The 48,035-nt window shown below is 68.9% G+C and carries 47 protein-coding genes and 2 pseudogenes; 27 read left to right on the forward strand and 22 right to left on the reverse strand.

The annotated features are described in order from the left end of the window. Positions 1-100: 100 nt before the first annotated feature. The 3 genes and pseudogenes from ACWEPL_RS29805 to ACWEPL_RS29815 form a co-directional block, all read right to left on the reverse strand. Entirely contained in the window at positions 101-523 is a 423-nt protein-coding gene (locus tag ACWEPL_RS29805) for a hypothetical protein (protein ID WP_452438097.1), read from the reverse strand. A 196-nt stretch (positions 524-719) separates the two neighbouring features. Beyond that, positions 720-865: pseudogene (locus ACWEPL_RS29810) on the reverse strand (IS630 family transposase); the annotation flags it as partial. Between the two features lie 21 nt (positions 866-886). Then, positions 887-1,939, reverse strand: a complete 1,053-nt coding sequence (locus ACWEPL_RS29815; protein WP_452438098.1) for a hypothetical protein — start codon at positions 1,937-1,939, stop codon at positions 887-889. 696 nt (positions 1,940-2,635) lie between these two features. On the opposite strand from ACWEPL_RS29815, the gene ACWEPL_RS29820 reads away from it, so the two are divergent. Together ACWEPL_RS29820 and ACWEPL_RS29825 are read left to right on the forward strand one after the other, a co-directional pair. Continuing rightward, positions 2,636-3,721, forward strand: coding sequence for a GRAS family protein (locus ACWEPL_RS29820; protein ID WP_452438099.1), 1,086 nt, complete (start codon positions 2,636-2,638; stop codon positions 3,719-3,721). Between the two features lie 672 nt (positions 3,722-4,393). After that, positions 4,394-4,906 (forward strand): NUDIX hydrolase, encoded by a 513-nt coding sequence (locus ACWEPL_RS29825; protein WP_452438100.1) that lies wholly within the window; start codon positions 4,394-4,396, stop codon positions 4,904-4,906. 27 nt (positions 4,907-4,933) lie between these two features. Here ACWEPL_RS29825 and ACWEPL_RS29830 read toward each other — a convergent pair whose 3' ends face one another. The 3 genes from ACWEPL_RS29830 to ACWEPL_RS29840 form a co-directional block, all read right to left on the reverse strand. Continuing rightward, positions 4,934-5,338 carry a hypothetical protein gene (locus ACWEPL_RS29830; protein ID WP_452438101.1) on the reverse strand — a complete coding sequence of 135 codons (405 nt, stop codon included), beginning with the start codon at positions 5,336-5,338 and terminating at the stop codon, positions 4,934-4,936. 118 nt (positions 5,339-5,456) lie between these two features. Next, complete coding sequence (locus ACWEPL_RS29835) at positions 5,457-5,747, reverse strand: hypothetical protein (protein WP_452438102.1); 291 nt, start codon at positions 5,745-5,747, stop codon at positions 5,457-5,459. An 899-nt stretch (positions 5,748-6,646) separates the two neighbouring features. After that, complete coding sequence (locus tag ACWEPL_RS29840; RefSeq protein ID WP_452438103.1) at positions 6,647-10,075, reverse strand: protein kinase domain-containing protein; 3,429 nt, start codon at positions 10,073-10,075, stop codon at positions 6,647-6,649. A 38-nt stretch (positions 10,076-10,113) separates the two neighbouring features. On the opposite strand from ACWEPL_RS29840, the gene ACWEPL_RS29845 reads away from it, so the two are divergent. The 8 genes from ACWEPL_RS29845 to ACWEPL_RS29880 all read left to right on the forward strand — a co-directional run bounded on the left by ACWEPL_RS29845 (position 10,114) and on the right by ACWEPL_RS29880 (position 14,901). Continuing rightward, entirely contained in the window at positions 10,114-10,236 is a 123-nt protein-coding gene (locus ACWEPL_RS29845) for a hypothetical protein (protein ID WP_452438104.1), read from the forward strand. 325 nt (positions 10,237-10,561) lie between these two features. Beyond that, the gene (locus ACWEPL_RS29850) at positions 10,562-11,437 is read left to right on the forward strand and encodes an alpha/beta fold hydrolase (RefSeq protein WP_452438105.1); all 876 of its coding nucleotides are present in this window, start codon (positions 10,562-10,564) and stop codon (positions 11,435-11,437) included. A 419-nt stretch (positions 11,438-11,856) separates the two neighbouring features. After that, entirely contained in the window at positions 11,857-11,982 is a 126-nt protein-coding gene (locus ACWEPL_RS29855; RefSeq protein WP_350737850.1) for a lasso RiPP family leader peptide-containing protein, read from the forward strand. Between the two features lie 82 nt (positions 11,983-12,064). Beyond that, positions 12,065-12,178: a lasso RiPP family leader peptide-containing protein gene (locus ACWEPL_RS29860; RefSeq protein WP_363983161.1), complete on the forward strand. Its 114-nt coding sequence runs from the start codon at positions 12,065-12,067 to the stop codon at positions 12,176-12,178. Positions 12,179-12,191: 13 nt separating this feature from the next. Beyond that, positions 12,192-14,006 carry an asparagine synthase-related protein gene (locus ACWEPL_RS29865; RefSeq protein ID WP_452438106.1) on the forward strand — a complete coding sequence of 605 codons (1,815 nt, stop codon included), beginning with the start codon at positions 12,192-12,194 and terminating at the stop codon, positions 14,004-14,006. After that, the gene (locus tag ACWEPL_RS29870) at positions 14,003-14,278 is read left to right on the forward strand and encodes a lasso peptide biosynthesis PqqD family chaperone (RefSeq protein WP_452438107.1); all 276 of its coding nucleotides are present in this window, start codon (positions 14,003-14,005) and stop codon (positions 14,276-14,278) included. Before ACWEPL_RS29865 ends, ACWEPL_RS29870 begins: the two co-directional genes overlap by 4 nt. Beyond that, a complete protein-coding gene (locus tag ACWEPL_RS29875; RefSeq protein ID WP_452438108.1) occupies positions 14,275-14,697 on the forward strand; it encodes a lasso peptide biosynthesis B2 protein in 423 nt (140 codons plus the stop codon). The genes ACWEPL_RS29870 and ACWEPL_RS29875 overlap by 4 nt, the downstream gene beginning before the upstream one ends. Positions 14,698-14,751: 54 nt before the next feature. Further along, entirely contained in the window at positions 14,752-14,901 is a 150-nt protein-coding gene (locus ACWEPL_RS29880; RefSeq protein WP_452438109.1) for a hypothetical protein, read from the forward strand. Between the two features lie 129 nt (positions 14,902-15,030). Here the strand turns inward: ACWEPL_RS29880 and ACWEPL_RS29885 are convergent, their stop codons facing one another. Next, on the reverse strand, positions 15,031-15,357 hold the full coding sequence (locus ACWEPL_RS29885; RefSeq protein WP_452438110.1) for a hypothetical protein: 327 nt from the start codon (positions 15,355-15,357) through the stop codon (positions 15,031-15,033). Positions 15,358-15,667: 310 nt separating this feature from the next. Continuing rightward, entirely contained in the window at positions 15,668-16,096 is a 429-nt protein-coding gene (locus tag ACWEPL_RS29890; protein ID WP_452438111.1) for a hypothetical protein, read from the reverse strand. A 339-nt stretch (positions 16,097-16,435) separates the two neighbouring features. Here ACWEPL_RS29890 and ACWEPL_RS29895 point away from each other — a divergent pair, with 339 nt between their 5' ends. Continuing rightward, a complete protein-coding gene (locus ACWEPL_RS29895) occupies positions 16,436-16,933 on the forward strand; it encodes an alpha/beta hydrolase (RefSeq protein ID WP_452438112.1) in 498 nt (165 codons plus the stop codon). 275 nt (positions 16,934-17,208) lie between these two features. Here ACWEPL_RS29895 and ACWEPL_RS29900 read toward each other — a convergent pair whose 3' ends face one another. Both ACWEPL_RS29900 and ACWEPL_RS29905 read right to left on the reverse strand, forming a co-directional pair. Next, a complete protein-coding gene (locus tag ACWEPL_RS29900) occupies positions 17,209-18,423 on the reverse strand; it encodes an ROK family protein (protein WP_452438113.1) in 1,215 nt (404 codons plus the stop codon). 370 nt (positions 18,424-18,793) lie between these two features. After that, the gene (locus ACWEPL_RS29905; protein WP_350737877.1) at positions 18,794-19,465 is read right to left on the reverse strand and encodes a GntR family transcriptional regulator; all 672 of its coding nucleotides are present in this window, start codon (positions 19,463-19,465) and stop codon (positions 18,794-18,796) included. A 90-nt stretch (positions 19,466-19,555) separates the two neighbouring features. On the opposite strand from ACWEPL_RS29905, the gene ACWEPL_RS29910 reads away from it, so the two are divergent. The 8 genes from ACWEPL_RS29910 (at position 19,556) to ACWEPL_RS29945 (ending at position 26,509) form a co-directional block, all read left to right on the forward strand. Beyond that, positions 19,556-20,353, forward strand: a complete 798-nt coding sequence (locus ACWEPL_RS29910; RefSeq protein WP_452438114.1) for an FAD binding domain-containing protein — start codon at positions 19,556-19,558, stop codon at positions 20,351-20,353. A gap of 11 nt (positions 20,354-20,364) precedes the next feature. Then, positions 20,365-20,865: a (2Fe-2S)-binding protein gene (locus tag ACWEPL_RS29915; protein WP_452438115.1), complete on the forward strand. Its 501-nt coding sequence runs from the start codon at positions 20,365-20,367 to the stop codon at positions 20,863-20,865. Beyond that, entirely contained in the window at positions 20,865-22,244 is a 1,380-nt protein-coding gene (locus ACWEPL_RS29920; RefSeq protein ID WP_452438116.1) for a xanthine dehydrogenase family protein molybdopterin-binding subunit, read from the forward strand. The genes ACWEPL_RS29915 and ACWEPL_RS29920 overlap by 1 nt, the downstream gene beginning before the upstream one ends. A 3-nt stretch (positions 22,245-22,247) precedes the next feature. Then, complete coding sequence (locus ACWEPL_RS29925) at positions 22,248-23,264, forward strand: xanthine dehydrogenase family protein molybdopterin-binding subunit (protein ID WP_355202047.1); 1,017 nt, start codon at positions 22,248-22,250, stop codon at positions 23,262-23,264. Beyond that, positions 23,254-24,111, forward strand: coding sequence for an AAA family ATPase (locus tag ACWEPL_RS29930; RefSeq protein ID WP_452438117.1), 858 nt, complete (start codon positions 23,254-23,256; stop codon positions 24,109-24,111). The genes ACWEPL_RS29925 and ACWEPL_RS29930 overlap by 11 nt, the downstream gene beginning before the upstream one ends. Next, positions 24,104-25,219, forward strand: coding sequence for a vWA domain-containing protein (locus ACWEPL_RS29935; protein ID WP_452438118.1), 1,116 nt, complete (start codon positions 24,104-24,106; stop codon positions 25,217-25,219). Before ACWEPL_RS29930 ends, ACWEPL_RS29935 begins: the two co-directional genes overlap by 8 nt. 5 nt (positions 25,220-25,224) lie before the next feature. Next, positions 25,225-26,133 carry an amidohydrolase family protein gene (locus ACWEPL_RS29940; RefSeq protein WP_452438119.1) on the forward strand — a complete coding sequence of 303 codons (909 nt, stop codon included), beginning with the start codon at positions 25,225-25,227 and terminating at the stop codon, positions 26,131-26,133. 94 nt (positions 26,134-26,227) lie between these two features. Further along, complete coding sequence (locus ACWEPL_RS29945) at positions 26,228-26,509, forward strand: YciI family protein (protein WP_363983211.1); 282 nt, start codon at positions 26,228-26,230, stop codon at positions 26,507-26,509. Between the two features lie 170 nt (positions 26,510-26,679). On the opposite strand, the gene ACWEPL_RS29950 is transcribed toward ACWEPL_RS29945, so the two are convergent. The 3 genes from ACWEPL_RS29950 to ACWEPL_RS29960 are packed head-to-tail and all read right to left on the reverse strand — an operon-like array spanning position 26,680 to position 29,376. Further along, positions 26,680-26,829 carry a hypothetical protein gene (locus ACWEPL_RS29950; protein ID WP_452438120.1) on the reverse strand — a complete coding sequence of 50 codons (150 nt, stop codon included), beginning with the start codon at positions 26,827-26,829 and terminating at the stop codon, positions 26,680-26,682. A 14-nt stretch (positions 26,830-26,843) separates the two neighbouring features. After that, positions 26,844-28,271 (reverse strand): APC family permease, encoded by a 1,428-nt coding sequence (locus ACWEPL_RS29955; RefSeq protein WP_350737900.1) that lies wholly within the window; start codon positions 28,269-28,271, stop codon positions 26,844-26,846. 13 nt (positions 28,272-28,284) lie between these two features. Beyond that, positions 28,285-29,376 (reverse strand): Zn-dependent alcohol dehydrogenase, encoded by a 1,092-nt coding sequence (locus ACWEPL_RS29960; RefSeq protein WP_355381591.1) that lies wholly within the window; start codon positions 29,374-29,376, stop codon positions 28,285-28,287. A gap of 138 nt (positions 29,377-29,514) precedes the next feature. Between ACWEPL_RS29960 and ACWEPL_RS29965 the strand changes: the two genes are divergently transcribed. Then, entirely contained in the window at positions 29,515-31,008 is a 1,494-nt protein-coding gene (locus ACWEPL_RS29965; RefSeq protein ID WP_452438121.1) for a PucR family transcriptional regulator, read from the forward strand. A 192-nt stretch (positions 31,009-31,200) separates the two neighbouring features. On the opposite strand, the pseudogene ACWEPL_RS29970 reads toward ACWEPL_RS29965, so the two are convergent. Further along, a pseudogene (locus ACWEPL_RS29970) lies at positions 31,201-32,067 on the reverse strand (hypothetical protein); the annotation flags it as partial. Between the two features lie 296 nt (positions 32,068-32,363). On the opposite strand from ACWEPL_RS29970, the gene ACWEPL_RS29975 reads away from it, so the two are divergent. Beyond that, positions 32,364-33,317, forward strand: coding sequence for an LLM class F420-dependent oxidoreductase (locus ACWEPL_RS29975; protein ID WP_452438122.1), 954 nt, complete (start codon positions 32,364-32,366; stop codon positions 33,315-33,317). On the opposite strand, the gene ACWEPL_RS29980 is transcribed toward ACWEPL_RS29975, so the two are convergent. From ACWEPL_RS29980 to ACWEPL_RS30005, 6 genes are read right to left on the reverse strand one after another with little or no spacing between them, the layout of a single operon-like run. Then, positions 33,284-33,625, reverse strand: coding sequence for a hypothetical protein (locus tag ACWEPL_RS29980; protein ID WP_452438123.1), 342 nt, complete (start codon positions 33,623-33,625; stop codon positions 33,284-33,286). The two genes, ACWEPL_RS29975 and ACWEPL_RS29980, sit on opposite strands and share 34 nt — an antisense overlap. Then, on the reverse strand, positions 33,622-33,846 hold the full coding sequence (locus tag ACWEPL_RS29985) for a DUF4040 domain-containing protein (protein WP_452438124.1): 225 nt from the start codon (positions 33,844-33,846) through the stop codon (positions 33,622-33,624). Before ACWEPL_RS29985 ends, ACWEPL_RS29980 begins: the two co-directional genes overlap by 4 nt. A 29-nt stretch (positions 33,847-33,875) precedes the next feature. After that, entirely contained in the window at positions 33,876-34,115 is a 240-nt protein-coding gene (locus tag ACWEPL_RS29990; RefSeq protein WP_452438125.1) for a monovalent cation/H(+) antiporter subunit G, read from the reverse strand. Between the two features lie 27 nt (positions 34,116-34,142). Next, complete coding sequence (locus ACWEPL_RS29995; RefSeq protein ID WP_452438126.1) at positions 34,143-34,289, reverse strand: MrpF/PhaF family protein; 147 nt, start codon at positions 34,287-34,289, stop codon at positions 34,143-34,145. Positions 34,290-34,300: 11 nt separating this feature from the next. Beyond that, positions 34,301-34,651 carry a hypothetical protein gene (locus tag ACWEPL_RS30000; protein WP_452438127.1) on the reverse strand — a complete coding sequence of 117 codons (351 nt, stop codon included), beginning with the start codon at positions 34,649-34,651 and terminating at the stop codon, positions 34,301-34,303. A gap of 50 nt (positions 34,652-34,701) precedes the next feature. After that, positions 34,702-36,495, reverse strand: a complete 1,794-nt coding sequence (locus ACWEPL_RS30005) for a thiamine pyrophosphate-requiring protein (protein WP_452438128.1) — start codon at positions 36,493-36,495, stop codon at positions 34,702-34,704. A 444-nt stretch (positions 36,496-36,939) separates the two neighbouring features. Here ACWEPL_RS30005 and ctaD point away from each other — a divergent pair, with 444 nt between their 5' ends. From ctaD to ACWEPL_RS30025, 4 genes are all read left to right on the forward strand, one after another. Then, positions 36,940-38,631, forward strand: a complete 1,692-nt coding sequence (gene ctaD, locus ACWEPL_RS30010) for an aa3-type cytochrome oxidase subunit I (RefSeq protein ID WP_452438137.1) — start codon at positions 36,940-36,942, stop codon at positions 38,629-38,631. A gap of 453 nt (positions 38,632-39,084) precedes the next feature. Further along, positions 39,085-39,648 (forward strand): hemerythrin domain-containing protein, encoded by a 564-nt coding sequence (locus tag ACWEPL_RS30015; protein ID WP_452438129.1) that lies wholly within the window; start codon positions 39,085-39,087, stop codon positions 39,646-39,648. Positions 39,649-40,239: 591 nt separating this feature from the next. Beyond that, positions 40,240-40,608: a transposase gene (locus ACWEPL_RS30020; RefSeq protein ID WP_452438130.1), complete on the forward strand. Its 369-nt coding sequence runs from the start codon at positions 40,240-40,242 to the stop codon at positions 40,606-40,608. A 2-nt stretch (positions 40,609-40,610) separates the two neighbouring features. Beyond that, on the forward strand, positions 40,611-41,528 hold the full coding sequence (locus tag ACWEPL_RS30025; RefSeq protein ID WP_452438131.1) for an IS3 family transposase: 918 nt from the start codon (positions 40,611-40,613) through the stop codon (positions 41,526-41,528). Here the strand turns inward: ACWEPL_RS30025 and ACWEPL_RS30030 are convergent. Then, positions 41,496-41,972: a hypothetical protein gene (locus ACWEPL_RS30030; RefSeq protein ID WP_452438132.1), complete on the reverse strand. Its 477-nt coding sequence runs from the start codon at positions 41,970-41,972 to the stop codon at positions 41,496-41,498. The two genes, ACWEPL_RS30025 and ACWEPL_RS30030, sit on opposite strands and share 33 nt — an antisense overlap. 464 nt (positions 41,973-42,436) lie before the next feature. Between ACWEPL_RS30030 and ACWEPL_RS30035 the strand changes: the two genes are divergently transcribed. Together ACWEPL_RS30035 and ACWEPL_RS30040 are read left to right on the forward strand one after the other, a co-directional pair. Further along, complete coding sequence (locus ACWEPL_RS30035; RefSeq protein WP_363985719.1) at positions 42,437-42,853, forward strand: hypothetical protein; 417 nt, start codon at positions 42,437-42,439, stop codon at positions 42,851-42,853. Beyond that, positions 42,850-46,737 carry an nSTAND1 domain-containing NTPase gene (locus ACWEPL_RS30040; protein WP_452438133.1) on the forward strand — a complete coding sequence of 1,296 codons (3,888 nt, stop codon included), beginning with the start codon at positions 42,850-42,852 and terminating at the stop codon, positions 46,735-46,737. The genes ACWEPL_RS30035 and ACWEPL_RS30040 overlap by 4 nt, the downstream gene beginning before the upstream one ends. Before the next feature lie 256 nt (positions 46,738-46,993). On the opposite strand, the gene ACWEPL_RS30045 is transcribed toward ACWEPL_RS30040, so the two are convergent. Continuing rightward, entirely contained in the window at positions 46,994-47,518 is a 525-nt protein-coding gene (locus tag ACWEPL_RS30045; RefSeq protein WP_452438134.1) for a hypothetical protein, read from the reverse strand. Between the last annotated feature and the right edge of the window lie 517 nt (positions 47,519-48,035).

The raw sequence follows: 48,035 nt of genomic DNA on the forward strand, positions 1-48,035 counted from the left end.
CGCCACCGGCATTGCTCGTCCGGAGGCGCAAGGCCCGCCACGCGGGGGTCCACCGATCCAGGTCTTCCTCGATCCCTCCGCAGGGGCTTGCGCGGGGAGGTCAGGAACCGACGTTCCAGTAGGTGCAGTGCCAGGAGCCGCGCGTCTTGACGCAGGCGCGGAAGCTCCGGTAGCCGCCCGGGTCGTCGATGGCCCACGTCTGGGCGCCGGTGCGGCCTCGGTGGACCGTACCGTGGCAGGCGTGGTAGGTGCGGCCCTTGGTGTCGGACCAGTCGAGCGAGACCTTGTCGCCCGGGCGCAGGCCGTAGCCCTTGACGAAGTAGATGTCGCGTCCGCCGTAGGCGTTGGACTTCATGAAGAGCCTGACGTTGTAGCCGCTGACGCGGTCGACCTGCCGACCGGAGCGCGGGGTGTCGATGTGAGGTCCGCAGGAGTAGTTGATCGGGCCCGCCGCTGCCTGGGCGGGTACGCTCGCCACCGCCAGGCCACCCGCCAGCACCGCAGCCCCCACCAACACCTTCATCGTAGAGATCATGGTGTCCCTCCCCTGATCCGAAGTTGATGATCGAAAGGTAGGGGAGCGCGTGTTGAGGAACCGTTGAGATCTTGCTCAGTCGCGGCCGACCCTGGCCTACCGCCGCGGCTGAAACCGGCACCTTGGACCCTCGCACGCACACCACGGAGGTGACCGGAAACGATCAACGGGTCGGGTGAGGGTTTCAGGCTGCGGATTTGGGAGGTCGGCCGCCCCAGCGGATGCCCTTCGGATGCGGATACGGATGCGGGCGCGTTCGCGGCGTTGGGCGGCCAGCACGGCGGGATGGCGAGCGTGGGTGTCGCGCCAGGCCAGGTAGGCGTGAACAGCAGTCGGATCTTGTGCTGGGTGTCATCCCCGTTTCGGCCCGTCAGGCTCGTGGACGTGATCGAGGGCGCCCGGGAGCGGCGCCCCCTGTCCGGTGCTGACCTGATCGTGGATGAAGGGCAGGTAGGCCCCCAAGAACGCACCGTCTTCCAGCAGTTCTCCGAGTTGTCCCGGTTCGAATTCCGGCGAAACGAGCGGGACCTCACGGTTCAGGGCGCGGGGGCCGACGAGCACCAAGATCCTTCCACGGGCGCCCGCTGCCGGCAGAGCTTCAGCCCAAGCCGTCGGGAGATCGAGCGCTCCCAGGTAGAGGTGGCCGGGCGGCTCATCTTCCTCGAACGGTTCGGCGACCCGTATGGCCACCCAGTTCGGAACGAGGCTGCTCTGATACCCCTGCACGAGCCGCACCGACCAGCCAGGTTTGACGGTTGCCTCCGTGAAGCGTTCGCCGAATCCGGCGGGGAGCCAGAAAACTCGCTCCAGCTCCGACAGCCACGGTGCCGCACCACGACCACGATCCTCGGTCACCTCGACGGTGATGAACAGGGCCGGTTCTGGGGCGCCTTGCGGGTCGAGGCCGAAATCGGGCGGCAGCATGACCGGCCGGGGAGTGATGGCGAACGTGCCTTCCGACAGAGACTGGTCGCGCAGACACATCGTTGTATGAGCAGGCGCGCGCGAGATGTCTCTCCGGTTCACCCAGAGCAGCTGGGACGGCGCGCAGCGGGCGTGGTTGCGTCGGAGCTCGAGCAGCTTGGTCGCTGGGCTGAGGTCGGGGTCGTAGCTGGTGACGACGATTTGTACGGTGATGTCCTCGGCGCTGGCGTCACTGGGGTCCCCGCACGTGTAGCACTCGGATACCCCGTTGCGCATAGAAGCGAGCAAGAACTCTTTGTCCTCGGCCTCCTCGTGCGGGATACCCCGCCGCCCCTCCCCCGCGAGGAATCGATCCACGTCATCGGCGAAGATGTAGCGTCGGCCATCACGAATGGCGGTGAGGGCCTCCTGGTACTTCTCGCCCGTACGCTTGACACGGTCCCGGACCTCGCGGCCGAGATCTCGGTTGTCGTGCGGCATGTCTCATTCCAGTCCGGCGGCTGGCCGTCCACGCCTGACCCCGCCTGGTTGAGATCCGCAGACGCGCGTTGGCGCCAAACTCAAGGGACGGAGATAATCGCTCGTCGTCATCGCCACTACCCTGGGGTGGTGTGTCGCCCCCGCGTGGAGGGGCGGCCCAGAGTCCCCGCGTACCGGGGGCTGGAGCGCCAGCACCTGCACCCTACACCAGCGGCGAGCGCTCAGAGAGCGGCCTCGCTAGGGTCATGAAGCGTACCCGGCCTGACAGGCGATTTGGATCGCGATCACTCCTGTTCCACCAGCCGCGCCACGGATGACGACTCGACGAACTGGTGCGCTTCGACCTATCCGGTCCGGCCTCCACCGAGATGGCTGTCCATCATGGCGTCCTGTCGGTCCACAACACGGACCCCCCGGATAACACTCGCCATCCCCGGAAATCCGCTCAGATTCTCTTGATGTGGACCATCCGTCGGCTAAACCTGCGACTGCGTGCCAACACCAAGAAGGCGTACACGATCGCGCTGCGCGCTCTCGCCCGCGAGCTCGGAGGGCGAGACCGGTGCCCGCCGGCCACGCCGACGTCGTCGCGCGGGCGCGTCCTCGTCCATTCCTGACCGCCAAGCGCATCCCAAGTTGACGACAAGAGCATCGCGGCATCATCGATCATTACCGACGTCGAAGGAGGGCTTGAACGTGAATTCCCATGCATTCGACCTGCTGTGCCGTGCCGTCGAGGAGACGGACGCGGGCCGCGCCGACACGGCGGGGCGCTGGCTGGAAAAGCTCCGCAGTGTGATCAACCCCGAGAAAGCAGGCGGCGACGACTTCCTCTATCTGCTTTATCACGACGCCTTGGCCGCCCGGCATGGAACGTGCCAAGACGAGCGGGACAATCTCTATCTCCGCAGCTTCGAGCGTCCGCAGATCCAGCTGTTCGACCTGGTGGCCGCACACCTGCCGATCGTGAATCTGGCAGGTCGCATCGGCGGCGCGCTCCTCGCCGGACATCTCGCCGGTCAGGACGAGGCCACCATGCTGTCGGTGGGGATCGGCTCAGGCGGCCAGGAGGCGGCGGTGCTGCGGACGCTCGCGGACCGCGATCAGGCACCCGGACGGCTGACGGTCATCGGGGTGGACCCCGCGTCGGCCAGCCTCCGCCAGGCCGAACAAGCCATCCGCGACACCGGTGTCACGCTGGACTTCCACGGAGTGCCCCGACTCGCCGAACACATGACCGGCGAGGACTGGGACCTGGTACGCCGTGCGCCACGTCCGCTGGTCATGAACGCCGCGTTCGCGCTGCACCACCTCCGGGACAGTACGTCCGGCGTGGACGAGCGGAACACGTTCTTCGAAAGCCTGCGCGCGGCCGAACCGGACGTCGTGGTGCTGTGCGAGCCGGACTCCGACCATCATCGGGTGTCGCTCCCCGAGCGTTTCCACAACTCGTGGGAGCACTTCCACGCCGTCTTCCGGCTGATAGACGCGCTGGAGGTGACGGCCGCCGACCGCAACGCGATGAAGCTGTTCTTCCGCCGCGAGGTGGCCGACATCGTCGGCACAGCCGACGACAAGGAGCGCTACGAACGTCACGAGCCGACCGCCACCTGGCTCGCCCGGCTGCGTGAGGCCGGGTTCCACCCGATGCCGGCGCCCCCGTCCGCGGTGCCGGAAGCCGCTACTCCCGCCGCCATCCGTCAGGATCCCGACAGCGTGCGCATCGGATTCGAGGGCGAGTCACTCGTCTCCGTCCTGTACGCGGTGCCCGCGCGGACGTAGCCGGCGACCTCGCGGGAACCGTGCCCAGGCCAGGCGTGCTGGTGATGATCGCAGCTTGCTCGTGGCGGGCGAATAGGACAGCCAGCTCTTCCTCGAGCGCATCGATGACGCTGCTCATGGCCTTAATGACACTCCCGAAGGCATGCTCTACCTCCTCGGGTTGACGGAGTTGCTGTTGGCGGAGTTGGGTGGTCAGGCGCTGAGGCAGACTGGCGTCGATTCGTCGACCGGCCCTGCGCAACAATGCCTCTACCCGCCCCGGCGGTCAGCTTGGCCGCGCTTCGCGGGTCGGGTACGGCCCGAAGCATCGCCAGGGCTGTCCTGTGGGTCAGAACGGGGAACGCGGTCAGCGCGGCCGGATAGTACTCACGCAACAGCGAGCGCAGCCGGTTGACCGTCTGCTGACGGGCCCAGATGGCCTCTTGATGTCACCGAGCGACCACCTTGATCCCGCGTACCAGCGTGCGTGCTGGCGGAAGACATGCGCCTTCTGCCCGCACTCGCTGTGTGCGGTTGTGTTCGTGTGGCGATCGAGCAGGTGGCTTTCCATCGGGGTGTTCGCGCTGGGGGCCGTCGCTCGTGTTGCGTTTCCGAGTAGGTCATGTGATGCAGATCACTGGCTTGGGGTGCTCGTAGAGCAGATTGTCGGTGGTGCCTGCGATCGTGTCCTGCGTGGGCGAGCTGGTCGAGCGGGTGGATGAACGGGACCGCGTGCTGGGGGTCACGGACCGGGCAGAGGCGGAGCGTCGGCGATGGATGCATCGGATCGCGACGACGATCTGTCGCGATCCGATGCGGCGGATCCTCGTGCTGCGCCGAGCTGAACAGCTCACTCGCTTTCCCGGCCACTATGACGTGATGGTCGGCGGTGCCGTGGACGTGGGCGAGTCGTATGAGGACGCGGCGGCCCGCGAGCTGTTCGAGGAGCTGGGTGCCGGCGTCCCGGTGCGTTTCATGTTCAAGTTCCTGTGCCGGGATGGGGTCAGTCCTGTCTGGTTCGGGGTGCATGAGGCCGTGATCATCGAGCCATTGGTTCCGGACCCGTCCGAGATCGCTTGGCATGCCTGGCTCACAGAGCTCGAACTGCGGGAGGCCGTTGATCGATGGCCTTTCGTTCCCGGTGGGCGAGAGGCGTTGCGCCGATATTTGATATCCGGGAATGAGGGCCGGCCGGCGGCTGGCTGATCGGCGGCATCATGTCGAGTGGGTGGCTCAGCTGCATGGCCCGATGCCCATAGTCCGGGCTGGCAGCCGACGTACTCGGGTGTCGCGGTCGTGCTGGCGGCGGAGTTGGAGGATCTCTTCGTGTTGGGCAGCGAGGCGCGAGAGCATTTCGTTGCGGAAGTCCGTTAGTTCTTCGACCGTCTGACCTTGGTGGGCGAGACGGTCTTCGAGTGCGGCGATCTCAGCTATGAGTCGGTTGATCGGGGCGTCGCGGGGGTCGGGGGTGTCTCCGGCTTCGCGAATGACGGCGAGCCGTGTTTCGAGTTCTTCGCGCAGGTGGGCGTAGGGGCGGGTGCCGTAGAAGGCGGTGCGGTCAACGCCGGATTCACGGGCGAGGGTCTTGATGTCGCATCGTCCGCCGGGTGGCAGGTCGCCGAGGAGGAGCCGGTCCATGGCGGCCCGGATCCGGGTTTCGTTGTGGTGGCGTTGCTGGGGAGTGAGCCTCCCGGGTGTGCTCCGGCAGCGGTGTCGATCGCGGCGATGACGCGTCTCGCGCGGTCGTCTTCGGCTTTCAGGCGGGTGCGTTCGGTTCGGCGGGTCGGGCCGAGTTCGCCGAGGAATGCCTTGGTCCGGTCGGCGTGCTCGGCCGCGCGTGCACCCGGGGTGCGCCGTAACTGCCCCGCGAGCGCGCGTGCACCTCGGCGACGCGCTCGGCCGGCTCGGCGTCGCGCACGGCACGGGGCCCAGGCATCCCGCTGCGGCGGGCATAGAAGGCGGCACGGGAGACTCCCAGCAGTTCACACCCCCGCTTGACGCTATGGCCGCCCTGTTTCTCCGCCACGATGAACAGGTGCACGATCACCGGGTCTCCCTCACCAAGAAAGACGTCGCTCGCTTGAGCACGTCGACGTCCTGGCGAGGACGCCGGTTCTCCCGCCGCAATGCCTCCAACTCCTGCCGCTCGCTGCTGATCGGTCAGCGATGAGGCGTCGCAGTGCCGCGTGGGCCCGTGGGCCCCAGGGGGCCTTGCCGCATGGCCGGCCGTGGACACCGGCATCGCCCGACGTGGAGGCCGACGAGAGCACGGATCACGGCCCATCCGCGGGCACGGCGCAGGGTTACGGCGTCGGGGCGGGCCAGTGAGCGCCGTAGAAGCCGTCGGCGGTGCCGTCCGGCAGCAGAGTCGAGGCGGCGGCGAGGTCGACGGCCGGGTCGCCGGCAAACACGCCGCCGAGTCCATCACGCCGCAGATGGTGCCGTCCGCAGTGAGGATGTTGGCCGGATACAGGTCGCCGTGGAGTCGGACGCGGCGTCGGCTCAGACCGCGCGGACGGTGTCTGGGCCGGGGATCAGCTCCAGCTCAGCGGCTTCGGTGAGCTGCTTGGTGAAACCCCTCAGAGCAGTCGGCCAGCGACCCTTCGCGGCCAGAGCGGCCGGCGGGCGCCTGCAGGGGCGGGTTGGTGAAGAGCCCGCAGGCAAGCGGCCAGGACATCGGCGGCTTCTGCGGCGCGCGTGATGGGGGACGCGGTCGGCAGGCGTGCCCGGCACTCAGGTGGTGACGATCCAGGGTCGTGGAGATAGGGCGGAGGGCTCACCGAGGTGCTGCGTGTCGGCGTACCGGCAGAGGAAGGCGCGGGGCGAGGGCGGGCAACGAACGAATCACCGGCGAGGAAGACGAGCGAGCGTGGCCGAACAGCGTCTGGATGCCCTCGCCCCCGACCACCTCACTGGTTGCTCCGGTATTCCCCGAGGCCGTACTGGCTAGGGGCACATCGTGAACGGTTCGATGCCAGGCAGGTGGCGGGACCATTCACCGGCGGTGAGCGTACGACCGGCGCGCACGCACAGGGTCGCGGCCACGTGCCGCTCGTCCACGTCGAACACACGGATCGTGCCGTCGGGGGCGGCGGTGTGGAGTTTCGTGCCGTCCGCAGAGAATGCCACCCACCCGCCGTCGGCGCCGTCCGCCGCCTGCTTGCCGTCGAAGACGACGCCAAGCGGTCGCCGGCTCGGCACGTCCCACAGACGTACGCGCGAGCCCTGCTCGTACGTCGCGATCGTGCGCCCATCAGGCGACCAGGCCAGCATGGTGGCCTCGCTGCCCGGCACCGCGGGGAACTCGGCGATTCTGGTCCTGATGTCGCCGTCCCACAGGGTGAGTCGGCCAGGCCCGGAGAAGGCCACCTGCCGGCCGTCCGGGCTGAAGGCGAAGGCGCCGGCGAGCTGCCCGGTGCCCTGTTCGGGAGGCCGGGTGGCGCCCTTCTCCGGATCGATGAGCTGGAGCGGGTTTCCGGTCACGAGCAGCCGTCCGTCGGGGCGGAAGGCGAGGTCGTTCGCGCCCGTTCCGGTCTGCGCTCGTCGAGATCCGCGTTCGAGGTCCCACAGTTCGACGCGACCGTGCTCCCCGTAGCGCGACACGGCCAGCGTGCGTCCGTCCGGACTGAACGCCAGCGCCCGGGCGCCCTGCTCGGCGCCGCCCCCCAGCTTGAGCCGGGCCGACACTTTGTACCCGGGCAGATCCACGATGTGGACCGTGTCGTCGGCGGCCAGGGCGAGCCGGCGGCCTTCGGGACTGAAGGCGGTCGCGCCGCCACCGCCCGACCGGCTGATCAGTTTCATCAAAGCGCGGCCCGTCACCGCGTCCCTGACCTCTATCCGGTCCTCCCAGATCGCGGCCAGCACGCGCGTGGAGGGGTCCAGCCGTACGTTCCCGCTCTCGCTGCCGCCGCCGATCGGCGGGTCGAACACCATCGAGACGTCCTCGGTGTGGACGGCGCCGTGTTCGTCCAGATAGCGGACGGCCCGGTCGGCGAGGTCGAAGCGGAGCCCGCCGACGAAGGCGGGCATGGCCTGGCTGTACACCGCGTCATAGGTGGAGCGCCGCTGAAAGGTCAGCTGCTCCCGGCCGCCCCAGTGGGCGATGAAAGCGTCGCCGAAGACGAAACCGGCCTCCGGGCCTACCCGGTCCTGGCCCATCACCTCCTCACCGGACGGCACCTCGAACATGCGGATCCTGCTCGTCTCTTTCGAATTCACCAGCTCCGTGGTCATCATCATCTTGCCGTCGTCGCTGAAGGTGGTCTGGTTGATGACGCCCTTGTCCCGCTCGAGCGACGGGATCGGCGTCCTCTTGCCCCGGCGTAGGTCCCACAACTCCGCGTCATGGCCCTTCACCACGTAGCCGAAGCGGCCGTCCCGGCTGATCGCGTTGAGCGCGGCTCCCGAGGGAGCGGTGAGCTCCTTACGCTTGGCGACGTCCCACCATTCGGGCAAAGCTTTCGCTCCCCAGGGGATGGCGAGGTAGCGCCCGGAGCCGTCGAAGCTCAACGTGCCGCCGCCCGATCGCCTGCCTTGACGGGCGATGGGGGCGCCGAGCGGCCTGCCGGTGCGCGTGTCCCACAGCCGTACCCCCTCGTGGTCGAGGAGTGCCAGGGTGTGCCCGTCGGGGGCGAGCGCGGCTTGGGACACCTCCGCGCTCACCCCGGACAGCACGCCGATCCGGCGTCGGCCGGTGACGTCCCAGATCCTGGCCGTGCCGCCGTCCACGGACACGAGCACGCGGCCGTCCTGGCTGAGGTTCTGCACGGTCGCGGCCCTGTAGTCGGGGTCGAGGAAGACGGAGGCCGTGCTCTGAGAGAGCGAGTCGTAGAGCGCGCCGCGGGTCTCGGGCAGCCCCGGCCTCAACCGCCAGCCGGCCACGCTCAGCAGCCTCGCGACCTGAGGATCGCTCTGCCGCAGGTCGGCGGCCCGCAACGCGAGTTCCCGCGCCAGCGCGTCGTCGCTCTGGCGGCTCGACTGTCTGCGCAGGTACTCCGCGGTGCCGAGCCCGCCGAGCGCGACCACGAGCAGTACGGCCAGGGCCGCCGCGACCAGACGGCGTCTCCTCGCCCTCGTACGGGCCAGGCTCACCGCCTCGCCGAGGAACTCGCGTTCGCGCCGTCCCAGCGTGAGGTCCTTGTGCGCGGTGGCGGCCCACTGCAGCGTCCGGTCGAGTGCCGAGCCGTGCAGCAGGTCGGCCGGTCTTCTGCCGTGCTCGTTCCACAGCGCGGCCGCCTCGGCGAGCCGCCGGTGGACGGGCAGCCCCTCGCGGTTGCCCGCCACCCAGTCGCGCAGCCGCGGCCAGGCGTGCAGGAGGCCGGGCGTGGCCAGTTCGTACGCGACACCGGACCGCGTGACCAGGCCCGCGGCGCCGAACACGGTGAGCATCGCGTCCACGGCCTGCGAGTCCGGCAGCTCGTCCCTGCCGACGGGCCGGAGTTCGTCGCCGTCGATCATCCGCAGGAACACCTCGGGCGCGGTCGCACGCTCAGCCTCGGTCAGCTCGCCGTAGAGCTCCTCCGCGATCGCGCCCAGGTCGGGCTCGGGCCGTCCGGTCAGGGCACCCGCCTGCGTAAGGCCGCGTTCGAGCAGGTCATCGCCGCGGCGGAGCGGCGCCTCGCCGCCATGACCCAGCAGCCGCAGCAGCACCTCCCCGGCGGCCGGCCGCTCCGTGGGATCCCGGGCGAGCGCTGCGGCCACCAACGCATCCAGGGGTTCAGGCAGGCCGCACACGTCCGGCTCGAACTCCATCACCCGCCCGACGACGGAGACCGGATCCCCCGCCTCGATCACGTCCTTGCCCCGGGCCGCGAACAGCACCACCATCGCCCACGCCCACAGGTCGGCCGCCTCGCTCGCGCCCCGTCCCGAGAACACCTCCGGCGGCATGTATCCGGGCGTGCCCATGATCGGCCCGCTCGTCGTCGGCCCCACCTCACGGGCCACACCGAAATCGATCAGGCGCGGTCCGTCCGGCCCCATGATGATGTTGTCCGGCTTGAGATCGCGATGCACGATCCCGCCCTGGTGGATGGCGGTCAGCGCGGTCGCCACCCCGATCGCCAGCCGGCGCAGCGCGTCCTTCTCGTACGACCCCGACTCCGCCACCACCCGCCTCAGGCTCGGCCCTGGCACGAACTCGCTGACGATGTACAGCGGCGCCGAATCGACCTGTGCCTCGATCACCTTGGCGGTGCAGAACGAGGCCACCCGCTGGGCCGCCGCCGCCTCCTTCGCGAGTCTGGCGCGTGATTCGGCGCCGTCGTACCTGGAGACCTTGATCGCGACCCGCTCCCCCGCCTCCCCGTAGCCCTCATAGACGACGCCCTGGCCGCCCGCGCCCAGCCGGCCCGCCAGCCAGTAACGACCCAAACGCCGCGGGTCGGATGGAGTGAGAGGAATCATTGAGCGTGCCATTTCGGGAAATTCCGGATGGGCTGAAGGTCAAGGACACCTGCCGGATGCCGAACATCGGCGTGGAGCCCAAGCACGCCAAGAGCGTACGCATGATCGGCCGGGGCGTCCTCATCTAACCCGAATCAGGCCTCTCCATCCTGCGTCAGCCGCACGCGCTCAATGAACCCTTTTCAGGCTCCGCGGCGGTCCTGGAGGAGAAGTCGCCGCCGTGGTGTTGTTCGCGAACGCCGCCGGCGGCGACACGATGACCAGCGCCATCGCGGATGGAGTCATGGGTGTCGCTACCGTCCGGCGCTGTCACCTGCCCGGCTGGCGTCGGCGTCGATCCTGCAGTTCGGTGAAGGGCTGTCCGACCGGCAGACGGCCGAGGCCAGCGCTGTTCTCGGCCGGGCCATCGGTAAATGTCGGCGTTCGGCAGCAGGTAGCCGCTACCGTGCCTCCATGTTGGATGCGCACGAGCGATTTGTGGCCTCCGGGCCGCTGCGGATTTGGACTGAGCGGTTCGGGGATCCTGGGCTTCCCGCTGTTTTGATGGTCATGGGGTCGGCTGCTCAGGGTGTCAGTTGCCCTGATGCACTGGTTGGCCGGCTGGTTGAGCGTGGGGTTCAGGTGATCCGGTTCGATCATCGGGACACCGGTCGGTCCAGCGTTGTCGACTTCGATGCCCACCCGTACACCATCGGGGACATGGCTCGCGACTGCCTGGCTGTGCTGGACGGTTATGGTCTGAGCTCCGCTCATGTGGCTGGGACTTCCATGGGCGGCATGATCGCGCAATGGCTGGGGGTGCACGCGCCGGACCGGGTCCGGTCTTTGACCGTGATGTCCAGCTCGCCGATGGGTCATGATCCGAGTCCGGCGTGGGCACGGGCGCTGGCCGGGGAGCCGGCCGACCCGGATGATCTACCGCCGCCGTCGCCGGCGTTTCTCGCGCATATGGCCGCCGGGCTGCCGCCGGGGGTGGAGTCCGACGTGGCCTTGTTCCGGGTCTTCAACGGGCCGGTTCGGCCGTTCGACGAGCCGGCCGCCCGGGCGATGCTGGAGTTGGCGCTGTCGCGGGCTACCGACCCGGCGGCCGCGGCCAACCATCACCGGGCCGTGTGGATGGACGCCCCTGACCTGCTCGCCCCGCTGTCGTCGATCACCGCGCCGACCTCGATCGTGCACGGCGACCAGGATCCGGTCTATCCGCTCGTTCACGGCGAGGCCCTGGCTGCCGCGATTCCGGGCGCGGTACTGCGCGTCGTGCCCGGGATGGGCCATGTCATGACGTCACCCGGCCTGCCCGAGGAGGTCGCCGACCTGATCCGGCTGTGACCCGCCTTGCGGGGGGCCGTGCCGATGAACAGCCGCGCGGTCGGCCCCGCGCCAGCCGGGGTCGTGATCGGGTTGACGCCGTCCCACTCGGTCAAAGGGGCGCAGTGCCATCTCCACTCCACCTGTCGCTCGCCCGCACAGCAGGCCGGCAGCGCACTACCGGTATCGCCCTGACCCCGGCACACCATGGCCACCGCTCCGCCGTACGCGGTGACGTCTGGAGTGAAGAACGAAAGCCAAGGCGCTCGTGGGCGTGCTTCCGGACGGGCTCGCCCTGTCTGAGCGCGTGACTTTCCGCTGCGGTGCCGGGCCTGGCGTTCGAGTGTGTCCGAGTGTGTCCGACCTCCTGTTGGACAGCGAGAGCGTAGGTCTTCACTGACGGTGACGCGGCGATCCGCCGCACGGACGAAGGGACTGTCATGATCGACAACGAGCGCACCGAGCCGTACGAGCCCCCACGGATGCTCGACATCGGCGAGTTCGGGCAGCTGACCCGCGGCTACGGCATGCTCAACATGGACTGGGCCTACTACTACGCGGGGTAGTGAGGCCACCGTGCCCATCGAGTCCCACGGAGTCCGGTACGGAGCCGGACAGCCGGCACATCCCAGGAGAAAGGCACCACTCATGGTCGACAACGAGCCGTACGAACCCCCGCGGATGCTCGACCTCGGCGAGTTCGGAGAGCTGACCCGCGGCATAGCCGGGCCGCTGATGGACCTGGCCTACTACTACCAGTGAGATGAGGAGTCCGGTGCGCAAGCTGAGCGGCGAGGAGTTCGCGGTGCTGTCCGACAGCGCCGCCGGCGAAGCCCTCGCTGAGGCGCTGCACGGCGCGGTGGTGCTGAGCTACGCGTCCGGCCGTCCCTGTCTGCTGGCCGCCTCGCCCGGCGAGATCGTCCACGCGGAGGCGGGCCACGCGCGGCTGGCGGTGATCGGCACGTGCCCGGTCACCGCCGGTCGGCTCCGGCGGATGGCGGCGCGGCTGGGGTGCCTGGCGGACGCCGACGCGGTGGCCGCGGCGCTGCCCGGCAGTTTCCATCTGGTCGCCGTCGTGGGCAGGCAGGTTCGGGTGCAGGGCACCGCTTCGGGCATGCGGCGGGTGTACTACGCGCGGGCCGGCGGGGCGGTGGTCGCGTCCGGTCGGGCGGCGCTGCCGGCCGCGCTGACGCGGGCGGCGGTGGACGAGCAGGCTCTGGCGATGCGGTTGCTGATGGCGGTTCCGCCGGCGCTGGCCGAGCCGCTGTGGGAAGGGGTCGCCATGGTGCCGCCCGGTGAGGCGGCGCACATCGACGCGGACGGGGTGCGGCTGCGCGCCTGGTGGCGGGCGCCGGCGCCGGAGGTAGCGCTGGAGGAGGGCGCTCCCGTGGTGAGGGCGGCCCTTGAGGAGGCCGTGGCCGCCCGGATCGGCGAGGGCATGGTAGTGGCCAGCGATCTGTCCGGCGGTCTCGATTCCACGCCGGTCAGCTTCCTGGCCGCCGCGGCGGCCAGGAAGCGGTCGGCGAAGCTGATCACGTTCCTGCTGGCCATCGACGATCCCGAGCATGACGACCCGGAGTGGGCGACCCGGGCGCGGGCGCACCTCCCGGGCGAGCACGGGGTGGCCCGGCCCGGTGAGGTGCCCAAGTGGTTCGCCGGGGCGGCCGAGGCCGTTTCCGGGCTGGACGAGCCCACGCGGTGGCTGCGCGCGCTGGCCCGCGAGCTGGCGAGTTCGGCGCTGCTGGCCGGGCGAGGAGCGGCCGTGCGCCTGACCGGGCACGGCGGCGACGAGGTCACCCTGCTGCCCGACTGCTACCTGCACGACCTGGCCCGTCGCCACCCGGCGGCGCTCTGGCCCCACCTGCGCGAGCGGCGGTCCAGGGCCCGATGGCCGCTGTGGGCGTGCGCCCGCGCGCTGGCCGACCGGCGCCCCTATGCCGCCTGGCTGGCGGATCAGGCGCAGACGCTCAGCGCGCCGCTGTCCCGCTTCCGGCCGGACTTCGGATGGGAGCAACCGCTACGCCTGCCTGACTGGACGACCGAGGCTGCGACGGACACGGTCCGCCGGCGGCTCGTCACGTGCTCGGCCGAGCCGTACTCCCCTCTGCGCGCCCAGCACCAGAGCCTGTCGAGCGTCCGTACCATCGCCGCCTCCCTCGACGGCGTGCGGGGCCTGACGGGCCGCGTGGGCGCCCCCATGCACGCCCCCTATCTGGACGACCACGTCGTCGCCGCCTGCCTGGCCGTGCGGCTGGACCAGCGGGCGGTGCCGGGCGCCTACAAGCCGCTCACCCGGGCCGCGATGTGTCCCGTCATGCCGGCCGAATGTTTGGAACGTACCACCAAGGGGGAGTTTTCGGCCGACATCTACCAGGGGCTGCTCCGCCACCGCGACCAGCTCCTGACCCTGCTCGACGGTTCGCTGCTGGTGGAGCGCGGCCTGGCCGACGCCGCCGCCCTGCGCCGGGCCTGCGTGCGCACCCCGGCCGAGGGCGGGCCGGGCGTGATGGCACTCGACGTCTTCATCGCCGCCGAGAACTGGCTACGAGCCCTTCTCGCCTACCCCACCCAGGAGGAGTCGTGTGCGTGAGGCTTCGCCCCGGCGTCACTCTCACCCCGATCGACGAGGTTGCGGTGCTCCTGGACGAGCGCACCGGCCGCTACCGCCAACTGAATGCCACCGCCGCGCTCGTCCTGCGCAACCTGCTGGCGGGACACGGCCAGGACGAGGCCGCCCGCGACCTCGTCCGGACCCATCCGGCCGCAACGCCCACCGCCGAGGCGGACATCGCCGCGCTCGTCGCGCAGCTGCGCGCCGCGAACCTGATCGTCGAGACCGTCGACCGGGAGCAGCCGCGATGAGCGTGCCCATGGTGCCCGCCAACCGACCCGCCCTGCCCTGGCGCCGCCGCCCGCCTGCGCTGGCCGCCGTGGCCGCCGCACACCTGATCGCCCGCCTGCCGCCGGCCCGCATCCGCGCGGTGCTGGCCTTCGCCCGCCGCGGCGCCGCGCCCGCGAGCGCCGAGCAGGCCAGAGCGGCACGGGACGCGGTGATCGCGGTCAGCCTGTCGTGTGCCGGGGAAGGCTGCCTGCCCCGCTCCATCGCCGCCGCCCTGCTGTGCCGGTTGCGCGGATGCTGGCCCACCTGGTGCGCGGGCATACGGGTCCACCCGTTCGGCGCCCATGCCTGGATCGAGGCCGACGGCCAACCCGTCGACGAGCCGCCCCGCCACTACCGGGTCACGATCGCCATCGCCCCGGACAGAGAGCTTCGAAGATGAGGGTCCGATGGCAGGGCCGGAGCGGGCGGCCACCTCGATCGAGGAGATCACTGAATGGACGAGCCGCTGGAAGCGCGGTTCTGGATCGCCTCACCCACGCCAGCGGCGGCCCGGCGTGGCGCCGAGGAGTGCAGCTCAGATCGCCGTCCCGACCAGCAGCTCGGCTCGGGTGAGGACGATGCGTCCAGCCGGTGGCATGTGTGAGCCGTCCATCGCCGGTGAGCACCAGAAGCGTTCGGGAGGGGAGTCACCGGCGCCGCGGCGGGTGTTTCCCCAGGACGGCACCGGGGGGCGCGGCTGGATCCAGCGGGCAGGGGAAAGAGGCCCTGCGTCCTACATGACGGCGATCATCGTCGACATCTCCATGGTGTCGTGCCTCGCGTGTGCGTGGGCGGCTCCGGCGGCGGCGTCCGCCAGCGTCGGCCATCGCCATTCGCTCAGCATGTGGTCGGGCTGGAAGCCCACGGCGGTGAATCGATAGCAGCCCAGCTCGGCGACGTATCCGGCGGTCCCGATCAGCACCTTGCCCTCGAGGTGCACTTGGGCGCCGCGCCGGTCGTAGCGGATCGTGTAGTTGTAGGCGGGCCAGAGCCAGTCCGTGACCCTGACGCCTCGCGCCACGCCTTCCGCGTCCCGCCAAATATGCACGCTCTCCGGCACCCAAGCTCCTTCTGATCTTTGCCTCACCAAGCTAACGAGACAGCTCGGACATAAGTGCCCGAGTACCGGCCGCGCAGGAGCTGACCAGACAGAACTTCAGGTTCGCCGCCGTTCTGCGGCGGCTGGCTACTCGACGACGTCGCACCGTTCCTGCCCCAAAACCGCCGCACCTCCAGGACACGGGGGCCAGGAGGTGCGGGGCTTGTCGTGCTCCTCGGGGGTCAGCTTCGCCGCCACCGCCAGTACGGGTCGCTGCGGGCCCACGGTATGGCGCGGCCCAGTGAGGCGATCTTGGTTGGCGACGGGCCGGTCAGGGGCACTTGGCCCGCATGGTGGGGCTGTACCCGTTGCCGCCCCCCATGAGGTGCCCCATCAGGCGGTAGGTGAACGTGGTGCCGCGCTTGCACCCCTTGTACAGAGTCTTCGGCCCCGGGGCGTTGTAGGTCGTGCCCGCGATCTTCTGCCAGCCCCACCAGCGCTTGCGCTGGAGTTGGATGGAGACCCGCGCGGACGACCGGCACCCCGGGGCCCACGAGGTCGCCGCCACGTGTCCCCTGCGCATCTCCGGCTTGTAGACGCGGATCTGGCACGAGGTCGCGGTGGTCGCCGCGGTGACGCCTGCGGGGGCCGCGGCGGCCGTGCTGGACTGCGCCGTGGGGGCCGCCTGGGCAGGGGCTCCGGCCGCGAGTCCGGCGGCCACGACCGCGGCACCGAGGATGGTGGTCTTAATCGTTCGCATTGCCTCTCCTTGGTCGTACCGGATGCGGAGAACGTAGCCTCGCGCGTGTTGAGAGGCTGTTGAGAACCTGTTGAGTCCCGACTCGCGCACAAGGACGAGGACCGAACTGAGCTTTCGTCCCGGACGTAACGGCCAAGAGCAGGAGTGGACGTAACGGCCAAGAGCAGGGGTGGACCAAGGTATCGCCACGGGGCAAGCCTGGCCCGGAGAAGGCTCGACCCCGACAACTGGACCGCGGAAGAACAGTTCGTGCATGACGTGCTGACCGCGCCGCCAGAGACCGTCTACAACGAGTGAGCTCAGGGAGGTCCGTAGCCCTCGGGGGTAGAGTTCCAGTACATGATCGACATTCCGCTCCGGTCAACGACTCCTCCGGGCCCTGCTACCGGAACCCCCGGCCTGACGCTGTACGGAGCGGACATCCCGGCCTCGGGTGCGGTGGTCGTGTGCCCCGGCGGCGGTTACGCCAGACTGGCCGAGAACGAGAGCACGGACGTGGCCCGCTGGCTGGTCGCGCTGGGCGTCGACGCCTACGTGCTCCGCTACCGGGTGGCCGGGGGCGAGCCGGGCCGCGAGCCGCTGCATCCAGCTCCCTTGGACGACCTGCGCCAGGCGATGCACGTCGTCCGGGAACGTGGCGCCACGCGGGTCACCGTCATGGGATTTTCCGCCGGCGGCCATCTCGCCGCCACCCTCGCCCGCGCCGGCACGCCGTTCGAGCTCCATGTCTTTCCCGAGGGCAAGCACGGGCTCGCCCAGGGCGAACCGACCGCGTCCGCATGGCCCAGCCTCTGCGCCACGTGGCTCGCAGCCCAAGGCTTCGGCCCGCGTCCCTGATCGCCGGCCGCCCGCAGGGGGGCGGCGGCCTTGTGGTCCTCCTTGGGCCCGATCGCGGGCATATCACTCGAAGATGGCCTCGACCAAGGCATCCCCCGTCTCCGCCCCATCGACCAAACCCATTGTCGGCAGGCTCCAAGTCGTTCGGGGTGCAGGTACGACGAAGGGTGTCGAGGAGCCCACGCCCACCACCCGGGTGCCGGAGCCGGCGATGCTGCCGTGCCGTGGAGCCCATGATCACAGGCCGCCACAGCGGCGCGGCCGTCCTGATCCCATCAGCGCAGGGTGGCCAGCGTGTCGAGGGGGTTGTCCAGGAGGTTGGCGAAGGCGAGTTCGGCGGCGCCGGCGAGCGTGGTGTCGTCGCCGAGGGCCGTCACGGCCAGGCGGACACGTTCGCGCGACACCGGCAGGACATGCGCGTCGATCCGGGCACGGACGCGTGACGCGGCGCCCGGGTAGACATCGCGGAGCATCCCGCCGAAGACCACGAGCGCCGGGTTGAACAGGTTGATGAGGTTGACGACGCCGACACCGAGCCAGTCGCCGATGCGGTCGAGGGCGTCCCGCGCGCGGGCGTCGCCGGTCCCGGCGAGTACGACGACTGACCGGATACCGTCGCGTCCGACGAGTTCGCCGGACCGTCCCGCGTAGTCGAGCAGCGCCTCCTCCCCCACCTCGGCCTCCAGGCAGCCGCGCGACCCGCACAGGCAGGGCCGCCCGTCGAACGGGTTGACCAGCATGTGCCCGAGTTCGCAGCCGTAGCCTCCGTCTCCGTCCAGGAGCTTGCCGCCGACGATGATCCCGCCGCCGACGCCGACGTCCCCGTGCAGGTAGATGAGGTTGTCGACGTCGCATCCCGCGCCGCGTACGTGCTCGGCGATCGCACCCAGGTGTGCCTCGTTGCCGACCTCGACGGGAAGCCCGAGACCGAGCCCGGCGGCGAGTTCCGCGCCGAACGCCTGGTCCACCCAGCCGAGGTGCGGCCCGTACCGGACCGTGCCGTCGGCGCGCCTGATCAACCCGCAGTACGACGCGCCCACACCCACGCACAACGCGCCCGGACCGGCCCCGGCGACCAGTTCGCGGCCGAAGGTGGCGAGGACGCCGACGACGTCCTCCAGGTCGACCCCGGCGCGGGTGCGCACGGCCTCGCGGCGGTCGAGGACCCGGCCGCCGAGCCCGACACGGGCCGCGAGCAGCCGGTCCACGGCGACGTCGAACGCGAGCCCGTACAGCGTCCCCTGCTCGGGCATGACGACGATGGACGGCCGCCCAGCGCGACCCCGCCCGATGGGGACGTCCTCGCGGACCAGCCCGGCGGCGGCGAGCTCGGCGGTCAGGTCCATGATGGTGCTGCGGTTGAGGCCCATCCGGCGGCTGAGCGCGGCCCGTGACACGGCCCCGTCCTTATGGACGCGCCGCAGCACCTCACTCAGGTTTCGTTGCCGCATCTGCTCCTGTGTCCGCGCGCCCGCCACCGATCCCGTCATCCCCGCCAGCCTAGGCCGGGGACGGCACTTGTGAACAGCAGGACAGCCATGAGCGCGACCCACTGGTGACAAGCGTTCCGAGGCGAGGAGCTACATCTCAGGAAGGCCAGTTCAAGCTGCATGGATGGGCAGTAACCGCAGCGCGGTGAATGTGATGGTGAGGTAGGCCAGGAGGAGGAGCACGGCCGATCATCATGCCGCCCGCGTCTGCCTCTCTTGACGGCCCGAGCTGCGCGCACGCCAAGCGCGGCGATGACCACGGGGCAACTCTGCGCCCTGCCGATGATCTCATTTACTCAGCGCTGATCAACGGCGGCGGTCGCGCACGGTAGCGGGGAACACCGGCCGACGTCGAGAAAGGCGCTGACCCCTAATGTTTCGGCGTTCCGTAAGGGTCGTGCGGCGTGTCGGCGTAGGCCCACTGATGGTCACGGGCGTGACGGCAGGCCACCTCGACGTCCCCGGCGCGCATGACGTCCAGCAGCTCGCGGTGCTCGTCGGCGACCCGCTCGAGTTTCGGCCTGGTGACCATGAGAGCGATGGCCGTGCGCGCCTCGATCTGCAGCGCCTCCCAGGCGCGGGTCAGCAGCACGTTGCCGCCGGCCTGCACGACGTGCCGGTGAAACCGCGCGCTGGCCAGGCCGATGCCGTGCACGTCGTTGTCCTGGGCACTGCGGTACATCTCCTCGACCGCCTCCCCCAGCCGGTCGAAGGGGAGGGTTCCGGCCAGCATGGCGAGCCGCGTCGCGGTCTCCTCAAGGGCCGCCCGCACGATGTACGCCTCGCGGATGGTCTGCTCGGCGAAGGGAAGCACCCGGCTGCCGTGACGAGGCCGGCCGTCGATGAGGCCGAGGCCCTCAAGCTGCCGGAGCGCCTCCCGGACCGGGGCCTGACTCGTTCCGAACTCGATGGCGATCTTCGTCTCGATGAGCCGGTCGCCCTCGCCGAGTTCGCCGGAGACGATCCGTTGCAGCAGACCGTCGCGGATCTGTCGGCTCAGCGTCGGTCGCGCGGAGCGCGGGCTCCCCGTGGGTTCCGACAAGAAACCTCCTGACGTTGAGGGCCCAGCGGGCCCTTGACTCTTCGATCATGCCACGTAAGTTAATTATCGATATCGATAAGTGGAGTGCACATGCTGACCTCCGTTCAGACACCCGAGAGTCCCGAAGCGGCTCGTGCGGCGCTTCAGGCCGGGGCCGTGCCCCTCGGCGGCGGCACCTACCTGCTGGCCCGCCTGGACGATCAGGCCGGCCGCGACCTGCGGCTGGTCAGCCTGCGCCGGGCGGGACTGTCCGGCATCGACGTCCAAGGCGACACGGTGGCCCTGGGCGCGGCCACCACTCTCGCCGACATCGAGGACGACGATCGGCTGAGCTACCTGTCCGGCTGTGTGCGGTCGATCGCCGCGCCGCCGGTCCGCAGCCTCGCCACCGTGGCGGGCAACCTTTTCGTGCCCCAACCGTACGGCGACCTGGCGGCGGCTCTTCTGGCCCTGGACGCGGAGCTGGACGTGCTCGGCGCCGACGGAGCCCGCCGCGAGCCGCTCGAGCAGGTCGTCACCGGCGGCCTGCGGGCGGGCGACCTGGTGACCCGTGTCCGGTTCACCGCTCCGGCCAAGGACGCGTTCCGGTTCTACAAGGCGAGCCGGCGGCGGCTCAACTCGGGATCCATCGTGACGGTGGCGGCCCGGATCACGATCGAGGACGGCCTGGTCAGCGACATCCGTCTCGTGCTCGGCGGCCTGGCGCGGCGCCTGGTACGCGCGGTCGGCGCCGAGCGCGTTCTGCTGGGCGCGCCGCTGAACGCCCAGGTCGTCGCCCAGGCAGCCGGAGCCGACGTCATCGAGCCGTTCGACGACGCCTACGCCTCCGCCTGGTACCGCGCTCGGGTCTACCCCGTCCACCTGCGTCGCGCCCTGCTGGGGGCCTGAAAGGGGATCGCATGCCCTCGACCATCGTCACACTCAAGGTGAACGGCACCGAGCGGGAGTTGATCGCCCGGCCGTCGACGACGCTGCTGAGCGCGCTGCGCGACACATTGGGACTGATGGGGGCCAAGCGCGGCTGCGCGCAAGGGGGCTGCGGCAGCTGCACGGTGCTGCTGGACGGCCGGCCCGTGGTCTCGTGCCTGATCCCCGTCGTGACGATCGACGGCTCTGCCGTGGAGACGATCGAGGGCCTGGCCGAGGGCGACCGGCTCGGCGACGTACAGCAGGCGTTCGTCGACCTCTTCGCGACGCAATGCGGGTTCTGCACCCCGGGGATGATCATGTCCGCCACGGCCCTGCTCAACCGGAAGCCGGATCCGACCCGCCAGGATGTCACCGAGGCGATCTGCGGGAACGTCTGCCGCTGCACGGGATACGAGCCGATCATCACCGCCGTCCTCGCCGCCGCGCAACGCCGCAGCGCCCCGCTCACGAACGCGGAGGCCGAGGTCTGATGGCGCGCCTCACCCCGATCGACACCACGTACTTCAAGGGCGGGCGCGCGGACGACTTCGCCGTCATCGGCTCCGCCGTCCCGCGCTCGGACGCCCGCGCTCACGTCACCGGCCGCACGGTCTTCTTCGAGGACATGGCGCTGCCGGAGATGACGCACGTCAAGATCCACCGGTCCACGCGGCACCACGCCCTCATCAACCGGGTCGACGTCTCCGGCGCCCTCGGAGTCCCGGGCGTGCTTCGGGTCATCACCCACCAGGACGTGCCGAACAACTGGTACACCGTGCTGCGCCTGATCGGCGTGGGACCTGACGACGAGCCGGTGCTGGCCGAGGATCGCGTCCTCTACCGCGGCGAGCCGATCGTCGCCGTCGTCGCCGAGACCGAGGACGCCGCCCGCGAGGGCGCGGCCCGGGTCACGGTCGACTACACCGACCTGCCCGCGGTCCTCGACGTCGAGGAGGCCCTGGCCGACGGCGCCCCGATCATCAAACAGGCGGGCGCCAACCACTTCGTGTACGAGGGACATCACTGCCGCCGGATCCGCTTCGGCGACGTCGAGCGAGGTTTCGCCGAGGCGGACCGCATCATCGAGGGCCGCTACAGCTCCTCCCCCATCGAACACGCGCCGACCGAGCCGACCGGCTGCATCGTCGTCCCTCAGGGCGACGGCCGGCTGCGCATCCACACCAACACCCAGGCCGCCTTCTTCACCCTCGACAACACCGCGCTCATCCTCGGCGTCCCGCCTACCAGCCTGCGCGTCGTCGGGGGCACCGTGGGGGGCGGCTTCGGCGGCAAGGTCGACGTCATCGTCGAGCCACTCGCGTGCATCGCCGCCATGCTCACCGGCCGGCCGGCCAAGTATGTCTACAGCCGCGCCGAGGAGATGCAGGTGTCGTCCCCTCGAGCGGCCGAGCGCATCTCCATCAAGGACGGCGTCATGGACGACGGCCGGATCGTCGCCCGCAAGATCACGCTCTACGTGGACGCGGGCGCGTACTCCCGGCACAGCCCGTACGGCACCACCAAGGCGGCGGCGCACATGCCCGGCCCGTACACGATCCCGAACGTCCATGTCGACGCGTACTGCGTCTACACCAACCGCACGCCGTCCAGCGCCATGCGCGGGTTCGGCGTCACGATCGGCGACTTCGCTCTGGAGTCGCACATGGACCGCATCGCCCGGGAGCTGAACATGGACCCGCTGCGGCTCCGGCTCAAGAATGCCTACCGGGACGGCGACATGAAAGCTCATCGCAAGATCGCGTCCGGCACGGCGTTGGTCGAGGTGATCCAGAGCGCCGCCGACCTGGTGGGGCACGACCTTCCGCCGGAGTACCGGGCGATGTCCTCGACCGAACGACCGGAGGGCTGAGCGATGGCGTTACGGCACGGCCGCGGATACGCGGCGGTCAACTACCCGACCGGCATGAACCTCGGCGGCGACCCGTCGCAGGCACTCGTCCACGCCACCACGATGGGCGGATTCGTCGTCACGCTCTCCTCGGTGGATCTCGGCCAGGGGCTGCGGACGGTCATCGCCCAATGCGCGGCCGAGACACTCGGCATTCCGATCGAGAACGTCATCGTCGACACCGCCGACACCGACACCGGCCCGCACTGCATGGGAACGTTCGCCAGCCGCGGCACCCACCGCGTCGGCAACGCCGTGATCATGGCGGCGCGCGAGGCCAGGGAGGTCATGCTCCAGGTCGCCGCCGACGAACTGGAGGTCGACGCGGAGGACCTGGAGACCGACGGCACGGGCTTCGTCCGCCTCAAGGGATCGTCGGAGAAGAAGATCCACATCAGCGACGTCGCGCTCGCCGCGCATTTCCGGCAGGGCCGGACCATCTCCGGCCGGGGCATCTACCTCAAGGAGCCGAGCTCCCCGGTGCCGGAGACCGGCGAGATGGACCCGGACTCCTGCCAGGCGCACGCGTGCACGGTGGCCGAGGTCGCGGTCGACGACGAGACCGGGGTGATCGAGGTGCTGCGGCTCTACAACACCTACGAGATCGGCCGGGCGCTCAACCCGGCCCTCGCGACGCAGCAGGTCGAGGGCGGCGCCTGGATGGGCCTGTCGCACGCGTTGTTCGAATCGACCGAACCGTACTATCCGCACTCGCGCGAGCACGGCCCGGTCGATTTCACGGAATACCTGATGCCCGGGCCGGCCGACATCCCGGCGCAGACGAGCCTGTTCCTCGAACGGCCCGCCGACAACGGGCCGTTCGGGGCCAAGGGGATCGGCGAGATGACGGCGAACGCGCCGATCCCCGCGATCGCCAACGCCGTGTACGACGCGGTCGGCGTACGGCTGACGAGCATGCCCTTCACCCCGGAGAAGGTGCTGCGCGGACTCGACGAGCTGCGGGCCGGCCGTGCTGGTTGATCAGGACACGCTGGACCGGCGGCTGGGCGCGGAGGGCTACCTCGCCGACGAGGGTCTGCTCACCGCCCTCCACCTGGCAGGCGCGCTCGGGCTCCCGCTGCTGCTGGAGGGCGAGCCGGGGGTCGGCAAGACCGAGGTCGCGAACGTCCTGGCCCGGATCCTCGGCCGCGAGCTGATCCGGCTTCAGTGCTACGAAGGACTGGACGCCTCCCAGGCCCTGTACGAGTGGGACTACCCCAAACAGTTGCTGTCCCTGCGGGCCGCCGAGGTGGAGGGGCGCGGCGTCGGCGACCTGTACCGCGAGGAGTTCCTGCTGCAGCGGCCGTTACTGCGGTCGCTGCGGGCGGCGTCCGGCGCGGTGCTGCTGATCGACGAGATCGACCGGGCGGACAGCGAGTTCGAGGCCTTCCTTCTGGAGTTCCTCGGCGACTTCCAGATCACCATCCCGGAGATCGGCACCATCACGGCGGCGAGCGTCCCGTTCGTCGTCCTCACCTCGAACCGGACCCGCGAGCTGCACGACGCGCTCAAGCGCCGGTGCCTCTACCACTGGATCCCCTTTCCCGACGCCGAACGGGAGCGAGCGATCATCCGGGCGCAGGCGCCGGGCCTGGACGAGAGGAGCGCGGCGCGCCTCGTGGCCGCCGTGCATCGCATCCGCGGGCTGGCTCTGCTGAAACGCCCGGGCATCGCCGAGTCGGTCTCCTGGGCCCGCGGCGTGCAGACGCTGACCCGCGAGGGTTCGAGCTGGCTGGAGGCGATGCGCCGGTCCGCGGGGCTGCTCGTCAAGCACGAGGAGGACCTCGCGCTCCTCGGCCGCCACACCGCGGAGGTGTTCGGTGACTGAGCAGTCCCTCCTCGTACGCGTCGGCGATCATGTGCACGGGTTCCTGCGGGACCTGCACGATCGGGGCCTGCCCGTACCGGTGCCCAAACAGCGGGTCTTCCTTCAGGCGATCGAGGCCGTCGGCCCGCGCGACGCCACACACCTCTACTGGATCGGGGTGGCCACGCTCACCACCTCCCACGACGACCTGGAGGTGTACTCCCCCACGTTCGAGCACTGGTTCGGGGAGGTCACGGCACGGCGCATCCCCGATGAGGAGTCCCCCGACGACGAGGCCTCCGCGCCGCGCGGGAAGGGGGACGAGGCTCCTCTCACGGCGACGTTCGGCGGGGAGGCGGGCCTGAAGGCCGGCTCCTCGGAGCGCGAGAGACGCCCGGTGTTCGGCCCGGCGAGCGAGGACGACCGGGCCGTGCTCTCGCTGCTGCGGCGGGAACTACCCGGAGCGGTGCCGACGATCCGGTCGCGACGTCGGCGGCCTGCCCGGCGAGGTCCGTGGATCGACGTCGCCAGGATCTGCCGTGAGTCCAGGCGCAGCCATGGGGAGATCGTGACGTTGCGCCGGCGCAACCGTCCGCGGCGGCAGCGCCGTGTGCTGCTGCTCATCGACGTGTCGGGGTCGATGAAGCAGCACAGCGCCCACTACCTCCGCTTCGCCCACGCCGTGGTCGGCCGGCTCGACCGCGTCGAGGTGTTCACCTTCGGCACCCGGCTGACCCGCGTCACCGAGCAGCTGCGCGCACGGCACGTCGACGCGGCCGTCGGCTCGCTGAGCGACGTCGTCCTGGACGCCGAGGGCGGGACGCGGATCGGCGCCTCGCTCCAGGAGTTCCTCGCCAACGCCCGGCATGTCACCGTGGCGCGCGGTGCCCTGACCATCGTGCTCTCCGATGGCCTGGAACGCGGCGACTGCCGGCCCATGCAGGCGGCCGTACGGCGGTTGTCGCTGCTGAGCCACCGGTTGCTGTGGTGGTCGCCGCTCGCCTGCGACCCGGCGTACCGGCCGGTCACCCGCGGCATGTCGGCCGTGCTCGGCAGCGTGGACGCGCTCGCGGGCGTGCGCGACCTGCGTACGGCGTACGAGCAGGTACAGACCTTGATCAGGGAGTGATCGTCATGCCGGAGGCGACCCGCTACTCGGGCGACATCGTCGACTCGCATCACCACATCTGGCGGGCCGGGGACCTGCCCTGGCTGTCCGGACCGATGGTGCCGCGGATCTTCGGCCCGTACGAGCCGATCAGGCGGGACTACCTGATCGACGAGTACGTCGCCGACGCCACGGCCGCAGGCATCAGCGAGTCGGTCTACGTGCAGACGAACTGGCCGCTCGACCGGGTTGTGGACGAGGTGCGCTGGCTTCACGAGGTTCATCAGGAGACGGGCCGGCCGATGGCCGTCATCGGATCGGCCGACATGTTCGACGAGAGCGCTCCGGACACCATGCGACGGCAGGCCGCGCTCACGCCGCTGATCCGGGGGATCCGTCAGCAACTGCACTGGCACGAGCGCCCGGAGTTCCGGTTCGCCGCGGCGCCCGATCGTATGAAGGATCCGGTCTTCCGAAAGAACATCGGCGCGCTCGCCGACCACGGCTGGCTGTTCGAGCTGCAGGTCTTTCCCGAACAGATGCCGGATGCGGTCGAGCTGGCGGCGGCCTTCCCTGACGTCACCTTCGTCCTGGTGCACGCGGGCATGCTCATCGGGCTCGAGTGCCTCGAGTCGTGGCGGGCCGGGATGGCCGCGCTGGCCGAGCGGCAGAACATCGTCGTCAAGCTCACCGGGCAGGGCACCTTCGTCCACCGGGTGGATCCCGACCTCATCTCCTTCGTCGCAGACGAGGTGATCGGCTGGTTCGGCGCCGGCCGAGCCATGTTCGGCACCAACTTCCCGGTCGAGAAGATCTGGACCACGATGCCGCACCTGGTCGACGCGTGGAAGAACGCACTGGCTCATCTCCCACCCGCCGACCAACACGACATCTTCGCCGGCAACGCACGACGGGTGTACGGGCTGGAGGGCTGACCTGAAACTGCTGGACCTCGGGCCGCGGGGCCCAGAGGGCTTGGACCGGCGACGTCAGATAGTCCCGGATTGACATGAAAAGGAGTATCTCGGCATGGCACTGTTCGTCCTGACCTACGGCTACAACGACACCCCGCTGAGAGCGGAACGCCGCGAAGACCATCTCGCACACCTGAACAAGCTCTTCGAGCAGGGCAGCCTCGTCGCGGCCGGCCCTTACACCGACCTGACGGCCGGCATGATCGTCCTACAGGCCGAGGACGAGACCGCGGCGCAGGCGCTCGTCGACCAGGACCCGTACACACAACTACAGGTCACCAGGGATCGGCAGTTGCGCCAGTGGCGCGTGACGGTCGGCTCGCTCGGCTCTGGCTAGAGTTCACCCCTAAGGTCGTCCGACGCCGGCCCCACTGGGCTGATCGAGCGGTCCTGGCCGCGCCGGCGTGACTCCTGCCGCCGAGGTTTGCGAGCTCAACGGCCGGTGACGCCGGGCTGCAGCGGATCCTCCGGGGCCGGCGGGTCGGCCCCGGCTCCTGCAGGCGGCGCTCACGAAGCCACCAGGGCCTGCAGGTGCTCGCGATCGCCCATCCCTCCGCCGGAGTAGCGCTGCTCGTCGCAGCGGGCCTCGCGCTGCTCCTCCGCGAGGGCAGGCAATGCCCGCGGCGCCCCGACGACCGGAGCCGACAACCTGAGCACGCTCCTGCCCGGCTTCAGGCCATCTCGGGGAAGTCGGTCTCGGTGGTGCCGATCGCCCGGATCGCGGCCGGTCGTGCCGAACGCAGGTAGCCGTACCAGGCCAGTGTCACCAGGACCGTGGCGAAGAACGCGAGGACCACGAAGTTCAGCGGCCACTGCGGCCAGGGAACCACGTTGACCCAGAACACGTAGGCCATCCCGGCCACCGACACCACCACGCAGGGCCACACCAGCGGCAGCCGTACGCCCTCGCGGCGCAGGAAGATCGGCGTGGCCAGCGCGACGACCGCATAGGCGATCATGTAGCCGTAGGTGCCGTAGGTGTCGACGTTGACCACGATCTCCATGCCGTCCACGCCGAGCGCGAACAGGACCGCTGTGAGCAGCACGACCCCGGGCGCGACGGCCAGGATGGCACGGTGCGGCGTCTGCTGGGTGCGGTGGGTACGGCCGAGCGAGGCGGGCAGCACGCCCTCCTTGCCCATGACGAACACGATCCGCCCGATGACGTTGATCGGCGCGACCACCACGGCGAAGAACGACGCGGTGACGCCGAGGCTGAGGACCGGCCTGATCCAGTCGGGCAGCCCGGCGGCCTTGGCCAGCTCGTCCAGCGGGTTCGCGCTCGCGCCGAGGTCGCCGAGCGAGTGGAATCCGGCGACCTGCACGTAGGATGCGAAAATGTAGAGCAGGCCGACGCCGAACGCGCTCCACATGATGGCCCGCGGGATGGCCTTGAACGGGTCCTTGGCCTCCCGGCCGAGCGCGTCGGAGCTGGAGAAGCCGACGAAGCCGAGGATGCCCAGCACCATGCCGACCGCGACGCCGTGCGGGGCGGCTCCCGAGAGCGTCAGCTGGTCGGTGTCCACGACCGGGCCGCCGCCCCAGAAGAGCACCACGACCAACATCAGCGTGATGATCGTGATGGAGACGACCTCCAGGATCAGCGAGATCCTGGCCGACAGCCGGATGCCCCACACGGTGAACAGCGTGGCCAGCGAGCCGATCACAACGGCCAGCAGAACGTTCCATGCCGTGCCCTCGATCGGCAGGCCGATCTGCGACAAAAAGACGGTGAAGTGGTAGACGGCCCCGCCGAGCGAGCCGGCCGCGATGCCGAAGCAGCCGATGATGAGAGTGACGCCTGTGAGGTAGGCACCGAAGGGCCCCAGGCCCTGTGCGGCGTAGTTGTAGAGCGAGCCCGCCGAGGCGCGCCGCTTGGCGAACTGGGCGATGCAGTAGCCGACGGCCAGGATCACGATCGTGGCCAGCGTGAACGACAGCCACGAGGCGTTGCCCGAGCTGGCGTAGATGCCGGCCACGCTGAAGGCGATGACCGCGCTCGGCGCGATGTTGGCGAGGGCCTGGGCGACGACCTCGCCGGCCGACATCGCGCCCTTCTTGAGGCCGCTTTCGGCCTGCACTACGGGTGTCTGGGTCATGGGGGATGTCTCCTCAGGGGATCAGGAGGGTACGCAGTGCCTCGCCGCTGGCCAGGGCTTCCAGCGCGAGGGGGGCCTCGTTGAGTGCAGCGCGGCGGCTGACCAGCTGGTCGAGCCGGAGCAGGCCGTCCATGTAGCGGTCGACCAGCGCGGGGATGTCGATCGCCGGGCGGACGCTGCCGTAGTTCGAGCCGAGGATGCGCTGGTCGGCCTCGGCCAGTACGAGCGGGTCGAAGCGGGCCAGGGTGTTCTTGGGTGGCAGGCCGACCGCGACGGCCGCGCCGCCCAGGCCGAGCATCTTGATGGCGGCCTCCAGCGTGGACTGGTGGCCCACCGCGTCGAAGGCGTAGTCGACGCCGTCGGGCAGCAGGTCGCGCAGCGCCTCGACCGGGTCCTCGGCCGGCAGCTGGTCGGTGGCGCCGAGGGCGGCGGCCAGGGCGGTCTTCTCCTGCCGGGTGTCGATGGCGATGATCCGCTCGGCGCCGGCCAGCTTGGCGCCCTGCACGACGGACAGCCCGACGCCGCCGCAGCCGATCACGGCCACCGTGCTGCCCGGCACCACCGCGGCGGTGTTGGTCACGGCGCCCACCCCGGTCGCGACCGCGCAGCCGACCAGCGCGACCGTGTCGAGCGGGGCGTCGTCGCGGACCTTGACCGCGCCGGAGGCGGGCACGACGGCCTCCTCGGCGAAGGACGAGACACCCAGGTAGTGGTAGATGGTCTCGCCGCCGCGGCTGAGCCTGCTGGTGCCGTCCTGCAGCACGCCGCCCGGGGCCACGACGTTGGCCGCGACCTGGCAGCGGGCCTCGTGGCCGGACCGGCAGTACCGGCACCGGCCGCAGGGTGCGACCCACGACAGCACCACGTGATCGCCCTCGGCCAGGCTGGTGACGCCCGGCCCGAGCGCGGTGACGACGCCGGAGCCCTCATGGCCCATCACCAGGGGAGCCTGGACGTCCCACTCGCCACGCCGCACGTGGAGGTCCGATCCGCACACTCCGGCAGCGGCGATCTTCACCCGTACCTCGCCCGGACCGGGCGGGGCCAGGTCCACGTCCTGGATCACGACGGGGGACTCCGCCGACTCGAATACCGCGGCTCGCACCTGACCTCCTCGATAGGGCCGGGAATAGGGAAGATGGCACCCGGCGTTACGCAACGTGATGGTCATGGTATGAATTGCCGCCTTGATGAGGCATGTGGCCAAATGTCCATTGACCAGGGATTAGGGCGACGATTCGCTATGTTGGAGACGGTTGGGGACGTCGCTCAGCGCTTCGGGCTGCGCGTGCTGTCCGGCGACTCCGCGCTCGACCGGCCCATCCGCTGGACCCATCTGTCGGAGCTCGCTGACCCCACCCCGTGGCTGCAGGGCGGCGAGCTGCTGCTGACCGTCGGCCTCACCCTCGACGATCCCGCCGGGCAGCGCGCCTATGCCGAACGGCTGGTCAAGGCCGGAGTGGCCGCGATCGGCTTCGGTGTCGGGCCACACCACACCAGGACCCCGCAGGCCCTCGTCGACGCGGCGCAAGCGTGCGGCCTGCCGATCCTCGAGGTGCCCGCCGGGGTCGCCTTCCAGGATGTCACCTTCGAGCTCAACGCCGACCTGCTGCGCTCCGACGCGGCACAGGCCCGGCTGATCGCCGAAGGCGTCTCGGCCATGACCCGGGTGGCCCGCAGCGCGGGCACGCAGGGCATCGTCACCGTGCTGGCCGCCCGCATCGACAGCTGGGCCGTGCTGCTCGACCGGCACGGCAAGGTGCACGCGGCCGTGGGCGCCGCACGGGTGCACCTCGACGACGCCCGGGCCGCCGCCTCCGGCCAGCGCTCCCGCATCAGGCACCCCAACATCACCGCGTACGGCGTGGGCGACCCCATCCGACCGCGCGCTCACCTGGTCGTGGCCGCGCGCCCCGACAGGATCAGCCTCACCAGGGAGCTGGCCCAGCACGCCGCGCTCCTGCTCGACCTGGCGCTCAACCCGCTCAGCGGCGGCGACACCTGGCATCTGACCAGGGCAGACGCGGTGGACGCGCTCATGTCCGGGGATCAGGGACTCATCGAGCGGGTGGCCGCCCGATGGAACCTGCCGGCCGGCAACGTGGCCGTGGCGCTGCTGCGCTCGCGCTCGCGTGCCGTACCGCTGGAGGAGAACGTGCTCGACTGGTGCACCCAGCTGGACCTGCCGCAGCTCGTCAGCTCCGACTCCGCCCAGGTCACGGTGCTGGTCCCGGAGGATGAGCTGGGCCGCTGGGCCGATCGCGTGCGCGCGGCCGCCGACGACGGCGTCCCTGCCCGCTGCGGCGTGGGTACGGCACAGCCGCTCACGCGCGCCGAGCTCAGCCGCCAGCAGGCCGAGCAGGCGCTGGCCGTGGCCGTCGCCGACGCCGAGCCCATGGTCGCCTTCGGCGAGCTGGCCACCGGGCGGCTGGTGCTGCAGCGACTCGACCCGGCCGCGCAGGCGGCGCTGCGTTCACCGTTGCTGCCGCTGCTGGACAACCCGGTGCTGCTGCGGTCGCTGCAGGTGTTCCTCAGCGAGAACGCCAGCTGGGAGGCCGCCTCGTCACAGCTCGGCATCCACCGGCACACGCTGCGCCAGCGCATAGCCCGGGTGGAGGAGCTGACCGGTCTGTCGATCAACGCCACCGAGGACCGGGTGATCGCCTGGCTGGCGCTGCAGGCACTGGTGACCCATCAGCCGCCACTGGACGCCGCGGGCGAGCGCCGCCGCGGCTAGGTGGGTGGTCGTGCCGTCGGCGCCCGCCGCAGCCCAGATGCCCCGTTCAGGGCCATGCTGCGTGCTCACGCACCGTGAAGTACCGAGATCGCGACGCCCAGCACCGTCCATCCCAGCGTGGAGCGAGCCATCGCCAGTTCGCTGAACGATCAGACAGCGCCTGTGCACGCCAACCGAACACATGCGGGCCAGCCCTTCGGCGGCCATGACGGTGGCGTGCCAGGTGCGGAAATCCTTGGCCGACACCTCGCAGTCGAGCAGGTCGCGCAGATAGCCGTTGATGTCCTCGGCCCGTACGTCCTTCCAGCCTGAACCGTTTCGGTAGCGCAGCAATTCGCCCTCGTGGCCTGTACGCAGGAGTGCGGCCACGACGGCGCTCACCTCGCCGTCGTGAATCTCGATGTCCTGCTGCTTGCCGCCCTTGGCCTCGAAGCGGCACCGCACAACGTCGCCGGTGGACGTGACATGTTCGGCCCTGAGCGTGGCCAGGCCGAAGGAGTCGTACTCAGCCCCGCCGGCCCGTAACGTTCGGCCATCTCGGTGACCCGGTCGAACTTGATCCGGTCCTGCTCCTGCCGCCAGGCGTCGTGATAGCGGGATCGCCGGCGCGCGAATCCTGGTCAGGACGTGGGGGTCTCGCACCTGGCGGCCGTCTGCGTAGTGGTAACTGAACGCGCGGCCACGACGCCGGCGCGTGATTCCGGGTTCTTCCGGGCTGCTGTGTCGCAACGCGGTCATTTCCCATCTGGCCGATACGGCGATGACCATCCGGCATTGCCCCCACATCAAAAACGCCGGACGGCCTTCTCCGTCTGCTCCTAGCCGCCCCTGCCCGGGCAGCGACGGTTCATGCGATCGGTCTGTGCGCATGCAACGGCTTGCCGCTCGCGTGAGAGGGCGTTCCGACTGTCCAGCCCAACGACCGGCCGCCGGCCCAGCTCGGGCGCGCCCAGGCCGGGTCGGTCCTGCGGACGCTCCGCCGGCAGGGGCATGGACGACCAGGCGCAGGTGGATGCGGCCCCCGTATCGGCACAGCCTCATACGAGTAACCGCATCCATCCAGGCAACGCCTCAGCGCTCCTCGCCGTGAAAGCTCTACCGTGCGGGTCGTTTACCGCGAACGCATCGGGTAGCCCACACTCGACAGCCCATCCGAGACCATGCGCCAGTCTCATCTGATCAAGGGAACCGGCGCCCAAACCGATCTGTGCTGTACACGATCGGGATCATCGTCATCGGCCGTCCGGTCGGCGGTCGGCGGTACTGGTTCCGACATCAGGTGAAGCTGCCGGGCCTCGCGCGAGGTTCGACAACAACGCGGTCGCGCGACTCAGCACGGCCAGGAGGGCTCTGCAATGGCACGCGTCGGATACTTTCTGAGCAGCGAGGAGCACGGGCCCAAGGAGCTCGTCCGGCAGTCGAAACTCGCCGAGCAGGCAGGATTCGAAGGCCTGTGGATCTCCGATCATTACCATCCGTGGCTCGACGAACAGGGGCAGAGCCCCTTCGTCTGGTCGACCATAGGAGCGATCGCCGAGGCGGTCACGTTGCCGATCACGACCGCGGTCACCTGCCCTCTCGTACGCATCCATCCCGCCGTCATCGCGCAAGCCGCCGCGACCAGCGCCGTACTGACGGGAGGGCGTTTCCAGCTCGGCGTCGGCACCGGCGAGGCGCTGAACGAGCACATCGTCGAATCCCGCTGGCCGCCGGCGGCCGAACGGCTGGAGATGCTGGAGGAGGCGATCGAGGTGATGCGCCGGCTGTGGAGCGGCGAGCTGACCACCCACCGCGGAAAGCACTATTCCGTCGACAACGCGCGCCTCTACACGCTCCCCGACAACCCGCCGCCCGTCTACATCTCCGGCTTCGGCGAGAAGTCGGTACGGCTGGCCGGGCGGATCGGCGACGGTTACATCTCCACGGGTCCGGACGCCGACCTGGTCAAGCTGTTCCGCGAGTCCGGCGGGGCGGGCAAACCCGCGCAGGGCGGGCTGAAGGTCTGCTACGCCGACGACCAGGCCGCCGCCCGCAAGACCGTGCACCGGCTGTGGCCGACCGAAGGCATCAAGGGCGAAGCCTCCCAACTGCTCCCCCTGCCACGGCATTTCGCGCAGCTGGCGGAGATGGTCAGCGAGGAGGACGCCACCGCCTCGACGCCGTGCGGCCCCGATCCCGAGGTGCACGTCCAGGCGATCCAGAAGTACGTGGATGCCGGGTTCGATGAGGTATATGTCAGCCAGATCGGCACGGAGCAGGACGCCTTCTTCGAGTTCTACGCCCGCGAGGTCCTGCCCCGGCTGCGGTAGCCGTACGCGAGGCGTGGTCCTCCCTGGGAGTGGACTCCTGCCGCCTCCTGCTGCTCAGCGCGTACCGTGCGCAGTATCACTACGGCGGCCAGCGCGGATGCCAGGAGGATCAGCTCTTCGCCGAGCGTGTCGAACGCCCGCTGGTCGAAGTTGATCGAGGAGATGACATTCGGGGTGTGGCGGGCGATCGCGCCGTACGAGTGCCAGGCCCCGCCGAAGCCCGGGAGACGCAGCGCGGCGAGCGCGAACAAGACAGCCAGCCCTGCTCCGGTGGTCAGGAACAGGATGAGGCGGCCGCGGCGGCTCACCGGTCCTCACCGTCGTCCGCCTCGCGGGTGTGGTGCCGGCGGATCGCGTGGATCGCGAGCATCACGATGAGCGGGACGACGACCGTGCCCACACCGGTCTGCGACATCGAGACGTCGGGCGCCCGCAGGACGACGAACAGGATCGCCAGCACCAGGCCGTACCCGGACAGCACGATCGCCTGCCGCGCCGGGTCACGGGTGAAGACCACCGTGGTCGCCATGAACGCGGTCAGCAGGAGCGTGAAGACCGTCAGTCATGGGGTCTCCGTCTCGCGGCGTGCGCCGTCGTGATCACGGTCGCCGGCCCGGTCGCGATCAGCAGGGCCCCCATGACCACCAGCTTGGCGATGTCGTGCCACGACGACCACGGCATCAGTGCCGGCCCGGTGATCACCAGCGGCGCGGCCGGCACCGAGCCGGCCGAGGCGAAGTGCAGGCGCCTGAATCGGTCCGAAGTGAGCAGGAGCCGGATCGCCGCGAACGCGGCCACCACCTCTCGCCCAGATCAGCGCCGCGCTCACAGCGTCCGCCCGAGGAAGCGGGCGTACACGAGGGAGCCGGCGAACGGCATCAGGGCCGCGACGAAGGCCGCATCGAGGTACGCAGGCCGCCCGTACCCGGCGGCCAGCAGCACAAGCACGAGGGTGGCAGCCGGTGCCGCCACGATCAACCCGGTCAGACGATCGATGGGCGTGCCGCGCAGCGTAACCAGCAGCGCGGGCAGGACCGCCGCGGCCAGCAGCGCGAAACGAGCACCGCGAACCCGCGCCGCGCGGCGGCCCGCGTGTCTTCCGGCAGCTGTACCTCGGCGAACTCACCGCGCGGCCGCAGCAGTCGTAGAGCGCCTGTGACGATCTGGACCGGCAGCGGAAGGAGCCATCGCAACCACCGTGCCCGTGGCCGGTACCGTTCGTCGTTGTCAGCGGCCAGCAGCGTCCGCCGGCTCACGACCGCGGCAGCTGCGCCGACCACGACCTCAGGGAACGAAATCGTGGAGATGACCGCGAGGTAGAGCGCGAACAGCACCGCCCAGCCACGTGACTGGTTCGATGGCGTCCCGGCCGCTCATGCGGTGCTCAGCTCTTGCCACGGGTGAACAGTTCCTGCGCCTTGGTCTTCAGACCCTTCTTGACCACGCCGATCGCGTCGGGGTCACCCTTGATGATGGCCTCGGCGACGTCCTTGAGCTGCTCGAAGTCGGTGTGCGGCGGGATCGGCGGGATGTCCGGGTCGCAGTGGACGTCCAGGACGACGGGCCGGTCGGCGGCCAGAGCGCGGTCCCAGGCCGGGCCGATCGCCTCGGGCTTCTCGACCTCGATGCCCTCCAGGTCCAGCGAGCGGGCGAAGCCGGCATAGGACACGTCCGGCAGGGTCTGGGACTCCTCGAACTTGGGCGCGCCGCCCATGGCCCGCAGTTCCCAGGTGACCTGGTTCAGGTCGTTGTTGTGCAGGACTGCCACGATCAGGCGCGGATCGGCCCACTGGGAGGCATACCGCTTGATCGTGATGAGCTCGGCCAGCCCGTTCATCTGCATGGCGCCGTCGCCGACGAAGGCGATGACGGGCCGGTCGGGGTGGCCGAACTTCGCGCCGATCGCGTACGGCACGCCCGGCCCCATCGTGGCCAGCGTCCCCGACAGCGAGCCGCGCACGCCGGCGCGGATCTTCAGGTCGCGCGCATACCAGTTCGCGGCCGAACCGGAGTCGGCGGTCACGATGGCGTTCTGCGGCAGCCGCGAGTTCAGCTCCCAGAACAGCAGCATCGGGTTGATCGGGTCGGCCTCCACCCTGGCCTGGCGTTCGACCGTGCTCCACCAGCGCGCGACGTTCCCCTCCACGGTGTCGCGCCACGACCGATCCTGTTTGCGGTTCAGGCGCGGGATCAGCTCCCGCAGCGTCTCGGCGGCGTCGCCGACGAGGTTGACCTCGGTCGGGTAGCGCATGCCGATCATGCGGCCGTCGAGGTCGATCTGCACCCCGCGCGCCTCGCCGAAGGGCGGCAGGAACTGCGTGTACGGGAAGTTGGACCCGACGATCAGCAGCGTGTCGCAGTCGCGCATGAGCTCATAAGAGGGCCGGGTGCCGAGCAGGCCGATGGACCCGGTGACGTACGGCAGATCGTCCGGCAGCACGTCCTTGCCGAGCAGCGCCTTGGCCACCCCGGCCCCGGTCAGCTCGGCGACCTCGACGACCTCCGGGGCGGCCGCGCGGGCCCCCTGGCCGACCAGGATCGCCACCTTCGACCCGGCGTTGAGGACCTCGGCCGCCCGGCCGATCTCCTCCTCCGGTGCGCGGGTCACCGGCGGCGTGTAGCCGGGCGCCGACGACGGCACGTTCTTGAACGCGTGGCCGGGCGGCTCGTAGGGCTCCTCCTGCAGGTCGGAGGGGATGATCACGGCGGTCGGAGCGCGCTCGGCGACGGCGATGCGCATCGCGCGGTCGATGAGGTTGGGCAGCTGCGCCGGGACGGTCGCCATCTGCACGTACGCGCTCGCGACGTCCTTGAACAGGCTCAGCAGGTCCACCTCCTGCTGGTAGTTGCCACCCATCGCGCTGCGGGCCGTCTGCCCGACGATCGCCACGACCGGGACGTGGTCGAGTTTGGCGTCGTACAGGCCGTTCAGCAGGTGGATCGCGCCGGGTCCGCTGGTCGCCAGGCACACCCCGGGTTTGCCGGTGAACTTGGCGTATCCGACGGCCTGGAACGCGGACATCTCCTCGTGCCGGGACTGGACGAACCGCGGGCGGTCCTCGGCGCGTCCCAGCGCCGCGATGATCCCGTTGATGCCGTCGCCCGGATAGCCGAACAGGTGCTCCACACCCCACTGACGCAGGCGCAGGAGCAGATAATCGGCGACGGTAGGAGCCATGACCAGGTCCTCCCTGCGATAGCGGCTTTCCCCAGGCCCTGCCCGGGCCACAAGATTGAAACCGGGGTGCCGGGTAGTCGGTCCGGCATGTCCGCAACGCTTCAACGTGATCTCGCGGCGCGGGTGGACGGCGAAGTACGGTTCGACGCAGGATCGCGCGCGGCGTACGCCCACGACGCCTCCAATTACCGGCAGGTGCCGAGGTCTCCCGCAAGCCGAGCCGGCAAAGCGCCACCTCGCACCCAGAAAGGTTCCCCAGCAGGCGCGACCGCTCAAAGCTCGCCCCGCACCCACCCAAGGTCGAGCTCCTTGACGGGACCCTTTGCCGACTCACCATGACATGACCGGCTTCAAGGAGTTCGCAACGATTAGGCCTAAGGCATAGCGGGAAGTCCAAGTTCCGTCCCCCCGGCAGCCGTCGGGAGGGAACGTGTCGTGGCCAAGATCGAGCAGCAGCCGGAGCCCACGACCCCCGTCCAGGTCAGCCACCGGACCAGGGCCGGGCAGTTGATCACCTCGTGGCTGTCCACCACCGATCACAAGGTGGTCGGGTATCTCTACCTCTCGACCAGCTTCATCTTCTTCCTCCTGGCCGGGATCATGGCGATGGTGATCCGCGCCGAGCTGCTCGCTCCGGGACTGCAGGTCGTCACGGCAGAGCAGTTCAACCAGCTCTTCAGCATTCACGGCACGATCATGCTGCTGCTGTTCGCGACTCCGCTCTTCGGCGGGTTCGCCAACTTCGTCATGCCCTTGCAGATCGGCGCCCCGGACGTCGCCTTCCCCCGGCTGAACATGGTCGGTTACTGGTTGTTCCTGTTCGGCGGACTCATAGTGATCAGCGGCTTCATCCTGCCCGGCGGCGCCGCCCCGTTCGGCTGGACCGCCTACACCCCGCTGTCCACGGCGGAGTTCACCCCCGGCCCCAACATCGGCGGCGACCTGTGGGTGATGGGCCTGGCACTCAGCGGGCTGGGCACCATCCTCGCCTCCGTCAACTTCATCACCACCATCATCTGCATGCGAGCGCCGGGCATGACCATGTTCCGGATGCCGATCTTCACCTGGAACACCCTGCTGACCAGCATGATGGTCTTGATAGCGTTCCCGGTGCTGGCGGCGGCGCTGCTGGTGCTGGAGTCGGACCGCAAGCTCGGCACCCACGTCTTCGACGCGGCCAGCGGCGGCGCGATCCTGTGGCAGCACCTGTTCTGGTTCTTCGGCCACCCCGAGGTGTACATCATCGCGCTGCCGTTCTTCGGCATCGTGACCGAGGTGATCCCGGTCTTCAGCCGTAAACCGCTCTTCGGCTACCTCGGCATGATCGGCGCCACCATCGCCATCGCCGGACTGTCGATGACCGTGTGGGCCCACCACATGTTCGTCACCGGGCAGGTGCTCCTGCCGTTCTTCTCCTTCATGACGTTCCTCATCGCGGTCCCGACCGGGGTGAAGTTCTTCAACTGGACCGGCACCATGTGGCGCGGCCATCTGTCCTTCGAGTCGCCGATGCTGTTCTCCGTCGGCTTCCTCCTGACATTCCTGTTCGGCGGCCTCACCGGCGTCATCCTGGCCTCGCCGCCGCTCGACTTCCACATCAGCGACACCTACTTCGTCGTCGCCCACTTCCACTACACGGTCTTCGGCACCGTGGTCTTCGCGATGTTCTCCGGTTTCTACTTCTGGTGGCCGAAGATGACCGGCCGGATGCTCAACGACAGGTTGGGCAAGCTGCACTTCTGGCCGCTGTTCATCGGCTTCCACACCACGTTCCTCATCCAGCACTGGCTCGGCGTGCTCGGCTTCCCGCGCCGGTACGCCGACTACAGCCCGGCCGACGGATTCACCACGCTCAACGCGATCTCCTCGGTCGGCGCGTTCCTGCTCGGCGCCTCGACCCTGGTGTTCCTCTACAACATCTACTGGACGCACCGCCACGCCCCCAAAGTGAGCGTGGACGACCCATGGGGCTTCGGGAACTCTCTGGAGTGGGCCACGTCCTGCCCGCCACCGCGGCACAACTTCACCTTCCTCCCCCGCATCGGTACCGAACGCCCGGCCTTCGACCTGCACCACCCGTACACCGGCCAACCACAACTGCCCGCCGAACCGCAGGCGGAGGTCCCGCCGCCATGACCGGCCACCTCATTCCGCCTGCCACCCATGGTCAGCACAGGCGATGGGGCGGCAAGAGCGGTACCGGTTGCCGTGCTGGCCCTCGCCCTGGGTTCGGGTGCGCGTGCCGCTCTTGTACTGACCAGCGGCTAACTGGCGGCCGGTGGCGGTCGCAGGCATCGTGACGCGGCGCCGGGTCGCGCACATGAAGAAAGAGGTCACCGGCGCCACCGACCTGGCACGGCAAGTCTCCGCTCGCACTGCGGCCGAGAGACCATGAACTCATGTGACGAGGCCGGCCTCCTGCCCGGGCCGAGCCGTCAGAACACGACGCAACCCGGCACGTGCACGTTTCAGCCCCTGTCAGTGGGAACAAGGGCGAGGAGGCTCCGCCCGCGTCCCTGGCGCTGTGACTACAGGTGACGCGGTGGCGGGGCCCATGCCAACCGCACGCCAACCACGAGGGAGGCTGTCATGGGCACGCAGCAGGACATGATCGAGGTCCTCGTCATCGACCACCGCGAGGTCGAGGAGATGTTCACCCAGCTCGAACGGATGACCGGGGACGGCGGTGAGCAGGCCAAGACGCTGGCCGAGAAAGTGGTCATCGAGCTGGTACGGCACTCTGTTGCCGAGGAGGAGTACCTCTACCCGACCGTACGCGAACACGTGCACGGCGGCGGCAAGCTGGCCGATCAGGAGATCGCCGAGCACGCCGACGCGGAAGAGACGATGAAGCGGCTGGAGGCGCTGGAGCCGGGCCAGGCCGACTTCTGGCCCACCATGCAACTCCTGATGGGCCAGATCCGGGCACATATCCAGGAGGAGGAGAACGACCTGTTCCCACGCCTCCGCGAGGCGTGCCCGGCCGATCAGCTGATCGAGCTGGGCGGCAAGGTGGAGCGGGCCAAGAAGATGGCCCCCACGCGGCCGCACCCGTCCGCGCCGGACACCCCGCCCGCCAACAAGTTGCTGGCGCCAGGCGCAGGACTGGTGGACCGCATCCGAGACCTCCTCACCGGCCGGGGACGTTCCTGACAGACTCACGCGAGGGCAAGAACCACGCGGATCACGAACGGCCGATTCGAGCCCGGCAGGGCACAGACCTGGTTACCACCGGTGCCCTGCCTTGATGGGCATCCATCACTGGACCGCGACGGCTCTGCGCCTGCAGAAAACCATATCCATGCACGTCAATCAGGCTCTGCATCATTTTCGAAGCGACTACAAGTTCTGCTGGCGAGCAGACGCACATCGCCTACCGATGGCTGCTCGATGGTTGCTCGTACGCGTTCGATCTGCCGTGGGGCTGGGGCCTCGTCACGAAATCCTGACCCTACACAGCAGTGTCGAGATCGGGAACAAATGGCGCATAATGGCGATGGTCCAGAACGCATGGTTGCTCGGGTGTACGTGATATGGGGCGGCATCCATCGTCACTTCCCGGCACGATGACAGGGATGATCTCGGACACAGCGATAGAAAACGTCATCCCGCGACACTGAGCGACACCAATCAAGCCGACTTTTAATCCGTAGGTTCCGGGTTCGAGCCCCGGGTACCACTCCACACCCCATCCGACCTGGGATTTCTTGTTTTCCATGGACCCGAACCGGAAGAGGTTTGGTCGTGGCAGCAGTCACGCGGCGACGCTTTGATCCGGAGTTCCGGGCCGGGGCGCTGCGTATCGTCAAGGAGACCGGCAAGCCCGTGGCTCAGGTGGCGCGAGATCTGGGGATCAGCCCATACACGCTCCACAATTGGGTGCAGATGGATCGGCTCGCCAAGCAGTACAACGGCGGCGGCGACGGGAGCGGAACGCTGGAGGAGTCCGAGCAGGAGGAGCTGGCGCGGCTGCGGCGGGAGAAGGCCGAGCTGGTCAAGCAGCACGCCCAGGACAAAGCAGCGTGGGAGAAGGAACGCGCCGAGCTGGAAGGCGAGCGTGACGGGCTCAAGCGCTCCGTGGTCTTGGGGGTCAAAGAGGCGATGGGCCGATAAGCGTGGCGGCCTTCATCAGCTCCCAGAAGACCGAGCACGGCATCGACCACGTCACCTCCTGCCGGGCGTTAGGGGTGTCGCAGTCCTGGTTCTACAAGTGGAAGAACCGCATCGGCCAGGACGCGCCGACTGCCCGCGAATGCCGGCGGGCCAGCTTGGACGCGGAGATCACCCGCCTGTTCGAGGCCTCCGGCGGAACCTACGGCTCGCCCCGGATCACGCGTGACCTGCATGAAGTGGGCTGGCGGGTATCAGAGAACACCGTCGCGGCACGCATGTACGAGCTCGGTTTGGCCGGCCGGAAACATCGCAAGTCGCGGGCGTTGACCCGGCAGGGCAAGCGGCCGGCCGCCCCGGATCTGGTCCGGCGGAAGTTCACCGCGCCTGCTCCGGACGTGCTGTGGTGCGGCGATGTGACCGTGATCGACACCGGCGAGGGCAAGCTGTATCTGGCCACGGTCGAGGACCTGTTCTCCCGCTGGCTGCTCGGCTACGCCATGTCCGAGCATCACGATGCCGCGCTGACCTGCGCCTCACTGCAGATGGCCGTCGCCACTCGCGGCGGCGACGTGGACGGGGTGATCTTCCACTCGGACCGCGGCTCGGAGTACACCGCGGCCCGCTACCAGGACCTATGTCGGCGCCTGGGCGTGGTCCAGTCGATGGGGCGGGTCGGCTGCGCGCTCGACAACGCAGCGGCCGAGGCGCTCAACAGCACGCTCAAGGTCGAGTACGTGCACCGCCACCGGTTCCGCACCAGGGCGGAGGCTCGTCTAAAGATTGCGACCTGGATCGCGGACTTCTACAACATCACCCGGCGGCACAGTGCCAACGACGGCTTGGCGCCCGTCACATTCGAGCGTCACATGATCGAGAAGAGGAAAGCCTCATCGGTCCTGCTGAGGACCGCTGTGGCATAGGGCCGTCTCCACGTTTTCAGGGGATTGACACACCGCCACCGCCAGGACTCTGCGGACCGTCCCCTCCCCTACCCGATACCCAAGACCAAGAAGCTCGCCCTTGATGCGCCGATGCCCCCAGCGTGGATTCTCCCGCGCCAGCCGGACGATCAGATCACGGATCTCTTCGGAGACCGAGGGCTGGCCCTGCTTGGCGGGGTAGGTCCACTTCTTCTTGACCAGCCTGCGGTGCCAGGCGAGCAACGTGCCGGGCGTCACTATGCGATGCAGTCGGAGGCGAGCAGGTAACAGCCTGGCCAGCGCGGCCAGCAGCGCTCGATCAGCCCGGTCCGGCCCGGGCTGGACGACCTGGCGACGCAGCACCGCGACCTCGTGCCGCAACACCAAGATCTCCACCTCTTTGGAGGCGCTGTTCCGAGTGAGCAGCACCAGCCAGCCGAACACCCTGATCACCAGCAGATACAGAAGCCGAAACAAAACGAGAGACGAGCCTAAGACCAGGTCAGGCCCCTCAGCTCCAGTTTCTGGCACCGGACACACACACGAGGCCAGCCAACTTACGGATAGAACCCTCAGACGGTCAAGAGAAGACTCGGTAAAAGGCTCCGGACAGTCGTTAGGGCCGCTTTCCACTGGCTGCGTCAAATGTCGACCAAGCCGTCACCCGGTGCCTACACCTGTGGATTTTTTGTCCAACCGACAGGGGAATTAGCTCTGTCCAGGATGGAAGGGCGGGTGAGCATGCGATTCTCCGCCAGCATGACATGGTGACCAAGATATTGATCAAACCATGTCCTCGAGGACGCTGATCTGCTGGGGCCACGTTCAACATGCAAGCTGTCCCGCTGGTAATGCCGGGCAGCGCGTTCTACCGTGATTACCGAGAAACAGTGCGTAAGGGGTGGGGCATGGATCCGATCGTGCTGGCTGCGGGGACGGCTTTAGTGACGGCGATGGCCACTGATGCCTGGCAGCAGGCTCGTGCTGGAGCGGTCGCCCTGTGGCGGCGGTTCCGCCCTGATCAGGCTGACGCAGTGGAGATTGAACTGGCCGAGGTCCGTACGCAAGTGCTGGCCGCCCGCTGCGACGGCGATGACGACACCGAGCGCGCGCTGGCGGGCTCCTGGCAGGTGCGGCTGGCCCAGCTACTGCGCGCCGATCCCGCCCTGGCCGAGGAACTGCGGCGGGTCTTGGACGAAGACCTCACTCCGGTGCTGCCTCAGGCCGAACAGGAACAGATCGCCTCCATCGTGATGAAGGCGACCGCCAGCGGGCATGGCCGGGTATATCAGGCCGGTCGCGACCAGCACATCACCGACCGGTGACCGGTACGCCGGAAGAGCCATTCCAGAACTGGAATGGTCCCATGGGTGTGCCGAACAAGCTGGATCCGCAGCAACCGGAAGCCGATTCGGACGGTGAGGGGGTTCACCTGGAGGCGCACGCCTCCGGTCAGGCCCGCATTCACCAAGCGGGCAGGGATCAGCATTTCCACTACGGTGAGGGTCTGCATACGCGGCGACGCACCGTGCCCGGCGCTCTGGCGCCGGAATGCCCCTATCCGGGGCTGGCCGCCTTCGGACGGCACCAGGCACGCTGGTTCTTCGGCCGCGCTGGCTTGATCGCTGAACTGCTCGCCCGCCTCGACCTCCGCCTGAACAAAGGCGGAATACAGGCGGTGGTCGCGCCCTCCGGGGCCGGCAAATCCTCGCTGCTGCAAGCTGGATTGCTGCCCAAGCTGGCCCACGCCGCTCTGCCTGGCTCGGACAGGTGGCCGACACTGGTGTTCACTCCCACGGCCGACCCCATTGAGGCATTGGCCGCCCAGCTCTGCACGCTCACCGGTACAGGCACCGCTCGGATGGTCGAAGAGCTGACCACAGATCCACAAAGATGCGTGACCATGCTGCGGCAGGCACTGCGCGAGCACACCAGCGCGGAGGACGCTCCAGAGCCGCGGATCCTGGTGGTGGCAGACCAGTTCGAGGAACTGTTTACCCAGTGCACCGACGAGCGGCAGCAGGGCGTGTTCATCGACCTGCTCACCCAGCTCGCGAGCTCACCAGCGGACGTCGCCACCGCAACGCGACCTGTGGCGTTGGTCGTAGCAGGACTACGGGCCGACTTCTACGCCGTCTGTGTCGGCTATCCGCAACTGCGGTCAGCATTGCAAGACAGTCCGTTACTGGTCGGCTCGATGTCGCAGGCGGAGTTACGCGAGGCTATCGTCTATCCCGCCCAGGATGTGGGACTTGAGATCGAGCCGGGGCTGGTCGAGCTGCTGTTGCGCGATTTGGGCATCACGGCTGACACCGGCGAAGCGCAAGCGGCCGGCTATGAGCCGGGCCGGCTTCCGCTGCTGGCCCACGCTTTGCGGACCAGTTGGCAGCAACGGCACGGCGCCACCTTGACGGTGGAGGGATACCAGATCACTGGCGGTATCCACCGCGCCATTGCCACCACTGCCGATCACGTTTTCGCTGGTTTGACAGCCGACGGCCAGGCGATGGCCCGGACGATGTTCCTGCGACTTATCAAGATCGGAGATGGCACCCAAGACACCCGTCGGCGTCTGTCCCGCTCCGAATTGGTGGACGCCAGCGCCGATCCGTCTACCGCCGCGGCGGTAGTGGACGCCTTCACCGCTGCTCGGCTGCTCACCCAGCACCACGACACCATCGAGATCACTCATGAGGCCCTTCTACGCGGCTGGCCCCAGCTACGATCCTGGATCGAGGCCGACCACGGCTTCCTGCTCGTACGCCAAGAACTCAGCGATGACACCGCCGAATGGCTCAGGTTCGGGCGGGATCCCGCGTTCCTCTACAGTGATACCCGTCTCGCCCGTGCTCTCGAAGCTGTGGACGACGGCGGTCTGGACGATCTGGCGCCGGCCGAGAAGAGCTTTGTCGAGGAGAGCAGAAGGCGTCAAAAACGCCGTATCCGGACCGTCTACCAGATCATCGCGACCTTGACGGTATTTCTCCTCGTCGCGGTCGTAGCCACCGTGGCCGCGATCAACGAGGCGAGCCGCACGACCGAGCAAAGGGACATCGCCAACAAGCAACGCGACGGTGCACTCTCGCGCCACTTTGCCGATGTGGCGAAGAGCACGCCGGATCCGTCGCTCAAAGCCCAGCTCAGCCTGGCCGCCTACCGATTCGCCGACACCCCAGCCGCGCGTGCTGCGCTGTTATCCACCCTGGACTCGCCCACAGCCACCAGCCTTGCTGCGCACGCCAGCAGCGCGTCGGACATCTGGTTTCGCGCTGATCGGCCGCTGATGCTGTCCTCAGCGGACGACGGGGTGCTGCGCGTTTGGGACACGACGAACATCAAGGCGCCTGCCCTTCTCGCCACCTTGGGCGGAGACGACAAACCCATCTGGCAAGCAGCAGTCAGCCCAGTGTCACCGATCATGGTCACGGTCACGTCGAACCTCGTCGTCCAGCTATGGGACCTCAGCGATCCCGCTCACCCGGTACCAGGAGGCACCTTCAACGGCAGGGACCGTTACATCAACGGTGTCGTCATCAGCCGCGATGGACGGACCATGGCATACGCCACCACCGGGAGAGTGGCGTACGTCGTGGATATCAGGGATATTCATCGCCCCAAGCTGCTCAGCTCGCTGAAGCCGTGGAAGTTTGGCTTCCATGGGATGTCGCTCAGCCCAGATGGGAAGACGCTGGCGATCCCTTCGACGCGTGGGCTTGACCTGTGGGATCTGACCAACCCCCAGCGACCCAAGCGCTGGTCGAAGTTAGAGGCGGACGATCCGCTTCCATCGAAGGTGGATCTCTCCGACGACGGCAGGAGCGCCATCGCCTACGACGGAGACACCATCCAGTATCTTGACCTGTCCCGCCCCACGCGTCCCGTCCGCAAGGTCGCCAAGAACGTCCACGACTTCAACGCTAGTGCCGTGAGTCCGAACCGTGAGATCGCCGCCCTCGCCTCCACCGACGGGAAGCTTCGGCTGTGGGATCTTGCAGACGCTTCCCACCCGAAACCGTTGGCCGATTTCCGGGGGAGCGGGGATGCCCTGCAGTCGGTGGCATTCACCCCCGACGGACGCACCCTCGCCGCTGGCTCGAACGACGGCACGATCCGCTTTTGGGTTTTGGACCAGCTCGTCAAGCCGCGCCCCGCGGCGCGCCTGGGGATCCCCTCGGCCAAGCTCGCGCGTACGGCCATCGCGCCGGGCAGGAAGCTCGCGGCGACCCTCGACGAAAGCGGGACGCTGCGCATCTGGGACATCGCTCGGCTCTCGTCTCCTGTCCTGCTGGCCACGCGCAAAAGCGGCGAGCTCCGTGGGCTGTATCGATTCGAGTTCGCTGCCGAAGAGCAAACCCTTTTCATGGTCGACATTTACGGAGAGCTGCGAACCTGGCAGTTGACCGACTCCACACGGCCTGAAGAACGCCTGCTGTTCAAAGGCGACAAGACACTCGTGAGCAACACGCTCATGCTGAGTTCTGATGGCCGCATGGTCGCTTTCGGGACGAACCTCATCGTCCACGTGTTCGAAGTCCGCGTCTCCGGCCCTCCCGCACATCGGGGCAGCCTGGAAACCGACAACGGGTATCCTTACAGCGTCGTCGAGTTCACGCCAAACTCCCGCATCGTCGTCGGCGGCACGGGAGGAAAACCAGGCACCGGCACATACGGCGGTGGCATGAGTGTCCTGCTGTGGAGCCTGGCCAAGATGCCGGCGCAGAGGCAGAACAGCGATATCGAAGTGGACCAGACTGCCACAGCGATCGCCTTCACCCGGGACAGCCACATCATGGCCGTGGCCACCGTTGACAAGATCGTTCGTCTTTTCGACATTAGGAATCCAGCTCGTCCAACCTTCCTATCGGATGTCGAGGCCGACGTAGAATCCGTAAACGGGCTAACCTTCAGTCCCGACGGACGCTATCTCGCGGCCGCCACGGGTAGCCGGATCCACCTGTGGGACGTCAGCGATCCCCTCGTACCGGACAGTATTGATCCGCTATCGGTCCACTCCGGTCACATCCAGCAGGTGGAGTTCACCCCTAATAGCGGAGCGGTGATGACGGCCACAGCGGATGGCACCGTGAGCGCATGGCAGCTCGACCACCACACGGCCATCAGCCAGATCTGCTCCCAGGTTGGCGGCCTTACCCCAGAACAGTGGAAGCGTTTGATCCCCGACGCCGCCTATCGCCCACAGTGCTGGTGAGCAGTCACGGGTGAGAGATTGCAATTCTGTTGGAAAGAAATCCTGATAATTCCGTGGCCCGCCGACGTGCACCCGCGGCGCTGGAAGACGCGAAACGCCATGGATGGCCAAGGGGTTTCAAAGCCCGAAGCACAAGCGAAGAGTCGCGTGTATCGAGCAGCGGAGATTCCCCCCGCCGAGAATTACATCCAAGCAGATCAAGCGGCATGTGAGTACTCGTGGAAGACCCCGCCAAGCCGGTCCCGCCGACGTATGTTCAGGTCGACGATTCGCGTCGGATTCGTGATCGGGTCCGAAACGGCGCGTTGCGGACCCGCTTGATCCAGGGCTTGATGAGCACGGTGCCGGTTGTAGAACTGTTCGTACTCACGCAGGGCGTACTGTAGGTGGCGTTCGTTTCCCACAGCAGGCAGCGGTCGAGCAGCTCACGGCGGCGCGACTGCACCCACCGCTCCATGACCGCGTTCATCCGTGGCACCCGGATCGCGGTGAGAACGGTACGGATACCGGCCTCGGCCAGGATCTCGTCCATGAGGCTGGGGAACTTCCCGTCTCGGTCCCGGATCAGGTAGCGGGCCCGACAACCGACCTCTTCCCGGTCCATCACGAGATTCTTCATCACCTGGACGACCCAGCTCGCGGTCGGATGGGCGGTGGTACCCAGCACGCGGACGCGCCTGCTGGCGTGCTCGATGACAGCCAGGATGTACTGGCGCTGCCCAGCGAGGGTGACGGTCTCGATGAAGTCGCAAGCCGGCAGCGCATCGGCTTGGGAGCGCAAGAAGTCGGCCCACGAGGTGGAGGCCCGATCGGGGCCAGGTCAAGCCCTTCCTGCTTAAGAATGTCCCAGACCGTGGAGGACGCGACCGCGATGCCGAGCGCGGCCAACTCACCATGCACTCGCCGATATCCCCAGGACGGGTTCTCCCGGACCAGGCGCAGGATGAGCGTGCGGATGGAGCGGGCCGTGGGCGGGCGCCCCGCCCGCTTCGGCCGACACATGCCAGCACGACGCCGTCTCATCAGATCGCGGTGCCGGCGCAGGACGGTATCCGGCCGGACGAGAAGCCGCAGCCGGCGCAAGACCTCGCGGGGTAGCGACGTCAGCAGGGCGGCGAGGAAGGCACGGTCCTCGGGAGCGAATCTCACCCTGGCGTCGGCGCCGAGCTGCCGTTCGAGAACGGTGATTCGGTGACGCAGGGTGAGGTGAGTAGCCGGGGGGAGTTTCACCCCCCGGCTCTCTCAGAACCGGACGTGAACCTCGCAGCTCATCCGGCTCCCATTGCCCAGCCATCAGG

It is taken from the genome of Nonomuraea sp. NPDC004186 (assembly GCF_053603495.1).

Bases quoted from the DNA above. Each gene is read 5' to 3' on its own strand.
- ACWEPL_RS30005 (WP_452438128.1), bottom strand. From the start codon at position 36,495: ATGGCTCCTACCGTCGCCGATTATCTGCTCCTGCGCCTGCGTCAGTGG.
- ACWEPL_RS29895 (WP_452438112.1), top strand. From the start codon at position 16,436: ATGATCGACATTCCGCTCCGGTCAACGACTCCTCCGGGCCCTGCTACC.
- ACWEPL_RS29920 (WP_452438116.1), top strand. From the start codon at position 20,865: ATGGCGCGCCTCACCCCGATCGACACCACGTACTTCAAGGGCGGGCGC.
- ACWEPL_RS29945 (WP_363983211.1), top strand. From the start codon at position 26,228: ATGGCACTGTTCGTCCTGACCTACGGCTACAACGACACCCCGCTGAGA.
- ACWEPL_RS29860 (WP_363983161.1), top strand. From the start codon at position 12,065: ATGGTCGACAACGAGCCGTACGAACCCCCGCGGATGCTCGACCTCGGC.
- ACWEPL_RS29915 (WP_452438115.1), top strand. From the start codon at position 20,365: ATGCCCTCGACCATCGTCACACTCAAGGTGAACGGCACCGAGCGGGAG.
- ACWEPL_RS29900 (WP_452438113.1), bottom strand. From the start codon at position 18,423: ATGACGGGATCGGTGGCGGGCGCGCGGACACAGGAGCAGATGCGGCAA.
- ACWEPL_RS29985 (WP_452438124.1), bottom strand. From the start codon at position 33,846: ATGGCGACCACGGTGGTCTTCACCCGTGACCCGGCGCGGCAGGCGATC.
- ACWEPL_RS30015 (WP_452438129.1), top strand. From the start codon at position 39,085: ATGGGCACGCAGCAGGACATGATCGAGGTCCTCGTCATCGACCACCGC.
- ACWEPL_RS29925 (WP_355202047.1), top strand. From the start codon at position 22,248: ATGGCGTTACGGCACGGCCGCGGATACGCGGCGGTCAACTACCCGACC.
- ACWEPL_RS29875 (WP_452438108.1), top strand. From the start codon at position 14,275: ATGAGCGTGCCCATGGTGCCCGCCAACCGACCCGCCCTGCCCTGGCGC.
- ACWEPL_RS29965 (WP_452438121.1), top strand. From the start codon at position 29,515: ATGTTGGAGACGGTTGGGGACGTCGCTCAGCGCTTCGGGCTGCGCGTG.
- ACWEPL_RS29975 (WP_452438122.1), top strand. From the start codon at position 32,364: ATGGCACGCGTCGGATACTTTCTGAGCAGCGAGGAGCACGGGCCCAAG.
- ACWEPL_RS29910 (WP_452438114.1), top strand. From the start codon at position 19,556: ATGCTGACCTCCGTTCAGACACCCGAGAGTCCCGAAGCGGCTCGTGCG.
- ACWEPL_RS29805 (WP_452438097.1), bottom strand. From the start codon at position 523: ATGAAGGTGTTGGTGGGGGCTGCGGTGCTGGCGGGTGGCCTGGCGGTG.
- ACWEPL_RS29880 (WP_452438109.1), top strand. From the start codon at position 14,752: ATGGACGAGCCGCTGGAAGCGCGGTTCTGGATCGCCTCACCCACGCCA.
- ACWEPL_RS29850 (WP_452438105.1), top strand. From the start codon at position 10,562: ATGTTGGATGCGCACGAGCGATTTGTGGCCTCCGGGCCGCTGCGGATT.
- ACWEPL_RS30035 (WP_363985719.1), top strand. From the start codon at position 42,437: ATGGATCCGATCGTGCTGGCTGCGGGGACGGCTTTAGTGACGGCGATG.
- ACWEPL_RS29890 (WP_452438111.1), bottom strand. From the start codon at position 16,096: ATGCGAACGATTAAGACCACCATCCTCGGTGCCGCGGTCGTGGCCGCC.
- ACWEPL_RS29940 (WP_452438119.1), top strand. From the start codon at position 25,225: ATGCCGGAGGCGACCCGCTACTCGGGCGACATCGTCGACTCGCATCAC.
- ACWEPL_RS29955 (WP_350737900.1), bottom strand. From the start codon at position 28,271: ATGACCCAGACACCCGTAGTGCAGGCCGAAAGCGGCCTCAAGAAGGGC.
- ACWEPL_RS29855 (WP_350737850.1), top strand. From the start codon at position 11,857: ATGATCGACAACGAGCGCACCGAGCCGTACGAGCCCCCACGGATGCTC.
- ACWEPL_RS29830 (WP_452438101.1), bottom strand. From the start codon at position 5,338: ATGGACCGGCTCCTCCTCGGCGACCTGCCACCCGGCGGACGATGCGAC.
- ACWEPL_RS29815 (WP_452438098.1), bottom strand. From the start codon at position 1,939: ATGCCGCACGACAACCGAGATCTCGGCCGCGAGGTCCGGGACCGTGTC.